This is a genomic window from Aphanothece stagnina RSMan2012, assembly GCF_046764815.1.
Taxonomy (GTDB): domain Bacteria; phylum Cyanobacteriota; class Cyanobacteriia; order PCC-6307; family Cyanobiaceae; genus NIES-981.
Genome location: NZ_JBKOUC010000013.1, coordinates 1 through 54,673, shown reverse-complemented (window position 1 = coordinate 54,673; position 54,673 = coordinate 1). Strand labels below are relative to the sequence as shown.

The window sequence follows — 54,673 nt, the reverse complement described above, 5'->3', positions numbered from 1 at the left end:
GAACGGCTTCAACCGCGGTGGCGTGACCTGTGATCTGGAGGGGTTGCGGGGCTTCATTCCCCGCTCCCAGCTTCAGGAGGGCGAGAACCATGAGGCCCTCGTCGGCAAGACCCTGGGCGTCACGTTCCTGGAGGTGAATCCCGAGACCCGTAAGCTCGTCCTCTCCGAGAAGAAGGCGGCCACGGCGGCCCGCTTCTCCGAACTGGAGGTGGGGCAGCTGGTGGAGGGCGTCGTCGCCTCGGTGAAGCCCTACGGATTCTTCGTCGATCTCGGGGGCATCAGCGGTCTGCTCCACCACAGCTGCGTGACCGGTGGTCAGCTGCGCGACCTGCGGGAAGCCTTCGGCCAGGGCGAGCGGGTCCGTGCTCTGATCACCGAACTCGATCCGGGCCGGGGCCGCATCGCCCTGAACACCGCCCTGCTGGAGGGCCAGCCTGGCGAACTGCTGGTCGCGAAGGAGAAGGTGATGGAGGAGGCCGAAGACCGGGCCAACCGCGCCCGCTCGGTGCTGCGTCAGCAGGAGCAGAACGCCGGATGACGGCTGCCCGCAGTGCCAAGGCCCAGGCCATCGGGCCCGACTGGGAACTCGATTACTACTCGCGCCCGATCCTCGAACCGGATGGCAAGAAGCGCTGGGAGCTGCTGATCTGCTCCACCCCCGCGGTGGGGGAGGATGGGAGCTCCCAGCAGGAGGGATTTCGCTGGGCCAAGGCCTGTCCTGCCGGCAGCGTCAATTCGCTCTGGTTGCGCGAGTCCCTGGAGGAGGCCCTGGCCGCCGCGGATGCCGAGGGATACGCGCCCCCGCGCCGGCTGCGCTGCTGGCGTGCCTCGATGCGCACCATGGTGCAGCGGGCGGCCGAGGGCCTGGGCCTGGAGCTGATCCCCAGCCGCCGCACCTACGCCCTGGTCGGTTGGTTGCAGCAGCGCGAGCGGGACGTCTACCCCCTGGAGGAGGGCTACATGGCCGGTCCCCTCGCTCCCCCGCCCCAGGCGGTCCGTCCGGTGCCCGTTCCCCTGCCGGAGGCGGCCCGGGGTGACAGCTGGGCCTGGGCCAGCCTGCCGGTCGCTGCCCTGGCCGGTGCCAGCGGCTGGGAGACCGGCTTCTCCGGGCTGGTCCCTGTCCCTGCGGTGGCCGATCCCGAGGCGTCCGTGCCGGGGCTGCGCCTGTTCAGTGCCAGCCGGGCCCTGGCCCTCGCCGGCTGGCTGGCCGGGCTCGAGCCTGTGCGCCTGGAGATCGTCGGCCCCCAACTCGTGCTGGAGGCTGGTCTGGAGGATCGCTGGCTGCTCGCCACCCTGCCGGAGGAGGAAGCCGAGGCTGCCCTGGAGGCCTTTCGGGCGGCTCGTGAGCGCGCCGGCGGTCTCCAGTTCATCGCCGTGCAGTCTCGTCAGAGCGATCAACGCTTCGAGGGGTTCTGGCTGCTGCGGGACCTGCCGGATGGCTGAGGCGGTTCCGGCCCCCTTCGACCGTCCCGACGTCGGCTTCAACGCCCTGCCGGGCTGGACCTGGGTTGGTTGTTACGGCGGCTACTACCTCCAGTGCGATCTGCTGGACGGGTTCGAGCATGGTTTCTTCACCCGCCAGTGGCAGGGCCGCGAGCCCGAGGTGCTCGCGGGCTACCTCAGTGCCGGGGTGAGCGTGCATCGCCTTCAGCAGGTCCATGGCGCGGATGTGCTGCCGGCTGGAGAGGCTGTGGTCGATCCCTGGCCTGCGGGTGATGGGCTGGTGAGCGACGATGGCGGCCAGAGCCTCTGGGTCTGCGGCGCCGACTGCACCCCGGTGCTGCTCGCCGACCCCCGCCGGGGTGCCGTGGCGGCATGCCATGCCGGCTGGCGGGGTGTGGCCGCCCGAATCCTGCCCGCCGCCATTGAGCGCCTGGAGGCTGCCGGCAGCCGCCGGACCGATCTGCTGGTGGCCCTTGGCCCTGCCGTCGCCGGGGAGCGCTACCAGGTCTGCCGTGAGGTCAGCCTCCAGGTGGGCGCCGCCCTGCACGCCACCCCGCCCCCGGAGTCTGGGCCGGAGTCCACCCTCGCCAGCCTGCGGGCCTGCGGTGCCCTTGCCGAGGATCCGCAACCGGGTCGGGACCGCCTCGACATCCGGGCGGCCAGCCGGCATCAACTCGAACGCTGTGGCATCCCGGCCGAACGGATCGCCGTCTGCCCCCTCTGCACCGTGGCTGAGCAGGAACTGTTCCACTCCTGGCGCCGTGACCAGGTCAGGGCCGTTCAGTGGAGCGGCATCGTCGCCCAGGCCTGAGCTGAGCTCAGCCGCGAGTTCCCCGCTCGCTGTGCAGAGTCCGCCGGTTGTCAAGCAGGAAAGCCACCCTGGCGACGGCGGTTTCGGGCTGTGTGAGCAGATCTGGATCAAGGATGAACAGGGGTAGAACGGCACGTTGCTGGCTTCCATACCCGAGCGCTGGATGATCGACGAGCCGAAGATCGCGACGAAACCAGACAACATGAAGCCTCATCAGTCGCGCTTCACCCTTGCGCAGAGTTCAGTCCGTCAGTCATAATGCAAGAAGTGCATAGTGAATCGCAATGCTCACGGGATCTGAACTTCTGAGCAAGGTCAAGGAGTTGGGTGATGTCAGCAAATCTGACCTTGTTCGCGCCTGCGGCTATGTCTCCCAGAAGAAGAGCGGTGATGAGCGCTTGAATTTCACGGCCTTCTACGAAGCTCTCCTGCAGGCCAAGGGCGTTGAATTCGGCGGTGCCCCGAAAGCTGGCAAGGGTGGGCGCAAGCTGAGCTTCTCGACCAAGGTGCAGTTCAACGGCAACCTCATGGTGGGCAAGGCCTACACCGCCATGCTGGACCTCAAGCCCGGGGATGAGTTCGAGATCAAGCTGGGTCGGAAGCAGATCCGCCTCGTGCCGCTGGGGGCTGAAGACGAAGAGGAATGAGCTCCCGCTTCTGATCGTCCCTGGGATCCAGGCCCTCCCCTGATGCTCAGCCCTTGCTGCAGGCACTGAGGGCCAGCGCCACCTGTTCGGCCACCTTGATGCCGTCGATCGCCGCCGACAGGATCCCGCCGGCGTAGCCGGCCCCCTCACCAGCCGGGTACAGCCCGGGGGTGTTGCGGCTGACCAGGGTCTCGCTGTGGCGGGGAAGGCGGACCGGGGATGAGGTGCGCGTCTCCACGCCCGTGAGCAGGGCCTCGTCCATCGCGAAACCGGGAATGCGCCGCTCGAAGGCGGGCAGCGCCTCCTGGAGCGCGGCGACCACATAGGAGGGAAGGCAGGTCCGCAGGTCCGCCGGCCGTACTCCGGGCTGGTAGGAGGGCGTGATGCTCGCCTGCCCCTCGGTTGCGCCCCCCGAGGCCGCCCCGGGGGGCGTCCGGCCGAGAAAGGCAGCCACCTGCTGGGCGGGTGCCTCGTAGGTGCCACCTCCCGCCACGAAGGCCCGCTGTTCCCAGTGGCGCTGGAAGGCGATTCCGGCCAGCGGATCGTCCCGATCCCGGCCGTAGGGGCGCAGGTCATCGAGGCTCACCGGCACCACCAGGCCGCTGTTGGCATTGCGCTCGTTGCGGGAGTGCTGGCTCATCCCGTTGGTGACCACACCCCCGGGCTCGGAGGCGGCTCCCACCACCAGGCCCCCCGGACACATGCAGAAGCTGTAGACGCTGCGCCCTTCCAGGCCGGGGCCCGCGCAGTGATGCACCAGCTTGTACTCGGCGGGGCCCAGGCGGGGATGGCCGGCGGCGGGGCCCCAGCGGGCCCGGTCGATCAGCGGTTGGGGATGCTCGATCCGCAGGCCGATGGCGAACGGCTTGGCCTCCAGGGCGACCCCTGCGGACTGCAGCATCGCGAAGGTGTCCCGTGCGCTGTGTCCGATCGCCAGCACCACGGCGCCGGCTTCCAGCGTCGTGCCGTCGGCCAGGTGCACGCCGCGCACCGCCCGGGAGGCCGGATCCAGTTCCAGCCCGTCCAGAAGACTCCCAAAGCGCACCTCACCGCCGAGCTCCTCGATCCGCCGGCGCAGGCCCCGCACCACGGTGGCCAGCTTGAAGGTGCCGATGTGGGGGCGGTGCAGGGTGAGAATCTCGGCATTGGCACCGGCCGCCACCAGCTCCTCGAGCACCTTGCGCACGTAGGCCTTGGGCTCGCTCACCTGGCTGTAGAGCTTCCCATCGGAGAACGTGCCGGCACCGCCCTCACCGAACTGGGCGTTGGACTCGGGGTTGAACGGCTGCTGACCTCGCCAGAAGCCGAAGGTGTCGGCGCTGCGGCGTCGCACGTCCTTGCCCCGTTCGAGCAGCAGGGGCCGAAACCCCATCTGGGCCAGCAGCAGGGCCGCGAAATAGCCGCAGGGTCCAGCTCCCACCACGATCGGCCGGGGAGGCTCTGCCCCCGTGGCGCTGTGCGGTGGTCCGTCCACGACATGGCGGTAGACCGTGTCGGGCGTCGGCCGCAGGTGGGGATCCCCGGCAAAACGGCGCAGCAACCGCTGTTCCCCGGCCGCATCGAGCTCGAGCACGAGATCGAGGCTGTACACCAGGGAAATCCGTGCGGCGCGCCGGGCGTCGACGCTGCGCTTGACCAGGCGGACTTCCCGGAGCTGCTCGGGAGGGATCCGCAGCCGCCGGCAGACAGCCGCGGCGAGGTCGGCCTCCTGATGATCGAGCGGCAGCTTCAGCTCGCTGAGGCGAAGCACGGTGCGGGGGTCTCGGATCCCCTGTTGTAGACCCCGGGGTTCCGGGGAGCCGCTGACGCACCCACCCAGCGGTGCCATGGTGGGAGTCCTGCCCGCCGTGCCAGGGCAAGACCAGCCAGGCCCGAGCGCCCTTCCATCCCCGAATCTCCTCCATGGGTCTTGCCCACTGCCCCCTCTGCATCGGTCTGGCACTCCTCTCCCTGGTGCGCGGCTGCGCGAACGCCGTGCAGCTCTGGCAGCTGCTGGTCCCCGCCCCGTCCGTCTCGCTGGGGCTGCAGGGCACCTAGCCTCGGGCGCGTTCCAAGCTCTGCCCTGCAGGCCTCCCCTCACCATGCCCCCGGGATTGCAGGCCACCTACTTCGGCGCCAACGGCTGGCTGCTCGAGTTCGACCGGGTGCGGGTGCTGGTGGATCCATGGCTGACCGGTGCCCTGGAGTTCCCGCCGGGCCCCTGGCTGTTCCGCGGCACGCTGCCTCAGGAGTGGCCCGTTCCTGCCGCCCTCGACCTGCTCCTGCTCACCCAGGGGCTGCCGGATCACTGCCATCCAGCCAGCCTGGCCCTGCTCGATCCTGATCTCCCCGTGGTCGGTTCGCTCGCCGCGGGCCAGCGGGCACGGCAGCTCGGCTTTCGCCACGTCACCGCCCTGCGTCCCGGGGAGCGCCATCGCCTGGGTGCCCTCGAGATCCTCGCCACGGCCGGTGCCCCCGTGCCCCAGGTGGAGAACGGCTACAGGCTGGCGCATCCGGCCGGCCGCCTCTACCTCGAACCCCATGGCTTCCTGGATCCGGACCTGCCTGCGGAGCCGGTGGATGCCGTGATCACCCCCGTGGTGGATCTTGGTCTTCCCCTGGCCGGCGCCTTCGTGCGGGGCCGTCAGGTGTTGCCGCACCTGCTGGAGCGCCTCAGTCCGGCCACGGTTCTGGCCAGCACCACCGGCGGGGATGTGCGGTTCGACGGCCTGCTGACCCGGGCGCTCTGGCAGCGGGGCAGCAGCAGCGAGGCCGCGGCCATGCTGGAGGCCCTCGCCGCCGGCGCCGCCAACCCCACCCGGTTGATCGATCCTGTGCCGGGGACCCCCTACCCGCTGTCCGGCCTGGCCTGAGCGGCCAGACCGGCACCAGGATGGGGCCATGAACGACCCGATCCGTGGCCTGCTGCAGTGGAGCAGCGATCCGCTGGTGCGCAAGCTGATCGCGGCCCTGGTGGCGCTGGCGGCCATCGCCCTGCTCAGCCGGCTCACCCAGGCCTCGCTCAACCGCTACCTGCGGGACTCAGACACGCGCTACTACGCGCGCAAGCTCGTGGCGCTGAGCGGGTATTTCCTCGCGGTGGTCTGCATCACCGTGATCTTCAAGGACCGGCTGGGCGGCCTCACGGTGGCGATCGGGGTGGCCGGTGCCGGCATCGCCTTCGCCCTGCAGGAGGTGATCGGCAGTGTGGCCGGCTGGATCGCCATTTCCTTCGGGGGCTTCTACCGCCCGGGCGATCGGGTGCAGCTGGGGGGGATCAAGGGCGATGTGATCGATATCGGCATCCTGCGCACCACCCTGATGGAACTGGGGGAATGGGTGGACTCCGACCTGTACACCGGCCGGATCGTGCGGATCGCCAACAGCTTCGTGTTCAAGGAGCCGGTGTTCAACTATTCCGGCGATTTCCCCTTCCTCTGGGATGAACTGCGCCTACCGGTGCAGTACGGCAGTGACCACCGCCGTTGCCGCCGCATTCTCGAGCGCGTCGGAGCCGAGGTGGCCACCGACACCCTCACCCAGGCGGTGCGCTCGGCCTGGCAGGAGATGGTGCGCAAGTACCTGCTGGAGAACGCCGGCATGGAGCCCCAGGTGACCCTGGCGCTCAATGACAACTGGATGGAGTACACGCTCCGCTACATGGTGGACGTCAAGAAGCGGCGCTCCACCAAGGACCTGATCTTCACCCGGATCCTGGAGGAGTTCGAGCAGGCCGGTGATGCCGTGCGCATCGGCTCCACCACGCTGGAGCTGGTGCAGGCCCCGCCCCTGGAGGTGCACCTCAGCCCCGACCGGAGCGCCGGGGTCGGCGAGCCTGGTTAGCGTCAGCTCAAGGCCGCTCAAGCGGGCGGCGGGCCCATCTCCTGTTCGATCGCCGCCACGGCGATGCGGGTGTTCAGGACCGCATCGGGGTTGAGGCTGATCGAATCGATGCCCTCGGCCACCAGGAATTCGGCGAATTCGGGGTGGTCACTGGGGGCCTGACCACAGATTCCCACCTTCCGCCCGCAGCGTCGGGCGGTGCGGATGGCCATTCGGATCATCGCCTTGACACTGTCATCCCGTTCATCAAAGAGTTCCGCGACGAGGGCGGAATCCCGGTCCAGCCCCAGGGTGAGCTGGGTGAGGTCGTTCGAGCCGATCGAGAAACCGTCGAACCGCGCGGCGAAGGCCTCGGCATTGATCACGTTGCTGGGCAGTTCGCACATCACATAGACCTGCAGGCCGTTCTCGCCCCGCACCAGTCCATGGCGGGCCATCTCGGCCAGCACCCGATCGCCCTCCTCCGGGGTGCGGCAGAAGGGCACCATCGGGATCAGGTTGGTGAGGCCCATGCGCTGCCGCGCCTGCAGCAGGGCTTCGCATTCCAGCCCGAACGCCTCGCGAAACGCCGGGGCGTAGTAGCGGGAGGCCCCCCGCCAGCCGAGCATCGGGTTTTCCTCGGCCGGTTCGAAACCCCTGCCACCCAGAAGCTTGGCGTATTCGTTGCTCTTGAAGTCGGAGAAGCGCAGGATGACGGGCCGCGGATGGAAGGCGGCCGCCAGCCGCCCCATGCCCTGGGCGAGCAGGTCCACGTAGTAGTCCCGGGGACGGGGGTAGCCGGCGGTGAGTTCGGCGATGGCCTGGCGTTCGCCTGGATCGCTGACGCGCTCGGGCTCCAGCAGCGCCAGGGGATGGACCCGGATGTGGTTGGCGATGATGAATTCCAGACGGGCCAGGCCCACCCCATCGCAGGGAATCGCGGCCAGCTTGAAGGCTTCCTCCGGATTGCCCACATTCATCAGGATGCGGGTCCGGGTGGGGGGCAGATCATCCAGTTCCCGCTCCTCCACCCGGAAGGGCAGGGCGCCGCGGTAGACCCGACCCACGTCCCCCTCGCAGCAGCTGGCGGTGATCGCCTCCCCATCGGCGATGCGGCTGGTGCCATCGCCGGTGCCGACGATGGCGGTGATCCCCATCTCGCGGGCGATGATCGCCGCGTGGCAGGTGCGGCCGCCCTGGTTGGTGATCACCCCGCTGGCGAGCTTGAGGATCGGCTCCCAGTCGGGATCGGTTCGCTCCGTCACCAGGAGGTCGCCGGGCGAGAAGCGCTGGATCTCGCCGGGATCCCGGATGATCCGGGCCCGGCCACTGCTCACCGAGGCCCCGATGGCGCGGCCCTGGCAGACGAGCTCCGCGTCATGGGGCTCCAGGTGCCAGCTGCGCAGCACGGAGGCCGAGCGGCGGGACTCCACGGTCTCCGGCCTGGCCTGGAGGATGAACAGCTCGCCGGTGGTGCCGTCCTTGGCCCACTCGATGTCCATCGGAGTGGGAACGCCCCGCCGGGCGCTGTAGTGTCGCTCGATCGTGCAGGCCCACCGGGCCAGCTGCAGGGCCTCGGCGTCGGTGATGGCGTAGCGGCGCCGTTCGGCCTCCGGCACCGGCACGTTGCAGGTGGCGGTGTTGCCCGGTTCACCCCCGCCGTCAGCGGTCGGCAGCGCATCGGCGTAGACCATGCGGATCGCCTTGCTGCCGAGGCGGCGATGCACGATCGGCTCGAAGCCCTGCTCCAGGGTGGGTTTGAAGATGAGGTACTCATCCGGGTTCACCGCGCCCTGCACCACGTTCTCGCCGAGGCCGTAGGCGGCCGTGAGCAGCACCGCGTCGCGGAAGCCGGTTTCGGTGTCGATGCTGAACATCACCCCGGAGGCCGCCAGGTCGGAGCGCACCATGCGCTGCACGCCGATCGAGAGCGCCACCTCGAAGTGGTCGAAGCCGTTGATCTGCCGGTAGGAGATGGCCCGGTCGGTGAACAGGGAGGCGAAGCAGCGGCGGCAGGCGGCCAGCAGGGCGGCCTCCCCATGCACATTCAGGTAGGTCTCCTGCTGGCCGGCGAAGGAGGCGTCGGGCAGGTCCTCGGCCGTGGCGCTGGAGCGCACGGCGACGGCGACGGCCCGCTCCCCCTGGGGCGGCGCCAGGCCGCGGTAGGACTCCAGCAGCACCTCCTGCAGGTCCAGGGGCAGCGGAGCACCCAGCAGGAGCGAACGGGCCGCGGCACCGGCGGCCTGCAGGGCGGCCAGATCCCGACCATCCAGCCCGTCCAGGATGGCGTGGAGGCGAGGCTGCAGCCCGTTGGCGTCGATGAAGTGGCGGTAGGCGGCTGCGGTGGTGGCAAAGCCGCCCGGCACGCACACCCCCTGGCCGCTGAGTTGGCGGATCATCTCCCCCAGGGAGGCGTTCTTCCCCCCCACCTGGGCCACGGCGTCGATGCCCACCTGCTCCAGCGGGACCACGAGCGTTTCTGCTGGGGGCATCGGTTCGACGCGTCTGCCCAGAATCTGGCGCCGATGGACAGTCTGCGCTCCGACTGTGAATGGCTCGAAAGACTGGGTGAGGCAGAACTTCGGTGGCACAGTGGTCCAACCCCTCAGCCTGCCCCTTGGTTTTGGTGTCCCGTTTCCTCCAGGTCCGGATCGCGGCTTCCGGCCATGCCCTCTTCGCGGCTGCGGCGTCGGCCACCTCGGCCGTTGCCCTCGGCGTGGCATCGCTGACCGTCCCTGCCGCCCCGGTGTTCGCCCAGGCCGCCCCCGCCGCCGCCAAGCCGGCGTCGATGGAGCTGATGAACGACCTCTCCCTGGCCGCCGCCGTGAACGTCTGCGAACTGGTCGTGGAGTCGAAGCTGCCGGTCGAGAAGGCCGTGCTCTCCACTGCCAAGTCGATCACCTACGTCATCACCAGCCGCTACGGCAGCCAGGTGGCGAGTGCCGGCAAGCTGCAGCCCGAGCAGATCGCCAATGGCACCATCATCCAGATCGTCGGTCGGGTGCGGCAGGGCTGCTATCCCAAGCTGGCAGGGGCTGACAAGAAATTCGTCGACGACGTCCTCTCCGAATACTCCAAGGCCGTCAACAAGAAGTGAACATGCCGTGAAACGGGGTCCCATCGGGCAGCGCTCTCCACGGGGAAGGGCCGCCCGGAGAGCCTGATCACTCCAGCCAGCTCAGCCCGACCCGATCAGCCCACCGCTTCGCCGCCTCCATTCACGGGCTGCGTTAAGGGGCTGGGTCGACGGGATGCGCACACCGGCTGGCGGGCTGAGCTCCCGACCCCCTCCCTGCTGGTGGCCAGGGACCTTCAGTCTGGCGGCCAGGGAGCTTCAGTCGTTACCGGTGGACGCCGAGTTCTCGCGGTCCGCCCCGGTTCGAGCTGAGCCGGCGGGTGTGCGGTCGGGCTCAGCCTCCGGCAGCAGCTGGGCGAGCAGGCCGGCCCCCATCAGCAGACTGCCCAGCCCGAGGGCGAGCGGGCGGTTCGTGGCGGCTGGCCCATCCAGCCAGGCGGCGGCCGCCAGAAAAGCTCCCCCCAGCAGCAGGCTCGGCACCAGCACGATGCCCCTGGCGGTGCGATTCAGGCTCATGCCGCCTCCTGGGGGCAGCGGGCCGGCCCAGGGGCCAGGGGATGGGCGAGCCCGGCAGCGATCAGCCCATCCCCGAGCTCCAGCTCCCCGCGGCCGGCGGCAGCCCTGCCCAGACGGCTGACCCTGGCCAGCAGCACCCCATCGGCCTGGCCCACGGGACGCAGGTTGATCCGGCTGCGTCGTGGCAGCGCCTCCCGCAGCCAGGCGTTGGCCGCGGCCTGGTCTGCCGGATCGATCCCGATGCAGGCCAGGGCCACGGTGTAGCTCCTGTTGCCATCGCCCACCTGGAGCAGCCCATCCCCGCGCACCTGCAGGAGTTCGGCTGCCGTGGCAGGGCCGGCCCAGCTGAGCCCGCCGACCAGCAGGGCCAGCAGCAGGCTCAGAGCTTGGCGCCGCAGCTGGGGCAGAAGAGATGGGCGCTGGCCGTGCTGGTGCCGCAGCTGTTGCATTGACGGGTGGTGTCGATGGCGAGTTCGGGGTGGGTGGGCAGGCCCACCATCTGGGCATTGCTGGCACCGGGAGGCACCATCGGGTAACAGTTCTCGTTGCGCCGCACCTTCACATCGATGAAGGCCGGTCCAGGATGATCGAGGGCCTCGCGCAACTGCTGGCGCAGGGTGGCCCGCTCGGTGATCAGCACCCCCCGCACACCGAAGGCTTCGGCGAGGGCCTCGAAGTTCGGCATGCCACCGGTCATCTCGGAGGCCGAATAGCGCTCTTCGTAGAAACTCTCCTGCCACTGGCGCACCATGCCCTGCCAGCCGTTGTTGAGCACCACCACCTTCACCGGCAGGTCGTACTGGGCGAGGGTGCCCAGCTCCTGGATGTTCATCAGGATCGAGGCATCGCCGGCCACGCAGATCACCTGGGCGTCCGGGAAGGCCGTCTGCACCCCCATGGCGGCCGGCATGCCGTAGCCCATCGTGCCCAGGCCAGCACTGCTGATCCAGTGGCGGGGAGCGTTGTGGAGGTACTGGGCCGCCCACATCTGATGCTGGCCGACATCGGTGGTGATGTAGGCCTGCGGAGCCAGCTCCTGCAGCGCGATCACCACCTCCTGGGGTGCGATCTCGCCCTCCGGGCTGGGCGTCATCAGCGGGTAATGGCGTTTCCAGCTGGAGATCCGATCCAGCCAGGCATCGGTGCGGCCCTGGGAATCCTCTCCCTCGGATCCGGCCAGCAGGGCATCGAGGGCCTGGCGCACATCGGCCACCACGGCCACATCGGGCACCCGGGTCTTGCCCACCTCGGCGGCGTCGATGTCGATGTGGATCACCTGGGCCCGGGGTGCGAAGCCGTCCAGGCGGCCGGTGACCCGGTCATCGAAGCGGGCGCCGGTGGCGATCAGCAGATCGCATTCGGTGACGGCGAAGTTGGCGTAGGCGGTGCCGTGCATGCCGAGCATGCCGACGGCGAGGGAGTGGGTTTCGTCGAAGGCCCCCTTGCCCATCAGGGTGGTGGTGACCGGCAGGCGGAAGCGCTCCGCCAGCCGGTGCACCTGGGCGTGGGCGTTGCTGCTGATCGCGCCGCCACCCACGTAGAGCAGGGGACGGCGGGCCTGACGGATCAGTTCCAGGGCCTGGCGGATCCGCTCCGGGTTGGCCTGGGGGGGAAGCCGGAAGCCGGCCGGAACGGTGCTGCCGGGCTCCACCGGCACGTAGTCGAACTGCTCGGTGCCCACGTCCTTGGGCACGTCGATCAGCACCGGGCCGGGCCGTCCGCTGGCGGCGATCAGGAAGGCCTCCGCCACGATCCGGCCGATGTCCCTTGGATCGCGCACCACCCAGGAGTGCTTCACGATCGGCAGGGTGATGCCGAAGATGTCGGTTTCCTGGAAGGCATCGGTGCCGATCGCCGCCCGGGGCACCTGGCCGGTGATCACCACCATCGGCACGGAATCCATGTGGGCCGTGGCGATGCCGGTCACCAGGTTGGTGGCGCCGGGGCCGGACGTGCCGAAACAGACGCCCACCTTGCCGGTGGCGCGGGCGTAGGCGTCGGCGGCGTGGGTGCCGCCCTGCTCGTGGCGCACGAGGATGTGCTTCATCCAGCCCCGGCTTTCCGCCTTGTGGAGCTCGTCGTAGATGGGGAGGATGGCTCCGCCGGGATAGCCGAAGATGTGCTCCACACCGTGGCGGTGGAGGGCATCCATCAGGGCGTAGCCGCCACTCACCCGCTGCGACTCGGCGCTGTGCCGCTGAGCCGGCTCGGGAGAGGCGGCCTGGGATGCCACGGCCGGCTCGGAGGCCGCACGATCAGTGGTGGCGCTCCCGGCACCCGAGGGGTGGGAGGCGGTGCTCGCGGACCCGGCCGCAGGAGTGAGGGGCGTAAGCGTCACGGCTGCAGCGGGCCAACCACTCTGGCCATCTAACGGACTACGGCAACCCTAGGCCTTGGTGCCGCTTTTGGGGATCGGCGAGCCCGCGCCATCGCCCGCAGCACCTTGGCGGGATCGATCCAGTGGCCACCGTGGCGCAGGCCCCAGTGGAGATGGGGACCTGTCGTGCTGCCGCTCATGCCCACATGGCCGATGACCTGGCCGGTGCGCACCCCGATACCCGTGGCCAGACGGACGGAGCCGCTCTGGTACACGTCCCCGACCGCCCGGCCGGAGAGATGGCAGTAGATGTGCTCATACCCGCCGGAGCGGATCACCAGCCCGACGCCGCAGCCACCATCGTTGATGACCTCCTGAACCACGCCGGCCCACCAGCTGCGGATCGGCGACCCCATCGGTGCGGCGATGTCCAGGCCGTAGTGGGGGCGCCGATCCCCGGCCAGGGGATGGACCCGCATGCCGAAGGCGCTGGTGTAGCCGGCGAACTGGGCAACCGGGAAGGCACCGAGCCTCCAGGGGTTGGCGCTCGCCGCTCGCGGGGGGGCCAGCAGGGTGCCCAGCAGCAGGGCCGAGGCCAGGGCGAGCCACCGGTGCACGCGTCTGGCTGCCCGCCGCTGGGGTTCAGAGCAGTCCCAGGGCATGGAGCGGTCCCCGTCCACTGAGCAGTTCCAGCAGGAAAGCGGAAAAGCCCACCATCGCCAAGCGGCCGTTCCACACTTCCGAGCTGTTGTTCCATCCCCAGGCCCACTTGTCCTGGGGGTAGAGCTTGACCTTGGTGGAGAGGGCGGCGGCCTGGTCGAGGTTGACCTCCGGGCCCTCGAGGGCGTGCTGGACGAGATCGGCCAGACCGCTGATGAAGGTGGGGGTGGTGTCGAGGGCCGGCACGCGGCGGAAGTTGGTGATGCCGGACTCGGTGGCGATCTCCCGGTACTCGATGTCGATTTCCTCGAGCGTCTCGATGTGTTCGCTCACGAAGCTGATCGGCACGACCACCAGATCCTTCACACCCTGGCCGCCGAGCTCGTGGAGGGCGTCGTCGGTGTAGGGCTTCAGCCATTCGACCGGGCCGACCCTGCTCTGGTAGGCCAGGGTGAACGGATTGCGATGGCCCAGGTCGCGTTCCAGCCTCTCCATGATCAGCTGCGCGCAGGCCTCGATCTCCTGCTGGTAGGGATCGCCGGCTTCCTCCACATAGCTCTTGGGCACCCCGTGGGCACTGAAGAACACATGGGCGGTGGCGGGCTCGGGACAGGCCTGGATTTCGCGGGCAATCAGCTCGGCCATGGCGCCGATGTAGCCGGGGTCGTCGTAGTAGCTGCGGATGCAGCGGATCGGCAGGTGCGCGAAGCCGGGATCGGTCTGGCGCAGACGCTGGAGTTCGCGGAAGCTCGAGCCGCTGGTGCTGATCGAGAAGTGGGGGTAGAGAGGAAGCACCACCACCTCCTCGATGCCATCGGCCTTGATGTCGGCGACTGCCGACTCGGTGAAGGGGTGCCAGTAGCGCATGGCCACGTAGCTGGTGGCCTCGATGCCCCGTTGGCGGAGGGTGCTCTGCAGTTCCCTGGCCTGCTGTTCGGTGATGCGGCGCAGCGGTGAGCCCCCGCCGATCGAGCGGTAGGCCTCCTGGGACTTCCCGGCCCGGAGGCTGCTGATCAACCACGCCAGCGGCTTCTGGAGGGCGGGGTTGGGCAGACGGATGATCTCCGGATCGGAAAACAGGTTGTACAGGAACGGCCCGACGTCCTGGATCCGCTCGGGGCCCCCGAGGTTCAGCAACAGCACGCCAACCTTGGCCATGCCCCGAGTCCCGTCCGGCGTACAGGCGGTGAGCGTAACGCTGCCGCCGGGCTCTGGCGGTGTGCGGCGGCGATCGATAGGGTCTGGCGCAGTCGGTCGCCCGGCCATTTCTCCCCCTGCCGCCACGCTGGATGGTGCCTCCGCCCCTGCGGAGGCTGTCACGGCTGCTGCGGACGCGGCCTCTGTCCCGTCCGGCGGACGCGTGGACCGGCTGATCGCCGACCACAATGCCCGGCTGGCCATCGCAGGCATCCGTCTGCGACTGGAGCGTCGCGGTGGCCGGCTCGGGCTGCGCGGCCCCCTGCCCTGCCGGCAGGGAACGGCGCGGCGCCCGGTGCAGCGCATCAGCCTGGCCCTGCCGGCCAACGAGGCCGGGGTGTGGGAGGCGCTCGGGCGGTTGCGGGAGGTTCAGCGCCAGCTCGAGCTCGATGGCTTCGACTGGCGCCACTGGAGCAGTCCATCGTCTGCGGCGCCGCTGCCGGATCGGCCCGCTCCCGGTCCCGGCAGCGGTGAGCGCAGGGCCGCCCCGCTGCAGAGCTTCGAGGACGCCTTCTTCGCCGATCCCCGTCGTCGCCGCAACCCCGCCGGGGCGCGCAGCACCTGGACCGCCGCCTACCGCCCCTATCTGCGGCGCCTGGAACAGCAGGGGGCGGCCCTGGGGGTGCCGGTCGGCCAGGAGCTGCTGCGGCGCACCCTGGAGAGCTACGAGCCCGGCAGCCGCAGCCGGCTGCAGTGCGGCACCGCCCTGGCGGCCCTGGCCCGCCACCTGCAGCTGGAGCTCCCCGCGGACTGGGGGGACCATGCCGGCGGCTACGGCCTGCACACCGCCCGCTTCCGCCAGCTCCCCAGCGACGAGCTGATCCTGCGGCTGGTGGAGCAGGTGCCCAATCCCGCCTGGCGGCTGGCCTATGGCCTGATGGCCACCTACGGCCTGCGCAACCATGAAATCTTCTTCACGGATCTCACGGCCCTGGCTCCCGGGGGGGATCGCGTGATCCGGGTGCTGCCCACCAGCAAGACCGGTGAGCACCAGGTGTGGCCCTTCCAGCCGGACTGGGTCGACCGTTTCGGGCTTGAACGGCTGGGGATGGGCGGTCATGGGGCCGTCCTGGCTGCCCTGCCGCCGGTGTGCACGGATCTGCGCCGCACCACCCTCCAGCAGGTCGGCCGCCGCGTGGCCGAGCAGTTCCGCCGCTACGGGCTGCCGATCACCCCCTACGACCTCCGCCATGCCTGGGCTGTGCGCACCATCCACATCGGACTGCCCGACACCGTGGCGGCGCGGATGATGGGCCACTCCGTGGCGATTCACACCCGCACCTACCACCACTGGATCACCCGCCGCGATCAGCAGCAGGCCGTCGATGCGGCCCTCTCCCGCCACGGCCGCAGCGCCCAGGCCGCCTGAGGGGGCGGACGGTTGGCCAGAGTGGGGGATCCGCCCTGTCAGGACCGACCTGCCGTGAGCTTCCTGTGATGACCACACCCACGACCGAGGCCATGACTGAGGCCATCACTGAGGCCTCGACTCAGGCCATGAGCGAGGCCGGCTCGGACTCGCCCCTGGATCAGATCGCCCAGGAGCTCGGCCCGGGAGGTGATCTGGCTCCGGAACGCGATCAGGAGGCCTACCGGCGGCGCATGGCCCGACGCCAGGAGGTGCAGCGCCAGCGGGTGGCCGAACGGAACCTCGAGAAGGGTCTGGTGCTCGTCTTCACCGGCGAGGGCAAGGGCAAGACCACGGCGGCCCTGGGCCTGGTGCTGCGCACCCTCGGCCACGGGGAACGGGTGGCCGTGGTGCAGTTCATCAAGGGGGGCTGGCAACCCGGTGAGGCCCGGGCCCTGGAGCTGTTCGGCGAGGCACTCCACTGGCATGCCCTCGGGGAGGGCTTCACCTGGGAGACCCAGGACCGGGATCGGGACCGCCAGCTGGTGCAGCAGGCCTGGGAACGCTCACGGCAGTACCTGGCGGATCCTGGTCGCCGCCTCGTGGTGCTGGATGAGGTGAACGTGGCGCTGAAGCTCGGCTACCTGGCGGTGGAGCAGGTGCTGGAGGGTCTGGCCCTGCGTCCGCCCCTGACCCATGTGGCCCTGACGGGCCGGGGCGCACCCGCGTCCCTTCTGGAACGGGCGGATCTGGTGACCGAGATGAAGCTGCTGCGCCATCCCTTCCGCGAGCAGGGCGTGAAGGCCCAGCCCGGAATCGAATACTGAGCAGGCGGGCTCAGCCCTTCCCGGGCCCCAGGTCCTCCTGAAGCAGGCCGAGGCCACTGATCAGCACGGACAGCCCACTGACGAGCAGGGCCCGATGCACGGCGGGCTCTCTCCAGATTCCCTGCTCGCCGCTGGCCCGCTCCAGGGCGGAGAGCGTGAGGCTGGCCATCACCCGGCACGACCGCACGCTGGGTGGCAGGGGTTCGGGGGCCATGGACGCTCCGCTTTGGGCTAATCAAGCGCCCGGGCCGCGGCACGGCAAGGCGCTGGTGCGCCCACGGCGACATGGGCCCCCCGCTGAATGGCCCACACCCACACCGAAGGGCCCCACGCTGAGATGGCAGCAAGCAGCCATTGCTGAGCCAATGCCGACCCATTCCTGAGCCATTGCTACGGTGCGGCAAATCCGTGGCGGCAATGGGTTATCAGCGCGTGCTCCTCAAGCTCAGCGGCGAGGCGCTGATGGGTGAGCAGGGCTACGGCATCGATCCGGCCATCGTCCAGGCGATCGCCTCGGATGTGGCGGCCTGCGTCGCCGACGGCACCCAGCTGGCGATCGTCGTCGGGGGCGGCAACATCTTCCGGGGCCTGAAGGGCAGCGCCGCCGGGATGGACCGGGCCACGGCCGACTACGTCGGCATGCTCGCAACGGTGATGAATGCGATCACGCTCCAGGATGGACTCGAGCGGGCGGGGGTGCCCACCCGGGTGCAGAGCGCCATCTCCATGCAGGAGGTGGCCGAGCCCTACATCCGCCGCAAGGCCATCCGCCACATGGAGAAGGGACGGGTGGTGATCTTCGCGGCCGGCACCGGCAACCCCTTCTTCACCACCGACACCACCGCGGCGCTGCGGGCCGCCGAGATCGGTGCCGATGTGGTCTTCAAGGCCACCAAGGTCGATGGCGTCTACGACAAGGATCCCGCCAAGCATCCCGATGCCCGGCGCTACGAGAGCCTCTCGTTCCTCGAGGTGCTCAGCAGCGAACTGGAGGTGATGGACGGCGCCGCGATCGCCCTCTGCAAGGACAATGCGATTCCGATCGTGGTGTTTGATCTGTTCGGTCCCGGCAACATCGGCCGGGCCGTCGCGGGTGAGCCGATCGGCACCCGCATCCACCCCGCCTGAGCCCCCGTTCCGGAGCACCCGCCATGGATCTCGATGCCATCATGCGCAAGTCGGTGGAAGCCGCCCTGCGCAACTTCAACACCATCCGCACCGGGCGGGCCAACCCCTCCCTGCTGGACAAGATCAGCGTCGAGTACTACGGCGCCGAGACGCCGCTGAAATCCCTCGCCAGCCTGTCCACCCCCGATTCCCAGACCATCCAGATCCAGCCCTTCGACACCGGGGCGGTGGCGCTGATCGAGAAGGCCATCGCCATGAGTGATCTCGGCCTCACCTGCAACAACGACGGCCGGCTGATCCGGATCAACATCCCCCCGCTCACCGAGGACCGGCGCAAGGAGCTCTGCAAGATCGCCGCCAAGTACGCCGAGGAGGGCAAGGTGGCGCTGCGCAACAACCGCCGCGACGGCATCGACCGGATCAAGAAGCAGGAGAAGGACGGCGAGCTCTCGGAAGACCAGAGCCGCGACGAGCAGGAGAAGGTCCAGAAACTCACCGACCGCTTCATCGCCGAACTGGAGAAGCATCTGGCTGAGAAGGAAGCCGAGATCCTCAAGGTGTGAGGGCAGGGGTGTGACCGGCCCGGGCGGCAGCCGCGCCGAGGTGATCGTGGTGGGAGCGGGCGCGGCCGGGGCCGCCGCGGCGTTCCATCTCGCCAGCCGGGGCCGCGACGTTCTTCTGCTCGATGGCGCGACGTTCCCGCGCGCCAAGCCCTGCGGCGGGGGGATGGCCGCCTCGGTGCAGCAGCTGTTCCCGTTCGATCTGCGACCGGCCGTCGACACGGTGATCCGGCGCGTGTGCTTCACCTGGGCGCTGGAGGATCCGGTGCAGGCGGAGCTTCCGGGCGATGCCCCTTTCTGGATCGTGCGGCGTTCCCTTCTCGACAGCTTTCTGAGCGAGCAGGCCGTGGCTGCTGGCGCCCGCTTCCATCCCCGCACCTGGGTTGAGCGGATCGCCCGCCGGGAGCGCAGCTGGGTCGTGGCGATCCGCGCCCCTGACGGGGCGACGGCCAACCTGGAATCCGTCGCCGTGGTGGTGGCCGACGGCTCGGAGTCGCGGCTGGCGGGCCCCCTGGGGCTGGGGCCGCGGCAGCCGCGCTACGCCTCCACCGTGTCGGTGGAAGTGGATGGCCCGGTGGAGGATCCCGCCGCCGCCCGGTTTGATTTCGGCCTGGTGCGCCATGGGTTCTGCTGGGCCTTCCCCCGCCATGGCGGCTACAGCATCGGTCTGGGCACCTTCATCGGCCGGGAGGACCTGGCGGCCGAGGCCGTGCTGGCGAGGCTGCTGCCCAGCCTGGGTTTCCCCGCCGAGGCGGGGTTGCGCACCACCGGTCGGCTGCGGATCTGGGATGGCCACCACCCCCTGCATGGCGACGGTCTGGTGCTCGCCGGCGATGCGGCCTCCCTGTGCGATCCCTTCCTGGCGGAGGGGCTCAGACCGGCCCTGCTGAGTGGCTGCCGCGCCGCCACCGCCGTGGACCACTGGCTCTCCGGCGAGGCCCTGGCCCTGGAGGGCTACACGGCCACGATGCGCCAGGAATGGGGTGAGTCCATGGCCTGGGGACGGCGGATGGCCCAGGTCTTCTACCGGCTGCCGAAGGTGGGGTACCAGCTGGGCGTCAAGCGGCCGACGGCCCCGCGCCGGATCGCCCAGATCCTCTCCGGCGAGATGGGCTATGGCGACATCGCCCAGCGGGTGATCCGCCGGCTGCTGTTCCAGCGGGGCTGACGCTCCCCGCCGCCTCAGGCGCTCAGATCCGGGTGCAGTCCTTGAGGTGGCGCAGCCGTTGGTCGATCGACCCCAGCAATTCGATGGCGAACATCGGCGATTCCTGGACGGCGAACAGGAACTTCTCCCGGTTCATCACCAGCAGGCGGCAGCGGCTGAGGGCACGGGCATCGCCGTAGCGCCGGTGCTCGCTGGTGACGAGAGCCCCGGCTCCGAACACGTCGCCGGCATTGATCTGCTCATGGCCCTGGTCACCGTTCCAGCTGAGTTCCACCTGGCCCTCGAGCAGGCCGAACATGCAGGCACCGGGTTCGCCCGAGCGGAAGATCAGCTCGCCCGCCTCGACCGTGATCACCTCGCCGGTGCTGGCCAGGGCACGCATGGTGTCAAGGGCGTTCACGGAGGCGCAGAGGGGAGTCGGAGCGACCAGTCTGCAGCAGGGGAGGAGAGGCCCCGAAGGGGGCCGTGGGGGCTTCAGCGGCTGGCGAGGGCCAGGGCTGCCCCGAGGCCACCCCGCACATCCTCGGGGGCCAGCCGTCCATCCTTGTCGGTGTCGAGCGCATCGAACACCGCATCACTGCCGAGCCACTCCTCGCGGGTGATGCAGCCATCGCCATCGAGGTCGTTGAGCAGAAAGATCTCGTGCACGGCATGGCCGAAGGCGGCCCCGCCCTCCAGTTCGGCCAGGCGATGGGCCAGCTGGGCCTCCAGGGTCTCGATGGCCTTGCAGAAGCCGCGGATGCCCTCATCCAGCTTCTCGGTGGCCATCGCATCCTCGGCCAGCATGGCGCGGAAGTGCGGCTCGTCCAGATGGAGCTGCTCCCGGGTGGGGGCGGGGTCGAAGGGATTGAGGCGGCGCTCCAGTGTCCCTTCGCTGCTGCGCAGCTGCTCGAGCAAGGCTGGGGAGATCGTCAGCAGATCACATCCCGCCAGTTCGATGATCTCCTCGGCGTTGCGGAAGCTGGCCCCCATCACCTCGGTTTTGTAGCCGTAGGTCTTGTAGTAGTTGAAGATCTCGGTGACGGAGACCACGCCCGGATCCTCCGGCCCGGGATAGCTGTCGCGCCCGGTGCTCTTCTTGTACCAGTCGAGGATGCGCCCCACGAACGGCGAGATCAGCGTCACGCCGGCCTCGGCGCAGGCCACGGCCTGGACGAAGGAGAAGAGCAGGGTGAGGTTGCAGTGGATGCCTTCCTTCTCCAGGGCCTCGGCGGCCCGGATGCCCTCCCAGGTGGAGGCCACCTTGATCAGCACCCGATCCCTGCCGATGCCGGCCTGGCTGTAGAGCTCGATCAGGCGCCGGGCCTTGGCGATCGTGGCCTCGGTGTCATAGCTGAGCCTGGCGTCCACCTCCGTGGAGACCCGGCCGGGCACGATCTTGAGGATCTCCTTGCCGAAGGTGACGCAGATTTCGTCGAGGGCCTCCCGCACCACCGCATCGGCGCCGGCCTCCTCCCCCATCACCTGCCGCGATTCCCGCAGGGAGCGATCGATCAGCTCCTGGTAGGTGGGGATCTGGGCCGCCGCCAGGATCAACGAGGGGTTGGTGGTGGCATCCTGCGGCGTGAACTGCCGGATGGCATCGATGTCGCCGGTGTCGGCCACGACCACGGTCATGGCGGCCAGTTGGTCGAGAAGATTGGCCATTGCTGGCGATGGTCCCGTGATGGACGCAGGCTAGCCAGCCTGCGGGATCTGCCCCGCGGCCCCTGACGCTCCTTGCGTGAATGGCAACAGAGCGGAGCCGCTGCAGGCGGGGCTGGAGAACCAGCTGCGGCTTCCGGCGAGGCTTCTGTCGCCCCTCTCAGTCGGTCGCCGGAGGAGCCGCCTTGGCCTGGCTGGTCATGGCCGCCTTCGGGTCGGAGGGAGGCAGTTCTTCCAGCACCACCAGGGCATCGATGATCTGGCGTGCCACAGGAGCCGCGACCGTGGAGCCATAGGTGTTGCCTCCCTTGGGTTCGTCGACCACCACCAGGACGACATAGCGCGGATCGTCGATCGGCAGATGTCCCACGAAGCTGGTGATCAGGGCCCCCGGGATGTAGACCCCCCGCTCCGCTTTCTGGGCCGTCCCGGTCTTGCCGCCGATCCGGTAGCCGGGGATGCGGATCCCCAGACTGGCGCTGTTGGCCACGACGCTCTCCATCCAGCCCATCACGATCCGGGTCACCTTCGGATCGAGCACCTGCAGGCCACCCGCCGCGGGCGTCGGTGCGAGGGCATCTCCCGAGCGCAGTCCCCGGGTGATGTGGGGGCTCACCAGCCGCCCGCCGTTGGCCAGCATCGCGTGAAGCTGGAGCAGCTTCAGGGGTGTCAGCGAAAAGCCCTGGCCGAAGGCCGCCACGGCGGGTTCGATCGGATGGCTGATGAACGTCTTGCGGTCCTTGAGTTCACCGGCGACCGCTCCCGGCAGGTCGGTGTCCGGCCGTTCATCGATGCCGATGGTGCTCAGCCACTGCCAGAACCGCTCCCGCTTCACCTGGGACATGGCCTTCACCATGGCGACGTTGCTGGAGGCCTGGAGCACCGTGGGGAAGTCGATCAGGCCGTTGCCCTGGCGGTCGTGGTTGAAGATCGGCCAGCCGCCGATGGTCAGCGAGCCGGGATCGTTCACCTTGCCGTCGGGCTGGATGGCCTTCTCCTGCAGGGCCAGGGCCAGGTTGATCGGCTTGAACGTCGAGCCGGGTTCGTAGAGATCCTGCACCGACCATTCGCGGAAGAGGCCTGGCTTGAAGTTCCAGAACCGGTTCGGGTCGTAGGTGGGCACCGAGGCCAGGGCGAGCATCTCCCCGTTGCGCACGTCCATCACCAGGGCTGCGCCCCGTTTGGCGTTCCACTTCTTCACCTGTTTGAACAGCGCCTGCTGGGCCACCTGCTGCAGGCGGGCATCCAGGGTGAGCTGCAGCCGCAGATCGTCGCCGTAGAGGGACCCCGCGGCGATTCCCTCGGGCAGCGGGGTGCCGTCTGCACCACGGCGCATGCTGAGGGTGGTTTCGTGGCGCTTCAGATCACTGTCGCGGCTCTGCTCGAGACCGGCCTGGGGCACGCGCTCCAGGTTCAGGAAGCCCACCACGTTGGCGAACAGGCTGCCCTGGGGATAGACCCGCTGGGGATAGGCCTCCAGGTCGAGTCCGCTGATGTTGAGACGGCGGATGCGGTCGGCGGTCTCGGGGTCGATGTCGGTGCGCAGCTTCACGCCACTGCGGCGGCCCGCCATCGTTTGCAGCAGGGTTTCCCGCGGCTGGGCCAGCACCGTGGCCAGCCGGTCGGCGACCTCGGCGTTCGTGCGCAGCTTCTGGGGGTCATCGCCGGGGAAGTTGAAGTAGCGGGGGTGGGCCCAGAGGGTGAACCGCTCCTCGTCCAGGGCCACCAGGCGGCCGTTGCGATCGACGATGGTGCGGCGTTTGCCGATCGGCGCGACGGCCTGGGTCTGGATCGCCCGTGCCCGACTCTGCAGATTGCGGCTGTCGACCACCTGCAGCCAGCCCAGCCGCAGGGCCAGCCCCAGCAGTCCGGCAGACAGCAACCCGTAGACGAGCAGCAGCCGGTGGGTCGGCAGGGGTTGGAAGGTGACCACCCGCTCCCTGCGGGTGGAGCGGACGGGACGGGAGGAGCCGGGCGGGTGGGGACGGTGGGGAGGGGCTTGGGCCATCGAAGGGCGACCGGGCAGGGAGGGGGGAGCGGGAGGTCGTGCCTGTGGCGGGGTGTGGAGCCTGGAGGGGCTCGGGAGGCCCGACTTCAGTAGCCCGCTGGAATCTGCCTGATCCTGAGGCTCTCGAGCAGGGCACCGGCCTGCTGGGCGGGCCTGGGCTGCGGTGCCCGCAGATGGATCAGCTTTTCGCTGCTGGTCGGCACCACCCAACCCGGCTTGCGGACCGCCTGGAGATGGTGCTGCTCCAGCAGCGCGGCTGACTCCTGCATCCGGTGTTCCAGCACCTGGGAGGCTTCGAGGGCATGGAAGCTCCTGCCCCAGTGGTTCTGCCAGTGGAGGGTGAGGGCACTGAGCGCCAGCATGCAGACCCCGAGACCGGCCAGGGTGCCGTCGGCGGCGCGGTGCAGCCCGGCGAGCCAGGGAGCGCGACGCTCCACCGCGCGAGCGGAGAGGGAGCCGTTGATCAGCTGCAGCGGCTTGCTCTCAAGGGCGCCGCGACCCTCCTGGGACAGCAGCACCCTGCCTTCACTGTGGAGGACCTGCTGGAGGACCTGCTGGGTGGAAGCCTGCCGAGGCGAGAACGAGGCGACCACGGTCGGAGCCGAACACTGCGCAAGTGAACCACCCCGCCCGCTGGACAGCAAGGCTTTGTGGGCCACTCAGCCAGCCAGCAGCAACAGGTTGGTGAAGGTGAGGCCATTCCAGAGGGCATGCATCAGCACGCAGCTGCCCAGCCGGCCTCCCTGCAGCCGCAGCCAGCCCAGTCCGAGACCGAGCACCACCAGGGGCGCCAGTTCCCCGATGCTCAGGTGGGCCACCCCGAAGATCACGGCGCTCACCACCACCGCCACTCCGCCGCCCCAGCTCCGCCCGAGCACCGGCAGCAGCACGCCCCGGAACAGGGTCTCCTCGAACAGCGGTGCCAGCACCACGGCGGTGATGGCGAAACAGGCCAGGGCCAGGGGCTGGTTGGTGGTGAGCACCAGCTCGAGCAGGGGATTGCTGCCACCCTGATCCCCCAGCAGGTGCTCCGTCAGCCAGCCGACCAGCGCCACCAGCGGCAGCACCATCAGCACCTGTGCCAGTCCCCGCAGCACGGTGCTGGGCAGCGGGCGCCAGCGCCACTGCAGCCATCCTCCTTCGGGACGGCAGGGCTCCAGGGGGCGCAACTGGGCCCAGAGGATGGCCAGGGGGGCGGCCATCAGCCCCAGGTAGAGCACCAGGATCAGCACCCCCTGCTGCAGGGCGGGATCGCCGTCGAGCGCCCGCAGCAGCGGCTGAACGGCGGGAGCGAGCACCAGGGGCACCCCCAGCTCGCCGATCACCACGAAGCCACCGGCGATCAGCAGCGTGACATCCACCGGATCGAGGCTCGGACCCACCAGGGGCTGGGCCGCCGGGGCCCTGCCGCGCAACCGCAGCACACCCTCCCGCAGCAGCAGCCCGGCGCCGGCGAGCAGCAGCAGTCCCGGGGCCCAGCTCACCCCCACGAGGCGCCAGAGCGCCTGTTCCGCCTGCTGCCGATCGGTGCAGCGCTCCGGAGTGGTGCTCAGCGCCTCGCAGACCAGCCGCTCGCTGAGGGGGCTGAGGCTCCAGGGGCTGCTGAGCAGCTCGCGCTCCGCCGCCGGCAGCGGCGCACCCTCCTCGAGGGCGACCACCAGCGGCCGCTGGTCCGGTGGAATCTGCCCGAGCAGCCGCTCCCGCAGCCTGCGGGCCTCGGCCGCCCCCTCGCTGCGGGCCTCCAGCAGTCCCAGCTGGAGCAGGGTCTCCGGCTCCCCGGGCCCCGCCGAGTCCTCCAGCCGGCTGCGCAGATCCTCGCGCAGATCGTCCAGGGGATCCCCGCCGATCAGCGGCTCCTGGAGCGCCGGCGGGAGGGCCGGTTCGGCCAGCGCGGCCAGTTCCAGCTGGCGCTGGTTCAGCACATTGCCGACGGTGGGCTCCTCGAAGCTCTGCAGCAGGCCGTTCACCCAGAGCAGGCCACTGAGCACCAGGCTGAGCATGGCCAGGAGGGTCTTCCAGCCGGGGCTTCCGGGGCCTCGTGGTGACAAGCGCGTCTCCCGCGGTGAGGTGATCCGCCCGATTCTCCCCCTGCAGGGCGGCGGCAGGGGCTCAGGCGCAGAGCCGTGCCAGCGGCCATGGCTGCCCCCAGGTCGCTTCGACGTGCTCCCATACGATGTGGCCGAGCAGCCAGAGGTCCGTGGCCCTTCGGATTGTGTTGGTCCGTCACGGGCTGAGCAGCTTCAATGTCGAGCACCGCATCCAGGGGCGTGATGACCTCTCGGAGCTCACGGCCGAGGGGGAGCGCCAGGCCCTGGCGGCGGGGGAGGCCCTGGCCGACGTGCCCTTCAGCGGGGTCTACAGCTCACCGCTGCGCCGGGCCGCCGACACGGCCCGGCTGATGCTCCAGACCCACGGCCAGGGGCTCGAGGCCAGCCTGGACGACGATCTGATGGAGATCGATCTGGCCCCCTGGAGCGGCCTGTTGCGGCGTGAACTGCGGGAGCGCTTCCCCGAGCAGGAGCAGCGGTGGCGGGAAGCCCCCCAGGAGCTGGTGCTCGAGCGCGCCGACGGCAGCAGCTACCGCCCCCTGCCCGAGCTGATGGTGCAGGCGGATCGCTTCTGCCGGCGGCTGATCGAACGGCATGGCGCAGCCCTCGGGGAGGACGGCCCCGGCGGTGATCCCGCCAGCGTTCTGGTGGTGGCCCACAACGCCATCCTGCGCTGCCTGGTGCTCAGCCTGCTCGGCCTGGAGGCCTCCGGGTTTCGCCGGCTGCGGATCGACAACGGCTCCATCTCGGTGCTCAATCTCAGGGCCGGCGAGCGGCAGCGGCCGGACGTTCAGCTCGAATCGCTGAACAGTTCAGCCCACCTCGGCGATCCGCTTCCGCCCAAGGGGGCCTGTCCCCGCCTGCTGCTGGTGCGGCATGGCGAAACCGACTGGAACCGCCAGGGACGGTTTCAGGGGCAGATCGACATTCCCCTCAATGCCAATGGCCATGCCCAGGCCGAAGCGGCGGGTGCGTTTCTGGCTTCGGTGGCGATCCAGCGGGCCTACACCAGCGCCATGGCCCGTCCCCGCCAGACGGCCGAGGCGATCCTCGCCTCCCATCCGGGGGTGCCCCTGACCAGCACCACCGGCCTGGTCGAGATCGGCCATGGCCTCTGGGAGGGGCGGCTGGAAGGGGAGATCGCCGAGGGCTGGTCCCAGCTGCTGGCCGACTGGAAGCGGGCTCCGGAAACGGTGCAGATGCCCCAGGGCGAGACGATTCACGACGTCTGGCAGCGTTCCCTCAGCACCTGGCAGCGGATCGCCGCGAGCCTCTCCGCCGACGAGACCGCGCTGGTGGTCGCCCACGATGCCGTCAACAAGACCATTCTGTGCGCGCTGCTCGGCCTCACCCCTGCCGACATCTGGATGATCAAGCAGGGCAACGGCGGGGTCACCGTGGTGGACTACCCCAATGGACCTGCCGGAACCCCGGTGGTGGCGGCGATGAACCTGACGGCCCATCTCGGCGGTGTGCTCGACCGCACCGCTGCGGGAGCCCTCTAGGTGGCGGCGGGGCCCCTCTGGCTGCACCGGGTCCAGATCCTGGTGGGTCCGGATCAGGAACCGGTCCGCGCTGGCGATGCCCTCATCGGTGCGGACGGGGTGTTGGAGGCGCTGGGGGCCGAGGCGGTGGCCCGGGCGCGCCAGCTTGACCTGGCACCCACCGAGGCGGGCCCCTGGCTGCTGGCGCCGGTGCTGGTCGATCCCCACAGTGTGCTGGAGGAGCCATGGGCTGGGCCAGCCGAGACCCTGTCGAGCCTGGCGGCGGCCGCCGCCGCCGGGGGCTACGGCACCGTTGCCCTGCTGCCCTGGGCCCGGCCATGGCGGGACCGGCCCGAGCGGCTGGGGCTGCGCTGGGACCCGCCCCTGGAGCTGCGGCTGTGGGGCAGCTTCAGTCGGGATGGCGCCGACGCCGATCTGGCTTGCCACGCCGAACAGATCGAGGCCGGCGCGGTGGGTCTCGCCGCGGCGGCGGAGTGCCCGCCCTGGCCGCTGCTGGAGCGGGGTCTGCTCCTGGCCGAGGCGGGCGACGCCCCGGTCCTGGTGGCGCCCCGTCTCGCCGCCCTCACCAGTGGAGGCTTCGTGCGCGAGGGCGTGGAGAGCCTCAGGGCCGGCTGGCCCCCCGATCCGGTCCACAGCGAGCTTCTGCCGCTCCAGGCTCTGCTCAGCCTTGCCCAGGGCCCTGCAACCCGTTCCCTGGTTTTGATGAATCTCTCCACGGCCGCCGCCGTCGAGGCCCTGGCCGGTTCGCCGCGCCCCCCGGCCGCCACGGTGTGCTGGTGGCACCTGGTGGCGGACAGCGCCTCCCTGGCGCCCACGGCCGAGGGATGGCGGCTGGAACCCTCCCTGGGCACCCCCCGGGATCGTCAGGCCCTGATCGATGCCCTTGCCGCCGGGCTGCTCCAGGGGGTGGCGGTCCACCACCAGCCCCTGGACGCGGAGGAACGGCTGCTGCCGCTGGATCAGCGCCGCCCCGGCGTCGCGGGCCACGGCGGCCGCCATGGCCTGGTCCTGCCCAGCCTCTGGCAGGAGCTGGTCGCCCTCCGAGGCTGGACCCCAGGCCAGCTCTGGCAGGTGCTCAGCTGGGGGCCTTCACGTCTGCTGCGGCAGGAGCCCGAGCAGCTCTCCGTGGGCAGCCGCCGCTGGCTGCTCTTCGATCCCTGGGCCGAGCAGGGCCCGGGAGCGGGCAACGCTGGGACCGGTGGCGGTCCCTCCCTGGCGGCCAATCAGCCGCTGCTGGATCGGCCTCCGCGGGGCATGGTGCGCGCCACGGGCCTCAGGGTTGCCGATCAGTGGCGCCTGGAGCCTCTGCCGCCGGCAGCAGACTCCCCGCCTGCTTGAGGGGATAGAAGCGGAAGAAGGCCCGGCCGATGATCTCCCGGGTGGGCAGGAACGCACCCCCCGGCCAGAAGCGTCCGTCCCAGCTGTTGGCCCGGTTGTCCCCCAGGGTCAGCACATGACCGGCCGGCACGACCGCGTTGATCGTGCGGCAGGGACCCATGCCCTGGCTGTCGACCGGGCAGTAGTTCCGCACGTAGGGCTCGGTGAGCTTCACGCCGTCGATGAAGACCTGGCCCATCGGGTTGACCGTGACCTGGTCACCCGGCAGGGCCACGACCCGCTTGATGTAGGCGTCGCAGGCGGGGTTGGCCAGGCCCGGCAGGGATCCCAGGAAGGGGATGTTGACCATCAGGCAGCGCAGGGGGTTGCGGTCCGTGCCGCTCGCCAGCACCGGGTCGAAGTGGTGGGGCGAGTGGAACACCACGATCTCGCCACGCTGGGGGGCGCGGGTGCGGTAGGTGAGCTTCTCCACCAGCAGCCGGTCCTGGATCTGGAGACCCGGCAGCATCGACCCTGAGGGGATGTAGCGGGCCTCCACGAGGAACTGGCGGATCCCCAGGGCCACCGCCAGGGTCATCAGCACACTGCGCCAGAACAGCCAGGGGCTGTCGCTGTGGCCGGTGGGGGGCCGGCTGCCGGAGGAGGGGGCTGGTCCGGCGGTGTCCACCTCCCTGTTCTGCTCGCTCAACTCCAGGACTCTCCGCTGCGGCATGACGGCTCGGCCACGGCAGATTAGGCACGCCCGAACCCCCGATCGGCTGATGGCCCGCCCGCGATGGCAGCGCGCTTCCACCGTTGACGGGGGGCGCTGGGGGCTGGCCTGGGACCGTTTCGTGGCGCTCTGGGCCACGCTCAACCTCCTCTGGGTGGCCTTCGACATCACGTATGTGCCGCTGCGGACCTTCTGGCTGCAGCGCAACCTCTACCCGATCCCCTCGGTGCCCCTGGTGGTGCCGCTCACCCTCCTGCCGGACATCACCCCCTGGGTGGATCCGATCAAGGGCATCGAGCCCCATCGCCAGACCCAGGCCTACCGCGACCACTTCGAGCGGGTGGACCGGGCCCTGCAGAGCCTGCCGGCCGGCGCCCGGCCCGATGCCACCCAGCGCTCCCTGCTGGACACGCAGGTGGAACTCACGGCGCGGATGATCGATGAGAATCCCTTTCTGGCGTCAGGGAAGTCCGGCACCCTCGAGAAGATCAAGAACCGGCTCGAGAAGCGTGCCGGTCTGGATTCGGGCAAGGACTCCACGGCCCGGCTGCTCAGTGACCCCTGGCTGGCCGACCATCCCTGGTCCGAGGAGCGCCGCTTCTGGACGGAGCAGGTGCTGCCGCTGGTGGAGACGAACTACTGGCGCTCCATCGATGAGAACGGTCGACCCACCGACCACTTCTGGCGGATCGATCTGCTGCTGTTCCAGAGCGTCTTCGCCCTCGACATCCTGCTCCGGGTGGTGCGGATGAAGCGGCGTCTGCCGCGGCTGAGCTGGCGGGATGCCCTGCTGCGCCGTTGGATCGACCTGCCCCTGCTGCTGCCCTTCTGGCGCTGGCTGCGCCTGCTGCCCGTGGTGGAGCGGCTGCAGACGTCCGGCCTGGTGAACCTCGAGCCCCTGCGGGCCGTGGTGAGCCGCGGCGTGGTGGCCCTGCTGGCGGTGGAGCTGTTCGAGGTGCTGGCCCTGCAGCTGCTCGACGGCATTCAGGGGTTGATCCGCTCGCGGCAGTGGCCCCAGCGGATCCGGGCGCTGCGCAGCCACCAGAGCGTGGCCAGCAGCCGCGATGAGCGGGAACTGGCCGAACTGGTGCGGATCTGGGGGCCGCTCCTGCTCAGCCAGGTGGCCCCTCGCCTGGCACCCGAACTGCAGGGGGTGCTGGGGTACACCCTGCGGCAGAGCCTTGACCGCACCGTCGTTCCCCCTCCCCTGCGCCAGCTCCAGCCCCTCCTGCAGGTGGAAACCGGGCTGAGCCGCCAGCTGGCCGCGGGCATGGTCGACAGCCTGCTGGATCTGGCCCGCACCACGGGGAATCGCCTGGCCCAGCGGGATGATCTGCAGGTGGAGCTGCTGCAGCGCTGCATCGACCGCTTCTGGGAGGAGCTTGCCCTGGCTCTGGAGCAGGGCCCGGGGCTCGAGCGCTCCCAGGAGCTGCTCTGCTTGCTGCTGGAGCAGCTGAAGGGCTCCTACCTCAGCCAGATCAGCCGGGCCGGCATCGATGCCCTGATCCGTGAGCTCGATGAGCTGATGGTCGCGGGAGCGGCTGGGGAGACCTCCGGCAGTCCCTCACGACCTTCGCCGGGCTCCCCTTCCCCGGGTTCCGGGGGCGGATTCACGGTGCCAGCAGGGCCTCCTGCCACTCCTCCGGTTTGAAGCCGGTCAGGATCCTGCCATCGTCGCTGATCAGGAACGGCCGCTTGATCAGCTTGCCGTCTGCGGCGAGGGCAGCCAGGGCCTGACCATCGTCCATGGCCTGCACGGCGGCGGAGCCGAGGGCGCGGTAGCTCTGGCCACTGGTGTTGAACAGTCGCTTGCGCCCCAGCTGTTCAAGGGCCTGGCCCAGTTCCTCCAGGGTCGGAGGCTGACGGGTGATGTCGATGGGATCGACGCTGATCGCCCTGTCCCGCAGCCAGGCGAGGGCCTTGCGGCAGGTTCCGCAGGCTGGGTAGCTGTAGAGCTTCATGGCGCCGCGCAGCGGCCGGGCAGCCCCGGCCCAAAGGCCTCCTGCTCAGCGGCCGACGAGGGCCTTCAGGGCTCCCACCAGGCTGTTGGAGCCCTTGCCGACGGCCTCGGCGGGGCGGGTGCGCACGGTGACATCGCCATTGACGCTGGTGCGGCAGCTCAGGCGGTAGTTCGCGGGACGATCGGCCAGGTACACCTCCTCGACATCGCTGCGGGGGGAGAGGTTCTGCATGCCTTCGACCACCTCCATCACGCAAGTGCCGCACTGGCCCAGGCCACCGCAGTTGTTGACGTTGTTGAGGCCCTTGTAGGGGTTGATCCCGGCGTCCAGAGCCGCCTTGCGGAGGTTTGCCCCCTCGATGCAACCGACCTGCTGGCCTTCCTGTTCAAAACGGATGGTGGGCACGGCCGATCAAGGGTGAAACGCGCCCGCAAACTTAAGGCCCCCGGGGTCCCCCTGCCTAGCATCGATGCAGTTGTTCCGAGTTCTTGGCCGTTCCCCAGGGTTACGACCTGACCGTGCAGCAGCTGATTCCGGGTTACGCCAGCCTGGCTCGGCTCTCGGTGGCCCTCCTGGCCGCCTCACCGCTTGCCTCCCGGCCGGGGGCGGCCGTTCTGGTCGCCGGTTGCGGCACCGGAGCGGACCTGGTCGAGGCCCGGGCCCAGCGCCCCGACTGGCAGGTGACCGCCATCGACCCCTCTGCCGAGATGCTCGCCGCTGCCCAGCAGCGGCTCGGACCCGCGGACATCGTCTGGCGCCAGGCCCGGGTGGAGGAACTCGAGGCCGAGGCCTGCTTCGCGGGGGCCCTCTCGGTGCTGGTGCTCCAGTCGTTGCCCGATGACGGCACCAAGCTCGCCTTCCTGAGCGCCCTGGCCCGCAGCCTGGAGCCCGGCGGCCAGCTGGTGCTGGTGGACCTGATGGCCCCCGAGCGCTCACCGCTGCAGCCCCAGGTGGCGGAGGCCTGGCTGGGATTCCAGCGGGCCAGCGGCCTGCTCGCCCGCGACGAGGACCTCCTCGCCCTGACCCAGGGCCTGCATCCGATCGGTGAGGCGCGCCTCACCGCCCTGGTCAACGCCGCTGGATTCTCCGACCCGGCCCGGGTGTTCCAGGCTCTGGGCTACGAGGGATTCCTGCTGCAGCGTGCCCGCTGACCACCCGTGCCCCCTGACCGCAAGTGCCCCCTGACCGCAGCCGAGTCAGGTGCCTGCCGTCGCTGAACCCTTCGTGGCGGCGCTAATGCAGTGCTCCAGCAGGGCGGGCACGGCGTCCGCATCCAGCCATCCGGAAATCCTGGTCACCCGTCCCTCCATGTTCTTGTAGGTGCGGAAGAACTCCGCCACCTCTTCGAGGGTGTTCGGAGCGATCTGCCGGATGGAGTGGATGTCCCGATGGCGAAATCCAGCTTCGGGCACGCACAGCAGCTTGCCGTCGTGGGCACCGGAGTCGACCATGTCGAGGATGCCGATCGGCCGCGCCCGGATCAGACAGCCGGCGAAGGTCGGCTCCTCCATGATCACCATGGCGTCGAGGGGGGCGCCGTCGTCGGCGAGGGTGTTGGGGACGAAGCCGTAGTCGAACGGGTAGCGCACGGAGGAATGCAGCACCCGATCGAGAACCATCAGCCCGGCGGCCTGGTTGTACTCGTACTTGTTACGGCTGCCTGCCGGGATTTCCACCACCAGGTTCACCAGCCCGGGCGCTGGGGATGCCGGCAGGTGGCGCAGATCCATGGAGGGTCGGAGGGCCTTCTGTGGGTGGGCGGCCCGCCACCACCGTGGCCAGGGGCACCACGGCTGTGATCAGGGCGATCAGGGTTCCGAACAGAAAGGCGAGGGGTTCGGGGCCCGGACTGTGGGGATCGTCGCCGGCCTCGTTGCCCGAGGACTGCAGTGCCGCCAAGCCTTCGGCTTCCCCAGAGCGGGCGGGGGCGAAAGGACCTGGCGATGGGCTCGAAAGTTGCGTGTGGGTCATGGGTGCGGCCCTTGGGGCATCGCGTGCTCCAGGCCTTGAGCCCAGGAGATGTCGACGCAGGCCGTAACCGGTTCAACAGGAGATGGCGCGATTATGCCACCGATGGGCGCAGAAGTGGCGGCCGATCCGCAGGCGGATGGATCGGAAGGGCGTGACCGCGAAGGGCGATGGGTTCAGGTCGCGGCCAGCGATCAGGCGGCAGGGCGTGCGCCCAGCGATCAGGCGGCAGGGCGGGCCTGTTGGTCAAACCGGTTGGCCAGCGCCGGGGGTGTGGAGAGTCCCCCGGCCGGGGCCTCATCGAGGCGATCGAGCCGATGCCGAATGGCCTGCAATTCCTCGAGGATCGCGCTCAGCAGCTGGTGGGTGGCGGTGGAGGGGGAGTTGAGCACCTCCACCGTGACTTCCTTGATGCGCAGAACGTCCCGGGCGAAACGGGCCACCTCGTGGGGGTGGAAAAGCAGGGGATCCTTCTGGTCGCTGCGGTACTCGGGATTGAGTTTGCGCGGGTTGAAGGGCGGGTTGAGATTGCGGGGGTCGGTGTTGGTGTAGCGGTACACCGAAGCCCGGGAACGGTTCAGGGCCTTCTGAACCTCGTCGATGCCGATCAGGGCGTCGGCGGCGCCGTCGCCGCCGCCGCGGGTCTCCGGGGCGCCCGCCAGGGAACCGGGATCGATGGTCAATCCTTCAGCTGTCCCCAAGGTGTTGACATCGCCTTGGTTGGGAAGCATGAGACGCGCTTTGGACTGACTGGATTTGTTCGCGGACACTAGCAGAGGTCTCGGGCGCCGGATGTGGTCCTCGTTACGTCTGCAGCGCCGGCTGTGGCGCTGGCGAAGGCCTTGTTTCGGCCCTGCCGGATCGGGCCCCTGAAGGAGGGGTGATAGTTTCCGCCAACCCTGAAGTTGCTTTCCATGCGCGTCTCCCGCCTGATGCTGGTGACGCTGCGGGATGATCCCGCCGAAGCCGAGATTCCTTCCCATCGGCTGTTGCTCCGCGCCGGTTACATCCGCCGCTTGGGCAGTGGCATCTATGCCTACCTGCCGCTGCTCTGGCGTGTCCTGCAGAAGATTTCCGCCATCGTGCGCGAGGAGCTCGACGCCACCGGGGCCCTCGAAACCCTGCTCCCCCAGCTGCAACCCGCCGAGCTCTGGCAGCGCAGTGGGCGGTGGGCCGGCTACACCCAGGGCGAGGGGATCATGTTTCACCTCGTGGATCGTCAGGGCAGGGAGCTTGGGCTGGGGCCGACCCATGAGGAGGTGATCACCGCCCTGGCCGCCGACCTGTTGGTCTCCTACCGGCAGCTTCCGGTGAATCTGTACCAGATCCAGACCAAGTTCCGCGATGAGATCCGACCCAGGTTCGGCCTGATGCGCGGCAGGGAGTTCATCATGAAGGATGGTTATTCCTTCCATGCCGATGAGGCCTCCCTTGGCGCGACCTACGCCGCCATGGATCTGGCCTACCGGCGCATCTTTGCCCGCTGCGGGGTGAACGCCGTGGCCGTGGAGGCCGACAGTGGCGCCATCGGTGGATCGGCCAGTCAGGAGTTCATGGTGACGGCCGATGCGGGTGAGGATCTCATCCTCAGCAGTGCGGATGGCCGCTACGCCGCCAACCAGGAGCGGGCGGTCTCCCTGCCGGTCGAGGCCCAACCCCTGCCGGGTGGCCCCAGGCTGGATGGTCGGGGTGAACCGCTCGCGACGCCCTCCCAGACGACCGTCGAGGAGCTCTGCCAGGCCCATGGCTTCCATCCCAGTCAGATCCTCAAGGTGCTGCTGCTGCTGGCCCGCTTCGAGGACGGGGCCCAGCAGCCCCTGCTGGTGAGCCTGCGGGGCGATCAGCAGCTCAACGAGGTCAAACTCGCCAACGCGGTGACGGAGCGCTGCTCCGCCGAGCACGGCACGCTGCTGGAGATTGCACCGCTCACGGCCGAGGCCGTCGGGGCTGAGGGCCTGCGCCCCATCCCCTTCGGCTACCTCGGCCCGGACCTTGCCGATGGGGTGCTGGACGGGGCCCGGCGCTGGATCCCGAACTTCCTGCGGCTGGCCGATGCCACCGCGGCCGATCTGGACGCGTTCATCTGCGGGGCCAACCAGGTCGACACCCACCGCAGCGGCGCCAGCTGGGGCGCGCTGGGACCCTGTCCGGGCAGCCTGGATCTGCGGGCGGCCCAGCCGGGCGATCGCTGTCTCCACGATGCCGGCCAGCGGCTGGCCGCGACCCGCGGCATCGAGGTGGGCCACATCTTCCAGCTGGGCCGCAAGTACTCCACGGCCATGGACGCCACCTTCACGACGGAAGACGGCGTGGAGCAGCCCCTCTGGATGGGCTGCTACGGCATCGGTGTCTCGCGGCTTGCCCAGGCGGCGGTCGAGCAGCACCACGACGCCCAGGGCATCTGCTGGCCCACGGCGATCGCCCCCTACGAGGTGATCATCGTGGCGGCGAACGTGGCGGAGGAGACCCAGCGGCTGCTGGCCGAGCGGCTCTACGGGGATCTCCAGGAGGCCGGCCTGGCCGTGCTGCTGGACGACCGCAGCGAGCGGGCCGGGGTGAAGTTCAAGGATGCCGACCTGATCGGCATCCCCTGGAGGGTCGTGGTCGGCCGGGGGGCCGCGGAGGGCCGACTGGAACTGGTCCAGCGGGCCGGAGGCGACCGCAGGGAGCTGTCCCAGGACGCGCTGCTGCAGACCCTGGTACCCACGGTGCTGCGGGAACGCGGGGGCCTGCAGCCGCTGCCGGGATCACCCTTGCCCTGAGGGGAGGTCCTTAGGATCGGCGCACTTGCACAGCGGCCATGGTTGGCGCCCTCTCGACCCAGGTCCGCCGATGGCTGCAGGCTTGCGGCCGGGCCCTCCGGGCCGGTCGGCGTTCCGTCCTGGCGCTCTGCCTGACGGGCTGCCTGCTGCTGACCGCCTGCGGCAGCGTCGATGGCAGTCTTTCCGGCAACTATGTCGACGACACGGTCGCCGTGGCGGATGCCCTGATCGCCACGGTCGGGATGGGCGCGGACGACGCCGGACGCTCCGAGGCCGAAACCGAGGCGCGCCAGCTGATCAACGCCTACATGGCCCGCTACAGGCCCCGCCAGTCCGTGAATGGGCTGGCCTCCTTCACCACCATGCAGACGGCCCTGAACTCCCTGGCCGGCCACTACGCGAACTACCCCAACCGTCCGGTGCCGGATGCCCTGCGGGATCGGGTCACCAAGGAACTGCAGAAGGCCGAGCGCGGCGTGGTCCGCGGGGCCTGATCCGCGGGGCGTGATTTTGACGAAGGGGACCTCCATCTGAGAGTCTCTGTGGTTGTGCTGTGAAGCGGCTCCGGGCCGCTGTGTCCTTGGCCAACGTTGTCGTCATCGGTGCGCAGTGGGGTGACGAGGGGAAGGGCAAGATCACCGATCTCCTCAGCCGCTCCGCCGATGTGGTGGTGCGTTATCAGGGCGGTGTCAACGCCGGGCACACCATCGTCGTGGACGACAAGGTGCTCAAGCTGCACCTCATCCCCTCCGGGATCCTCTACCCCGACACGGTCTGCCTGATCGGGTCGGGCACCGTGGTCGATCCCCGCGTGATGCTGGAGGAGCTCGACATGCTGGCCACCTTCGGCATTGACGTCTCGGGCCTGCGGCTGGCCTCCACGGCCCACGTGACCATGCCCTACCACCGCTTGCTGGACCAGGCGATGGAACAGCGGCGTGGTGACCGTCGCATCGGCACGACGGGACGGGGGATCGGGCCCACCTACGCCGACAAGTCGGAGCGCAACGGCATCCGCATCATCGACATCCTCGAGGAGGCCCGCCTGCGGGACCGGCTGGCGGGCCCACTGGCTGAAAAGAACGAGATCCTCGAGAAGCTCTACGGCATCGCCCCCCTCGACTTCGAGGCCGTGGTCCAGGAGTACCTCGGCTACGGCCAGCGTCTGGCTCCCCATGTGGTGGACTGCACCCGCACCATCCACCAGGCCGCACGCGCCCGCCAGAACATCCTGTTCGAGGGAGCCCAGGGAACCCTGCTGGACCTCGACCACGGCACCTACCCCTACGTCACCTCCTCCAATCCCGTCAGTGGCGGCGCCTGCATCGGTGCCGGCGTCGGCCCCACCCTGATCGACCGGGTGATCGGCGTCGCCAAGGCCTACACCACCCGGGTCGGTGAGGGGCCCTTCCCGACCGAGCTGCAGGGCAGCCTCAACGACCACCTCTGCGACCGGGGAGGCGAATACGGCACCACCACCGGTCGGCGCCGGCGCTGCGGCTGGTTCGACGGGGTGATCGGCCGCTACGCCGTCGAGGTGAACGGCCTCGACTGCCTGGCCATCACCAAGCTCGACGTGCTCGACGAGCTCGACGCCATCCAGGTGTGCGTGGCCTATGAGCTTGACGGCGAGCGCATCGAGCACTTCCCCAGCAGTGCCGAAGTGTTCGCCCGCTGCAAGCCGGTGTTCGAGACCCTGCCCGGCTGGCAGACATCCACGGCCGAATGCCGCACGCTGGAGGATCTGCCGGCCACGGCGATGAGTTACCTGCGCTTCCTGGCCGAACTGATGGAGGTGCCGATCGCCATCGTCTCGCTGGGGGCAGACCGGGACCAGACGATCGTGGTGGAGGACCCCATCCACGGACCGAAGCGGGCCCTGCTCAGTGTCTGACCTGCTCAGTGTCTGAGCGGTGCTGCCCTCCCGATCCGCCGCGTCGACCCTCCCCGATCCTTCATGACCCCCAAAACCCTTGATGTCGTCGGCATCGGCAACGCCATCGTCGATGTCCTCGTGCAGGCGGACGACCGCTTCCTCGGTGACCACGGTCTGACCAAGGGCACCATGGCGCTCGTCGACGAGGCCCAGGCCGACCGTCTCTACGGCAGTGTCGGTCCCGGGCTGGAGACCTCCGGCGGCTCCGCGGCCAACACCCTGGCGGGCATCGCCCAGCTGGGTGGCCGGGCCGGCTTCATCGGCCGGGTGCGGGACGATCAGCTCGGCCGGATCTTCAGCCATGACATCCGTTCGGTCGGGGCGCGGTACGAGACCCCTGCCGCCACCAGCGGGCCCTCGACGGCCCGTTGCCTGATCCTGGTGACGCCCGATGCCCAGCGCACCATGTGCACCTATCTGGGTGCCTCGGTCGCCCTGGACCCTGCCGACCTGGATCTGGCCATGGTGGCCCAGGCCAAGGTGCTCTACCTCGAGGGCTACCTGTGGGACAGCGAGGCGGCCAAGCGCGCCTTCATCGCCGCGGCGGAGGTGGCTCGCTCCCATGGCGGCCAGGTGGCCCTGAGTCTCTCCGATGCCTTCTGCGTCGAACGGCACCGGGACAGCTTCCAGGAGCTGGTCGACGGCCATGTGGACATCCTCTTCGCCAACGAGATGGAGATCACGGCGCTCTACAGGGCCAACAGCTTCGAGGCGGCGGTCGAGGAGGTGCGCGGCCGCTGTGCCGTGGCGGCCCTGACCCGCAGCGAGCAGGGCTCCCTGGTCCTCAGCGGCGAGCACAGCCACGCGATCGCGCCGTACCGGCTCGGGCCCCTGGTCGACACCACCGGCGCCGGTGATCTCTATGCGGCGGGCTTCCTGCACGGCTTCGCCCAGGGATGGGATCCGGCCCGCTGTGGACGCCTCGGCTCCCTCTGTGCCGGCCAGGTGGTCACCCAGCTGGGTCCGCGGCCCCAGGTCGACCTCGGCGAGCTGGTGGCCACGCACCTGCCCTCCTGAGTCCGGCTCACCGGCATCCCGGATCGCCCGAACACCGCAAGAGGGCAACACCGAATCACCGAATTACCGAATCACCGAAGGTCGCTGCTGCACTCCGCGTTCCCTGGGCCGCAGGCCGTCAGCCACGCCCCGTAACCGCGGCTGCAGCTGGCCTCCCAGTGGATCCACTCGGGGGTGTCGTAGCTGTGCAGTCGGTGCACGAGGGCTTCGAGTTCCTGCAGCTGCTCCGGCCGGCTCTTGATCAGCAGCTGCACTTCGTGCCCAGTGACCAGTTCCCCCTGCCAGTGGTAGAGCGACTGCAGCGGCGTGAGGGCGACACAGGCCGCCAGCCGGGCCTCCAGCACCGCCCTGGCCAGGGTTTCGGCCTGCTCCTGGCCTGCCTCGGTGGTGATCGCCAGCAGCAGGGTCATGCGGTTCCGGGCGCCCTCAGCCATCCTGCCCCGCGGCTCCCGTTCCCCCGGGACCGGGCCAGGCCGCCAGCCGGGCCAGCAGAGCCTGCTGATCCAGTCCCTGGACGCCTGTCGGGTCCGGCGGCCGGCGCAGCAGCAGCAGGCGGCACCCTTGCCGGAGGGCCAGGTGACGCCACAGGGCTTCGGGAGGCCCGCCCGACTGCCGCGCCAGGATCAGCGTGATGCCCCAGCGCTTCAGCAGGGCCTCCTCGACGGCCCCCCCGGCCGTCGGCCGCAGGCAGGCCACCCGCTCCGCCGCCAGCCCCGCCGCCATGGCCTGCTGGAGCGCTGCGGCGCTGGGCAGCAGGCGGGCATGGTGGAGGGCCCCCGGGCTGCAGGCCACCGCATCGGCCAGCCGGCGGGCGCCGATCGCCAGCAGGATCCGCTCACCCCGCAGCGGGACCCGGCGCAGGGCGTCGAGGTCGGGCAGCAGGGGCACCGGGCTCGCCGCGCCGTCGTCGGCCAGATGCGGACGCTCCAGCCGCAGCAGCGGCAGCCCCTGGGCGCCGCAGCCGGTTACCAGGGCCTGCCGGATGGAGAGGGCAAACGGATGGGTCCCATCCACCACCAGCGTGAACGGGGCACCGTGCCGCTCGGCCTGCAGCAGCTCCCGCTGCAGGCCTGGGGCCCCGTCGAGGGCTCCGGTGCACAGCTCGACCCCTGCCAGATGGTCATAGGCCCGGCCCGCCGCCGGGGTCACGACGCTCACCCGCACCCGCCAGCCGAGCGCCAGCAGGGCCTCGGCCAGGCGCGGGCCCTCGCCGGTACCGGCGAACAGCCACAGCCGCCGGCGGGGCTGGTGTGCGCTGCCCTGGTGCATCAGGATGGGCTCACCCAAGGGTTGCCGGAGCGTGAATCACTGTCTGCTGGAAGTCGATGTGCTGGAGGCCCCCCAGGTGCGCTACACCCAGGACAACCAGACTCCTGTGGCGGAGATGGCGGTCCAGCTCGATGGCCTGCGGCCGGATGACCCGCCGGGCCAGCTGAAGGTGGTGGGCTGGGGCAATCTGGCCCAGGATCTGCAGAACCGGGTCCAGGTGGGGCAGCGCCTGATGATCGAGGGCCGGCTGCGCATGAACACCGTCACCCGGCCCGATGGGGTGAAGGAGAAGCGCGCCGAGTTCACCCTCTCCAGGCTCCACCCCCTCGTCGCTGGATCAGCTCCCTCCATGGCGCCCTCCATGGCGCCCCCCCCGGCGACCCGCTCCGTGCCCCCCGTCGCCAGCCCGGCGCCGGCCTCCGGGCGCCCGGCCCCTCGGCCGGTGCCGCGGGCGGCGGCGGCGGCGGAGGCGGAGCCCCCCACCTGGAATGCCTCGCCCCTGGTGCCCGATCTCCCCGAAACCGACGACGAGATTCCCTTCTGAGGCCGGCCTGAACCGCCTGCGGGCCAGTCAGCCTGGCGGAGTTTCACCGGAGGGGTCAGCCGCCGCCGTCCTGCAGCGGGGTCACCCGGTCGAGCAGTTCCCCCAGCTCCCGCTCCAGGGCCGCCAGATCCAGGCGCCACTCGGGCCAGGCCCCGGCGTCGATCTGGCGCAGGAGCCAGAGCCGGTCGGCCTGGAGCTTCTCGATCAGCTCCGCTGTGGGGATTGGGGCCTGCGGGGGTTCAGCCTTCCCTGGGTCCTCCGGTTGTTCCGGGGGCTGGGCTGTTCCCCGGGACTCGGCTGTTCCCGGGGGGGCGGAAGGCGCGGCGTTCGCGGGCGGCGTGGACTCGCCGGGACGGGGGGGACTGGACATCGCGGCGGCCGGGCTGATCGTGGAGGATGGCGTCATGCAAGCACTTTTCTCCCCAGGGAGTCTCGTCACGGTGGCCGGCGCCGCGCTGTCCGTGATCGGCTGGATCGGTTACGCGACGGGCAACCCCAACCTCAGCCTTCCCACCATCTTCTACGGCATCCCGATTCTGCTGGGGGGGCTGGCCCTGAAGTCCTCGGAGCTCCCTCCCCCCGAGCGTCTCAACCCTGCGGGTCCGTTCAAGGCCCTGCGCGAACGACCGGAGAGTGAGCCGCTGCGCAAGCTCCTGGCCGATGTGATGCGCTGGCGCTACGGCCAGAAAGCCCATCTCGAGAGCTCCCTGGAGGTGCTCAAGCTCTGGGACGAGGACGAGCCCCCCCAGCTGCTGGCCGTCGAGGAGCTCGACCATGCCGGGCAGTACGGCCTGAGCCTGCGCTTCGACGCCGGCGCCGTGCCCTTCGAGCGCTGGCAGGCGCAACAGGAGCGTCTGGGCCGCTTCTTCGGTGCCGGCCTCTGCTGTGAACTGGAACAGCTCCAGGGGGGGCGCTTCACCCTGCGGCTGCTGCCCCAGCCCGCCTCCAGTTGAGAGCTCCTGCCGAACCACTCCCCATCAGCCCCATCGTGAGCCCCGATCCCACCATCAACCAGACCGATGCCCTGCGGGTGTCGGTGCTCAGCGAAGCCCTTCCCTACATCCAGCGCTTCAGCGGTCGCCGCGTCGTGGTCAAGTACGGCGGCGCGGCCATGGTCCAGGAGGAGCTGCGCGATGCCGTGTACCGCGACCTGGTGCTGCTCAGTTCCGTCGGGGTGCAGCCGGTGATCGTCCACGGCGGCGGCCCGGAGATCAACGAGTGGCTGGCCCGGCTCAACATCGCGCCGGAGTTCCGGGGAGGGCTGCGGGTGACCACCCCCGAAACCATGGATGTGGTGGAGATGGTTCTGGTCGGTCGGGTCAACAAGCACATCGTCAACGGCCTCCACAAGGTGGGGGGCCGGGCCGTGGGCCTCTGCGGCAGTGACGGATCGCTCGTGACGGCCCGCACCTATGGCGAGGGATGCAACGGGCTCGTGGGCGAGGTGGCGGCCGTGGACCCCTCGGTGCTCGGCCCCCTCCTCGATGCCGGCTACATCCCGGTGATCTCCAGCGTGGCCGCCGATCGCGAGGGCCAGGCCCACAACATCAATGCCGACACGGTCGCCGGCGAGCTGGCCGCGGCCCTCCAGGCCGAGAAGCTCATCCTGCTCACCGACACGGCCGGCATCCTGCGCAACCGCAGCGATCCCGGCTCGCTGATCCGTCAGCTGACCCTCGCGGGTGCCCGTGAGCTGATCGCCACGGGGGTGGTGGAGGGGGGCATGACCCCCAAGACCCAGTGCTGCATCCGGGCCCTCGCCCAGGGGGTGGCCGCGGCCCACATCGTCGATGGCCGGGTGCCCCATGCCCTGCTGCTGGAGGTGTTCACGGACGCGGGCATCGGCACCATGGTGGTGGGCAGTCCCCAGCTGCTCGAGAGCTGAGGCCAAGCGTCCTCCCCCATGGCTGACGATCCCTTCCTCCCGGCGCGCCTCAGCCTCGAACGGGGCGACTATGGCCAGGTGCTGCGCACCCTGGCGGATCTGGCTCCGGCCCATCCCCCGGCCACCGCCCAGGGAGCCCAGTTGCAGCTGCTGATGGCCACCGCCTGGATGGGACAGGGCAACACCGCGCAGGCGATGGCCTGCTGCCGTCAGGTGAAGCGCTGCAGTGACCCCGGTCTGCGGGCCCAGGCCAGGGATCTGCTCACGGTGCTGGAGGCTCCCGCCCTCGAGCGTCCGCGCCGGTGGTCCATCACCCTGCCGGCGCTGGGCGAGGCCGAGCCCCTGGCCGGGGGGATGCAGCAGCTGGCACGCCGCCGCCGCCGGGCCCAGCGTCCGGCGCCGCCCCCCCCACCACCGGTGGGCCCCACCCGGCCGCCGCTCGGTTTCGCCGCGCTGGTGCTCGCGCTGCTGCTGCTGGCGATGCTGCTCGGAGGATGCGGCACCCTCCGCAGCGAGCTCCACTTCCATGGTCCCGGACGCCTCCAGGTGGGGCAGCGGCTGGGGCATGACGCGGCTGGGGTGCCGACGCCGTGGGAGCGCCAGTTCGGATCGGCCCTGCGGCAGGCCGGCCTGAAGCCCGCCGCCGCCGATCCGGGCCCCACAGGGGAGCGGTTGCTGGCTCCGGTGATGCCCGCGGCCGAGGCCCTCGAGCTGCTGGCGGCCAACGTCGCCGAGGCGGCCCGCCTGGCGGGCATGGCGATGCCCCGCCCCAGGCTCGAATGGCACGAGCGCAACTGGCTGGTGGGGGTCCAGCAGCGGCTGGTGGTGGAGGTCGATCTCAGCCAGGCCGATCCCCTGCCGGGCGCTGGCCTGAGTCTGGATCTCGAGCCCCTGCGTCCGGCCGCGGTGCGCCGCGCCAGCCCCGAAGCGGCGGTGGTGCTCTCCGCCGTCCGGGGAGTCCGCTGGCCGCTTCGCTGTGGCGCCGTCAATGCCCTGGAGGTCCGCTGCTGGCGCTGGAGCCCCCTCGGCCTCGGCGCGGGGGCCATCCTGCTCGGCCTGTCGGTGGTGCTGCTGCTGGGGCGCCTGCGCCAGCAGCTGGGTTTCGGCCTGCCCGGCCTGCCGGCCTAGAGGTTGATCGGGTCCGGGTCGATGGCCAGGCCGACACCGCTCGGCAGGGTCTGCCGCAGGATCGTCTCCGGCGGCAGGGGCAGGCACGGCGATTGGGATGGGTCCGGCTCGGCCGGACCATGCAGGAGGAGCTGCCAGCGGCTGCGGCCAGCCACCCGCGCCACCGGGGCGGGGGCCGGACCGATCAGCCACCACCCGGCGGCCTCCACCGCGGGCCTCAGCAACTCCGCGACGGCCGCCGCCGCCGTCGCGGTCCGGCTGGCCTGGGGGCCGCTGAAGCGCAGCAGACAGGCCCGGCTGAACGGCACCAGCCCGCCATGGCGGCGCAGCTCCAGTTCACTGGCCAGGAACCGGTCGTAGCGCCCATCGACCAGATGCCGGATCACCGGATGGTCCGGGCTGTAGGTCTGCACCAGCACCTCCCCAGGCCGCTCACCCCGTCCCGCCCGTCCGGCGAGCTGGAGCAGCAGTTGCAGGCACTGCTCCGAGGCGCGCAGATCCGGGCGGTGCAGCAGGCCGTCGGCGGCCAGCACCGCCGCCAGGGTCACCCGGGGCAGGTCCATGCCCTTGGCCAGCATCTGGGTGCCCACCAGCACATCGGCATCCCCGGCGGCGAAGCGCTCCAGCAGCCGCCGATGGCCATCGCGCCCACGGGTGGTGTCCCGGTCGAAGCGCAGCACCCGCAGGCCCTCGAGTTCTTCCCCGAGTTGTTCCATCACCCGCTGGGTCCCGGCTCCGAACGGCTTGAATGCCGTCGAACCGCAGTGCCCGCAGCGGGTCTGCATCTCGGCGCGGTGGTCGCACCAGTGACAGCGGAGCCATTCCTGGCTGCCGGAACGATGGACGGTGAGAGCCACGTCGCAGTGGGGGCACAGCACCGCCTCGCCGCAGCTGCGGCAGCTCAGGAAGGTGCGATAACCGCGGCGCGGCACCAGAACGACCGCCTGCTCACCCCGCTCCTGAAGGCCCTGGAGCCGGGTCATCAGCGGTCGGCTGAGCAGGCGGCGGTGCCCCGCGGCCAGCTCCTGCCGCATGTCCACCAGCCGTACCGGCGGGAGCGGGCGGCCGCCGATGCGCTCGCGCAGCCGGAGCAGGGTGGTCTGCCTGGGGCCGGTGGTGTGGCAGGCGAGCCAGGTTTCCAGGGCCGGCGTGGCGCTGCCCAGCAGCAGCACGGCCCCGGTCTGCTCCGCCCGCAGCCGCGCCACCTCGCGGGCGTGATAGCAGGGCATCGGACTCTCCTGCTTGTACGAGGTGTCGTGCTCCTCGTCGAGCACGATCAGACCCGGCTGACCCAGGGGAAGGAAGACGGCCGAACGGGTTCCCACGGCCACCAGCGGCTCCCCCTCCAGGCAGCGCCGCCAGGCGGCGACCCGCTCGCCTTCGCTGAGGCCGCTGTGGTACTCGACGACGGCGGCGCCGAAGCGGCGCCTGCAGCGGTCGAGCAGCTGGGGGATCAGACCGATCTCCGGCGTGAGCAGCAGGCTGCTGCGGCCTGCCGCCAGGTGCCGGGCGGCCGCCTGAAGGTACACCTCCGTCTTGCCTGCACCGGTCACGCCCCACAGCAGGAACGACTGGCCCGGCCCAGCTGTCTCCAGGGCCTGGATGGCCTGGGCCTGCGCAGGGGTGAGGGGCTGGGGCGCTTCGAGCGGCTCGCCGCTGCAGCCGCCTTCTCCTCCGGGTCGGGCGGCCCTGCGCCGCAGCAGTCCCCGGCCTTCCAGCGCCTGCACCACGCTGCGGCTGAATCCGGCTCTGCCGCAGAGTTCCCGCAGGGGGACGGGGGCGGCTGCGCTCTCCAGATGGCTGAGCAGGGCCCGCTGGCGCTCTGTCAGGCGCTCCGTCAGGCGCTCATCCCCTCCGACCGGCCGGACGGGTTCCACCACCCAGATCGGTCGGGGCGCCCCGGTCCGGCTGGCCCGCCGCTGCCCCAGCCAGCCCGGCGGCAGGGCACTTTTCAGGGTCTTGAAGACACTGGTGTGGCAGTGTCCTGCCACAGCCGTGATCAGGCTCTGCCACGTCCCGTCGACGGCGGCGCTCTGCAGGATCGCCTCCACCGGCAGCAGCCGGCGGCCCCGGAGTTCCTCGGGGGGCTGCCGGAGGCCGTCGACGACCAGGCCGCTGTGCAGGCGGCCCTGCAGCCGGACCTGCACCAGATCCCCGATGCCCACAGGCAGATCCAGGGGATTGGCATAGGTGAACACCTGTCCCTCGCGGCCGGCCTCGAGCCAGATCTGCAGCCACGGGCTCAGCAAACTTGCAAAGGTCTCCGGGCATTCATAGGATGGTGCTGTTGGGCAGTCCAATGGCTGCCGTCGGAACCAGGCAGAGTTCCGTCCAGTGGGAAGACCTGAAGAGAGAGCCCTGGGATTACCCCCATCCAAGCCCTCCGGTCTGCGACCACCCCTGACAGCACTGCTCCGGCTCCGGCCACCTCCATGCGCTGCCGACAGCTTTTTCCACCGTTGGCCCAGCCGCTGACCGCCCCCGCTCTCCTGTCTGACGTCCACCCCTGACCTGACGGTCGCCGCTGGGTAGCTCCCGAGGGAGTTGTCCCCTGCTGCGCAGGCTTCGTCTTGGTTTCAGTCGTCCACCCCACGGTGGAAGACTGGTCCTGAGGCCTGGCTGGTCTGTTCGCACCGCGGTGCATCCCCATCGCTGTTCGTTCCGGTTCCTGGCCGTCCAGCTCCCAGCCGTCCCCCAGGCAGCCCGCCGCCTGTTTCTCAGGCCCGGCCAGAGCGTGCCTCTTCCCGTCCACCAGGATCCCCGTCTCCCCGTTCACCCTTTCGTCCCAGCCGCCCGTTCGTCCATGAGCCCTGCAGTTGCCAGCCCCAAGTCCGCTCCCGAGATCCTGATGGTGGCGACGGCAGCGGGGGGGGCGGTCCAGGTGACCGCCAAGGGTTCAGGCCAGGAACCAGACACCACGGCCAGCAAGGTCGCCCCGAAGCCCAAGGCTGCGGCCGGGGGCAAGGCCAAGGCCGCCGCCAAGTCCTCCGCCAAGCCCAAGGCCGCCTCCCGGACCGCCAAGGCAGCAGGCGCCAAGCCCGGCTCCACGGCTGATCTGGATGCGGCGGCGGACCAGCTGCTCGCCTCGGCCTCGGCCTCTCCGGCAGAAACGGCCGACAAGGACGACAAGGCGGCCAAGGCGCTGGCGAGCATCAAGGTCGGCCCCAAGGGGGTCTACACCGAGGACTCGATCCGGGTCTATCTGCAGGAAATCGGCCGCATTCGTCTGCTGAGGCCCGACGAGGAAATCGAACTGGCCCGCAAGATCGCCGACCTGCTCCAGCTGGAGGAGCTGGCGGCCCAGTTCGAGGCCGACCACGGCCACTATCCGGACACCAAGGAATGGGCGGCCCTGGTGGAGATGCCCCTGATCAAGTTCCGCCGCCGGCTGATGCTCGGCCGCCGGGCCAAGGAAAAGATGGTGCAGTCGAACCTGCGGCTGGTGGTGTCGATCGCCAAGAAGTACATGAACCGGGGCCTGAGCTTCCAGGACCTGATCCAGGAAGGCAGTCTCGGCCTGATCCGCGCCGCCGAGAAGTTCGACCACGAGAAGGGCTACAAGTTCTCCACCTATGCCACCTGGTGGATCCGTCAGGCGATCACCCGCGCCATTGCCGACCAGAGCCGCACGATCCGGCTGCCGGTCCACCTCTACGAGACCATTTCGCGCATCAAGAAAACCACCAAGACCCTCTCCCAGGAGTTCGGCCGCAAGCCCACGGAGGAGGAGATCGCCGAGTCGATGGAGATGACCATCGAGAAGCTGCGCTTCATCGCCAAGAGTGCCCAGCTGCCGATCTCCCTGGAGACGCCGATCGGCAAGGAAGAGGATTCCCGTCTCGGTGACTTCATCGAAGCCGACATCGAAAACCCCGAGCAGGACGTCGCCAAGAACCTGCTGCGCGAAGATCTGGAAGGTGTGCTGGCCACCCTCAGCCCCCGGGAACGGGATGTGCTGCGGCTGCGCTACGGCCTCGATGACGGCCGCATGAAGACCCTGGAGGAAATCGGCCAGATTTTCGATGTCACGCGGGAACGCATCCGCCAGATCGAAGCCAAGGCCCTGCGCAAGCTGCGCCATCCCAACCGGAACGGCGTGCTGAAGGAATACATCAAGTAACTCTCGGCCCCCTCCCCCCTCGGCGGACCCCGGGTCGCTCGACCATCCTGTAGGAGGGGACCGTTGTGTTCCACCTCTGATGGCTGAAGCCCTTGCCGACCTCCGGGGCCTCCGCACGGCTCCCCACCTCGACGCCTCCCAGCGTGAGCAGCTGCGCAGCGAGCTTCTGCTCCGCATGCAGGCCTGTGACTGGTTCACGGTCGGGGTGATGGCCCCCACGGCCAGGCAGGCGGTGCAGGTGCTGCGTTCCCTGGAGTCCGAGCTCGGCTGGCAACCCCTGGAGCCGGACCCGGCCGGTGAGAGCCTCGAGATGGTCGAGGGTCCGGTGTTCCTGAAGGCCAACCAGCACACCGGACGGTTTCTGCTGCGCCGTGAGCAGGGACTCGGGGAGGGATTGCTGATCACGGGCCACAACCCGGCCGAGCCGGCGGTGGAGGATACGTGGGGCCCCCTGCCACTCGACTGCTTCGGCTGAAGGGCCTGATGGCCCTGCGAGGGACTGCCGAACCTCCAACCCGATCACGGACCATCGCAAGCGGCTGCTGCGGGAACGTCAGTCCCTAGGCTGGGCGGCTGTTGATCGGCAGTTCGACTGCCAACCGAAGGTTCTCGATGGCCGGCTCCACCCTGCGCATTGCCTCCCGCCGCAGCCAGCTCGCCATGGTGCAGACCCACTGGGTGCGCGATGAGCTGGCCAGGGCCCACGCCGGCCTGGAGATCAGCATCGAGGCGATGGCCACCCAGGGGGACAAGATCCTGGATGTGGCCCTGGCCAAGATCGGCGACAAGGGGCTCTTCACCAAGGAACTGGAAGCCCAGATGCTGGTGGACCGGGCGGACATCGCCGTCCACAGCCTCAAGGACCTGCCGACCAACCTGCCCGAAGGGCTGATGCTCGGCTGCATCACCGAGCGGGAAGACCCGGCCGATGCCCTCGTCGTGCACGCCAAACACAGCGACAGGAGCCTGGCGACCCTGCCGGAGGGTGCGGTCGTCGGCACCAGCTCCCTGCGCCGGCTGGCCCAGCTGCGCCATCACTTCCCCCACCTCACCTTCAAGGACGTGCGGGGCAATGTGATCACCCGGCTGGAAAAGCTGGATGCCGGCGAGTTCGATTGCCTGATCCTGGCCGCCGCGGGGCTGGGTCGCCTGGGCCTGGGCGGGCGGATCCATGAGCTGATCGATCCCTCGATCTCCCTGCATGCCGTCGGCCAGGGTGCCCTGGGCATCGAGTGCCGCGAGGGGGATGAGGCCGTGCTGGCCCAGATCAAGGTGCTCGAGCACCTCCCCACAGCCCGTCGCTGCCTGGCGGAGCGGGCCTTCCTGCACGAGCTCGAGGGGGGCTGCCAGGTGCCGATCGGGGTCAACACCCGCTTCAGCGGCGACGACGACACCGGCGAGCTGATCCTCACCGGCATGGTGGCCAGCCTCGATGGTCTCCGGCTGATCCGCGATGAAGCGCGTGGGCCGCAGGAGGACCCGGAGGCCATCGGCAGGGGCCTGGCGCACCGCCTCAGGGAGCAGGGGGCTGGCGAGATCCTGGAGGAGATCTTTGCAAGCGTCCGGCCCGAGGCCTGAGGCCCCAACGCCTGGCTCCGCCGAGGCTGGCCGCCAGCCCTTTCAGTGGAACCTGCTCGCCTGGGCCGCCCTGGTCGGCGGCCTCACCGGGCTCGCGGTGGTGGCTTTCCACGAGCTGCTCGGTCTGATCAACAACGGACTGTTCGGTCCCCTCGTCGAAGTGCTCCTCAGCGTCGGTCGTGCACCTCTGAGCGAGCCCCCGCCCGAGCTGGTCCAGTTGCCGCCCCAGAGCGGCACACCCCTGCGCGCCCTGCTGCAGATCGGCCTGGGGGGGCTGGGATTTCTGCCGCCGCCGCCCGCCAGCCTCGAGCCGCCCCCCCTGCCCGTCTCCGGGCTGCCCGACTGGATCAACCTCTGGCCGGTGGTGGTCGTCCCCACCCTCGGGGGGCTGGCCGTGGGTCTGCTGCGCCGTCTGGGCGGCGATCTCGGGCCCGGCCTCCCCAGTCTGCTGGCCATGGCGGATGGGGCTGTCCCCCCCATGCCCCGGCTTCCAGCCCTGCGGCTGCTGGGTGCTTCCCTGAGCCTCGGCAGCGGCGCTTCCCTGGGCCCCGAGGGCCCGAGTGTGGAAAGCGGCGGCAACCTGGGCCTCTGGGTCGCCCTGCGGGCCGGGCTGCCTCCCCAGAGCCAGAAAGCCCTCGTGGCGGCGGGGGTGGCGGCGGGGCTGGCTGCCGGCTTCAAGGCCCCCATCGCCGGGGTGTTCTTTGCCTTCGAGGGGAGTTTCAGCGCCATTCAGGGCCGGCCGAGTCTGCGGGCGGTGCTGGTGGCGGCGGTCGCCTCGGCCCTGGTGACCCAGCTGGTGCTCGGGGATGCACCGATCCTGCGGCTGCCGGCCTACGAGGTGCGTTCACCCCTGGAGCTGCCGTTGTACCTGGGGCTTGGGCTCCTGGCGAGCCTGGTGTCCTGGCTGCTCCTGACGGTGCTTGCCCTGGGCCGCAGCGATCGGCTGCAAGGCGCGCTGGCCCGCCTGCCGGTCGGACTTCCCACGGCCCTGGGGGGGGCGGCGGTGGGCGTGATGGCCCTGGGGTTTCCCCAGGTGCTCGGCGTCGGCTACGACACGATCGAGGCCCTGCTCGGGCGCGACGGGGGCATCCCCCTGCTGGCCCTGCTGGTGCTGCTGGGGATGAAGCTGCTGGCCACGGCCATCAGCAATGCCACCGGGTTCGTGGGCGGTGGCTTTGCCCCCTCCCTGGTGCTGGGAGCGGTGCTGGGCAACTGCTACGGCCAGGTGCTGGGCGATGGCTGGCTGCACCTGCCGATTGCCGAGCCACCCGCCTATGCCATGGTCGGCATGGCGGCCGTGCTGGCGGGCAGCGCGCGGGCGCCGCTCACGGCCCTGTTGCTGCTGTTCGAGCTCACCCATGACATCCGGATCGTGCTGCCGCTGATGGCGGCTGCCGGCTTGAGTGCTCTCCTGGTGGAACGCTGGCAGGGGATCAGCGATCCCGGTCTGCTCGGCCCCGACGCCGAGGAGGAGCGCCGCCGGCGTGAACTCGCCGCCGTCGGCGTCAGCGAGGCCTTCGAACCCGAAGCTCCCCTGGTGCTGCCGGCGGAGTCTCCGGCCGTGACAGCCCTGGCCGAGCTGGTGGCGGCCCATGGTCACTGCCTGGTGGTGGCCGAGGGGCAGTGGGTGATCGGCCTGGTGACCCTGGCGGATCTTCAGCGGGTGATCAGCGCCCGCTCGGACTCCCCCGGCGCTCGGTCCGGCGCCACGCCTCTGCTGCGGGACTGCCTCCGGGGCGATCTGGTCTGGCTGCCTGAATCGGCCCATCTGGCGCAGCTGGAGGATCAGCTCGCCCCCACGGGCTGCCGCCAGGTGCCGGTGTTCGCGGTGGAGGCGATCCGGGCCGGGGTTCTGCCCCATGGCCTGCCGAATCCCGGCCTGGCGGTGGCCTCGCTGCGGGGACTGGCCAGCCGGGACGGCATGGCCAGAGCCCTTGCCCGCCGGATGATGCTGCCGGCGCAGCCCTGAGGGTCGCCGGTCAGGGCTGCTTCAGGCCCACAGGGAGATTCAGGCCTGCTCGCGCTGCACGGCGCCGAAGTGGCTCACATCCAGTCCGCTGGCGATGGGGTCGGCATCGGCCAGACGGGCGATGATCCGATGCAGGTCGAGCACGGAGAGTTCCCCGTCGCTGGACCATTTGAGGGCCGTGCTGTGCTCCTGCTCCATCACCTGACCCCAGCTGCCGCGCGCTCCGGCACCACCGCCAGAGCAGGAGGACAGCTCTCCGGCTCCACCCTGGTGTGAATGCGGGGGATGCACAGGAATCATCGGCCACAAATCTGAACCGGAAACTTACGCTCAAGCCCCTCAGATTCGTCCATGCCGGGGGGCGATCTCAAGAATCTCTTTCGGTTCAGTGATGGTGTGCATGGAGCGGGGGACGAGCGGGGTCCCGATGGCGCCCATGGAGCCCCGTTCAGGGCCTCAGCGTTGGACGATCACCGGGGTCCCCACCTCGACCCGATCGAACAGCTCGCGCACGTGGGGGGTCAGCATGCGCACGCACCCATTGGAGACGGCCGCGCGGGAGGTGACGGTCCAGGCCCAGGCGGTGGGGGTGCCATGGATGCCGTACTGGTTGGCACCGCTCTGCTTGAAGCCGATCCAGCGGTCCCCCAGAGGCCCCTGGGGCCCGACGGTGGCGTTGACCTTGCCGCTGCGGGTGCTCTGGTAGCGCGGATTGATCACCTTGTTCTCCACCGCGAAGCGCCCCACGGGGGTGGGGGTGCTGGGATCGCCGATGGCCACCGGCCAGCTGCCCACGACCTTGCCGTTCTCCCGCAGGCTGATCTGGCGCCTGCCCAGCTCCAGCACGATTTCGCGGTTCACCGTGGCCGGCACCACGGTGGTGGTGCTCGAGCTGGTGCTGCTGCCGGGGGCTGCGCTGGGCGCCGTGGCCTCGGCCGTCCAGCCTGCGGTCTGTCCCAGGGGCACCAGGAGAGCGGCGCTGAGGAGTCCGAGGGCTCCGGCGCCGAACCGCTGGAACTGGGTGGGGCGGTGGGGCTGCATCACGGCAATGGATCGGATCGGGGATGGTGGCTGGGACGAGGGCTGGGGCGGCGTTCCCGGCAGGAAACAGGAGCGGCCGCCCGGGTGGCGCGCGGCGCCTCAGTTCACCAGTTTGGCGTCGATCTCAGCCTGGTAGCGGGCCTCGCACGCCTTGACGATGGTCACGGCTTCGGCGCTCTCGAAGAAGCCATTCACCTTGCAGGTGCCGGGCTTCTTGAGGTCCTTGTAGTGCTCCCAGTAGTACTGGGTCTCCTTGAGCCAGTGATCCCCCAGCTGGGTGTAACTGGTGATGTGGTCCATCCGTTTGTCGTCCGCCAGCACGGCGATCACCTTGTCGTCGACCTCACCGCCATCGTCGAATTTCATGACGCCGATGATCCGAGCCTCCACCAGGGAGCCTGGAACCAGGGGTTCGGTGACGCCCACGATCTCGATATCCAGGGGGTCGCCGTCCTCGTCCCAGGTGCGGGGGATGCAGCCGTAGGCAAAGGGATAGGCCAGCGAGGAGTAGCCCACGCGATCGAGCTTCAGGTGGCCGGTTTCGGTGATCAGCTCGTACTTGTTGATCGTCATGGAGTTGAGCTCCACGATCGCGTTCAGCCGCAGCTCCGCTTCATCGGCAAAGGCCGGCAGCACATGCAGCAGGTTCAGCATCGTGCGGCTGGGGGCGTGGTCGATGTTCGCCATCAAGCAGGTTCGGTGGGCGGCCGGCATCCTAGGGATCGGCTCCGGAGCCGATTGCGCTAGCCCTGCAGCTGCCCCAGCTTCCGCTCCAGATAGGCCAGGAAGGGTGCAGCGGAGAGGGCGCTGCCGCAGACCTGCGCCACCAGTTCCTCCCCATCCACCTGGCGGCCGAGGGGCCAGACATGGCGGGCCAGCCACTGTTGCAGCCGTTCTTCCTCCCCTTGGGCCACGCAGTCTTCGATCGCCCCGGCTCCGCCGAGATCGCGCTCGAGGGCCTCGGCGAGCTGGGCACTGATCAGATGGCCGAGGGCGTAAGAGGGGAAATAACCGAACAGTCCCTCGGCCCAGTGGATGTCCTGCAGGCATCCTTCGGCGTCGCTGGCGGGCCGGACACCGAGGAGTTCGCCCATCCGCCGGTTCCAGTGGTGGGGGAGTTCCTCCACCGGCATGGCCTGCTCCAGCAGGGCCAGCTCCAGTTCGAAGCGCAGCACGATGTGCAGGCCGTAGCTGAGCTCATCGGCCTCCACGCGGATCAGGCCCGGTTTCAGCGGGTTGAGGGCGCGCCAGAAGCCGAAGGCCCCGTTCCAGGGATCGCTGCCCAGCCCCTGGCAGAAGCGGTGGTGCCAGCGCTCGGCGAAGGCCCGGCTGCGGGCCACCCTGCACTCCCAGAAGAGCGACTGGGATTCATGCACTCCCATCGAGGTGGCTTCCCCCAGGGGCCACGGGAAGTAGTGGTCGTCGGTGCGGGGCAGGCCCTGCTCGTAGAGCGAATGGCCCCACTCGTGGGCGGTGGCCAGAAAGGCCGACAGCGGCTGGCCTGGCACCACCCGGGTGGTGATGCGGAAGTCCTGGGGGCCGACGGTGCAGGAGAAGGGGTGGGCCGACCGCGAGCGCTGGCAGCGCTGGGGGTCGTAGCCCCAGCTGTCCAGCAGCTCGGCGCAGAGCCGCTCCTGCAGGGCCTCGGCCAGATCGCCGCCGGAGCCCTCCGGAGTGCTGCTGGGAGCCACCCGCTGGAGCAACGCCGGCAGCCCAGCCCTGAGGGGGGCAAACAGCTCCTCGAGCCGGGCCTTGCTCACATTCGGCTCAAAGGGCTGGGCCAGGATTTCCCAGGGGCTGCGGGCCACCGGCTCGGCAGCAGCCAGCTGGCTGGCCTGCTCCAGGCGCAGGCTGATCAGCTCGGCGAGCGCAGGAGCAAAGGTCCCGAAATCGTTGCGGGCGCGGGCGTCCTGCCAGACGGCATTGCCCCGGGACTGGGCCTTGGCCAGGGCACTCACCAGGGCTGGGTCCAGACAGCGCTGGCGCCCCAGCTCCAGCCGCAGCAGCTCCAGGTTGCGTCGCAGCTCCGGTGGCGCCTCGCTGTCGAGCTCCGCCTCAGCCGCCACCAGCAGTTCGGTGTAGGGCGCGCTGCTCTGGCGCTCATGCAGTTCACCCGCCAGCAGTGCCAGCTGCTGGCCCCGCCACTCGGCCCCGGCCGCCGGCATCACAGTGTTCTGGTCGTAGTAGAGCGCACTGCTGATCGATCCCAGCAGCCGGGTCTGATGCAGGTGGTCGCGGAGGCGCCGGAGCGCCGTGCCCGGTACGGCCATGGGGCGGGATCGTGCGGCTTCCCAGCATGGCGCCTGGCCATGGAACAGCCTGGCGGCGTTGGAGCCGCCTCCCTAGGGTTGAGCGCGCGTCTGCCGCGGAGCTGTGGGCATTCCGATCGACGGCATCGTCAACCCGAGGCTGGCCGATCGCCTGACCCGCTTCACGGGCGCCGCGAAGGTTGTCACCTACTACCTGGAACGGCAATCCGGTGTGCGAATGGTCGGGGGGCGCCGCAGGGCCACCACGGCGATGTCGTGGAGAGAATCGCGGCTGATTCGAAGGTTCCTGAACGGGATTGACAAGCTGACCGGCCTTTCCTTCGAGCGTGTGCCTTCCAGGGAGGAGGCCGTCATGGACATCTATGCACTGAAGCGTTATCTCGATCCAAATGTGATCGGATCCACCTTCTTCACGAAGGATGGTTACGATGTGACCTGGCAGAACATGAGGCGGGGCCTCGTGGGAATGGA

The 54,673-nt window shown here is 70.0% G+C and carries 57 protein-coding genes (1 of these 57 cut by a window edge); 30 read left to right on the top strand and 27 right to left on the bottom strand.

Going from position 1 to position 54,673, the window contains the following annotated elements; all coding sequences use genetic code 11:
- The 3 genes in view from ACLNEE_RS10130 to pgeF are tightly spaced (each overlapping or abutting the next) and all read left to right on the top strand, a layout consistent with a single transcriptional unit that may run on beyond the window.
- Nucleotides 1-538, top strand: partial view of a S1 RNA-binding domain-containing protein gene (locus ACLNEE_RS10130; protein WP_411423750.1) — the final stretch only. The gene continues 887 nt to the left of window position 1, outside the view; 538 of the gene's 1,425 nt are visible here — the last part of the coding sequence; its start codon lies off the left edge, out of view; the stop codon is at nt 536-538.
- Nucleotides 535-1,443 (top strand): Tab2 family RNA-binding protein, encoded by a 909-nt coding sequence (locus ACLNEE_RS10125; RefSeq protein ID WP_411423751.1) that lies wholly within the window; start codon nt 535-537, stop codon nt 1,441-1,443. Before ACLNEE_RS10130 ends, ACLNEE_RS10125 begins: the two co-directional genes overlap by 4 nt.
- Entirely contained in the window at nt 1,436-2,254 is an 819-nt protein-coding gene (gene pgeF, locus ACLNEE_RS10120; protein ID WP_411423752.1) for a peptidoglycan editing factor PgeF, read from the top strand. The genes ACLNEE_RS10125 and pgeF overlap by 8 nt, the downstream gene beginning before the upstream one ends.
- A 7-nt stretch (nt 2,255-2,261) precedes the next feature.
- Here pgeF and ACLNEE_RS10115 read toward each other — a convergent pair whose 3' ends face one another.
- A complete protein-coding gene (locus ACLNEE_RS10115; RefSeq protein WP_411423753.1) occupies nt 2,262-2,468 on the bottom strand; it encodes a deoxyribodipyrimidine photo-lyase in 207 nt (68 codons plus the stop codon).
- Nucleotides 2,469-2,577: 109 nt separating this feature from the next.
- Between ACLNEE_RS10115 and ACLNEE_RS10110 the strand changes: the two genes are divergently transcribed.
- Nucleotides 2,578-2,901, top strand: coding sequence for an AbrB family transcriptional regulator (locus ACLNEE_RS10110; RefSeq protein ID WP_412007050.1), 324 nt, complete (start codon nt 2,578-2,580; stop codon nt 2,899-2,901).
- Nucleotides 2,902-2,947: 46 nt separating this feature from the next.
- Here ACLNEE_RS10110 and ACLNEE_RS10105 read toward each other — a convergent pair whose 3' ends face one another.
- Nucleotides 2,948-4,729, bottom strand: coding sequence for an NAD(P)/FAD-dependent oxidoreductase (locus ACLNEE_RS10105; RefSeq protein WP_412007049.1), 1,782 nt, complete (start codon nt 4,727-4,729; stop codon nt 2,948-2,950).
- A gap of 74 nt (nt 4,730-4,803) precedes the next feature.
- On the opposite strand from ACLNEE_RS10105, the gene ACLNEE_RS10100 reads away from it, so the two are divergent.
- The 3 genes from ACLNEE_RS10100 to ACLNEE_RS10090 are packed head-to-tail and all read left to right on the top strand — an operon-like array spanning nt 4,804 to nt 6,723.
- Nucleotides 4,804-4,938: a hypothetical protein gene (locus tag ACLNEE_RS10100; RefSeq protein WP_412007048.1), complete on the top strand. Its 135-nt coding sequence runs from the start codon at nt 4,804-4,806 to the stop codon at nt 4,936-4,938.
- Nucleotides 4,939-4,982: 44 nt separating this feature from the next.
- Entirely contained in the window at nt 4,983-5,753 is a 771-nt protein-coding gene (locus ACLNEE_RS10095; RefSeq protein WP_411423756.1) for an MBL fold metallo-hydrolase, read from the top strand.
- A gap of 28 nt (nt 5,754-5,781) precedes the next feature.
- Nucleotides 5,782-6,723: a mechanosensitive ion channel family protein gene (locus ACLNEE_RS10090; protein WP_411423757.1), complete on the top strand. Its 942-nt coding sequence runs from the start codon at nt 5,782-5,784 to the stop codon at nt 6,721-6,723.
- 17 nt (nt 6,724-6,740) lie between these two features.
- Here ACLNEE_RS10090 and ppsA read toward each other — a convergent pair whose 3' ends face one another.
- Nucleotides 6,741-9,194, bottom strand: a complete 2,454-nt coding sequence (gene ppsA / locus ACLNEE_RS10085) for a phosphoenolpyruvate synthase (RefSeq protein ID WP_411423758.1) — start codon at nt 9,192-9,194, stop codon at nt 6,741-6,743.
- Between the two features lie 134 nt (nt 9,195-9,328).
- Between ppsA and ACLNEE_RS10080 the strand changes: the two genes are divergently transcribed.
- The gene (locus tag ACLNEE_RS10080; protein ID WP_411423759.1) at nt 9,329-9,799 is read left to right on the top strand and encodes a hypothetical protein; all 471 of its coding nucleotides are present in this window, start codon (nt 9,329-9,331) and stop codon (nt 9,797-9,799) included.
- A gap of 237 nt (nt 9,800-10,036) precedes the next feature.
- Here the strand turns inward: ACLNEE_RS10080 and ACLNEE_RS10075 are convergent, their stop codons facing one another.
- The 5 genes from ACLNEE_RS10075 to hemH all read right to left on the bottom strand — a co-directional run bounded on the left by ACLNEE_RS10075 (nt 10,037) and on the right by hemH (nt 14,429).
- Entirely contained in the window at nt 10,037-10,294 is a 258-nt protein-coding gene (locus tag ACLNEE_RS10075) for a GIVxVP protein (RefSeq protein WP_411423760.1), read from the bottom strand.
- Complete coding sequence (locus ACLNEE_RS10070) at nt 10,291-10,743, bottom strand: hypothetical protein (protein WP_411423761.1); 453 nt, start codon at nt 10,741-10,743, stop codon at nt 10,291-10,293. Before ACLNEE_RS10070 ends, ACLNEE_RS10075 begins: the two co-directional genes overlap by 4 nt.
- Nucleotides 10,674-12,527, bottom strand: a complete 1,854-nt coding sequence (ilvB, locus tag ACLNEE_RS10065; protein WP_411423763.1) for a biosynthetic-type acetolactate synthase large subunit — start codon at nt 12,525-12,527, stop codon at nt 10,674-10,676. The genes ACLNEE_RS10070 and ilvB overlap by 70 nt, the downstream gene beginning before the upstream one ends.
- A gap of 134 nt (nt 12,528-12,661) precedes the next feature.
- Nucleotides 12,662-13,228, bottom strand: a complete 567-nt coding sequence (locus ACLNEE_RS10060) for a M23 family metallopeptidase (RefSeq protein WP_412007047.1) — start codon at nt 13,226-13,228, stop codon at nt 12,662-12,664.
- Nucleotides 13,229-13,253: 25 nt separating this feature from the next.
- Nucleotides 13,254-14,429 carry a ferrochelatase gene (gene hemH, locus ACLNEE_RS10055; RefSeq protein WP_411424414.1) on the bottom strand — a complete coding sequence of 392 codons (1,176 nt, stop codon included), beginning with the start codon at nt 14,427-14,429 and terminating at the stop codon, nt 13,254-13,256.
- 202 nt (nt 14,430-14,631) lie between these two features.
- Here hemH and ACLNEE_RS10050 point away from each other — a divergent pair, with 202 nt between their 5' ends.
- Entirely contained in the window at nt 14,632-15,837 is a 1,206-nt protein-coding gene (locus tag ACLNEE_RS10050; protein WP_412007046.1) for a site-specific integrase, read from the top strand.
- Nucleotides 15,838-15,905: 68 nt separating this feature from the next.
- On the top strand, nt 15,906-16,643 hold the full coding sequence (cobO, locus tag ACLNEE_RS10045; RefSeq protein ID WP_411424412.1) for a cob(I)yrinic acid a,c-diamide adenosyltransferase: 738 nt from the start codon (nt 15,906-15,908) through the stop codon (nt 16,641-16,643).
- A 10-nt stretch (nt 16,644-16,653) separates the two neighbouring features.
- On the opposite strand, the gene ACLNEE_RS10040 is transcribed toward cobO, so the two are convergent.
- Nucleotides 16,654-16,857, bottom strand: coding sequence for a hypothetical protein (locus ACLNEE_RS10040; RefSeq protein ID WP_411424411.1), 204 nt, complete (start codon nt 16,855-16,857; stop codon nt 16,654-16,656).
- A gap of 203 nt (nt 16,858-17,060) precedes the next feature.
- Here ACLNEE_RS10040 and pyrH point away from each other — a divergent pair, with 203 nt between their 5' ends.
- From pyrH to ACLNEE_RS10025, 3 genes are read left to right on the top strand one after another with little or no spacing between them, the layout of a single operon-like run.
- Nucleotides 17,061-17,771 carry a UMP kinase gene (gene pyrH, locus ACLNEE_RS10035; protein WP_411424410.1) on the top strand — a complete coding sequence of 237 codons (711 nt, stop codon included), beginning with the start codon at nt 17,061-17,063 and terminating at the stop codon, nt 17,769-17,771.
- A gap of 23 nt (nt 17,772-17,794) precedes the next feature.
- On the top strand, nt 17,795-18,334 hold the full coding sequence (gene frr / locus ACLNEE_RS10030) for a ribosome recycling factor (protein ID WP_411424409.1): 540 nt from the start codon (nt 17,795-17,797) through the stop codon (nt 18,332-18,334).
- Nucleotides 18,335-18,344: 10 nt separating this feature from the next.
- Nucleotides 18,345-19,499, top strand: a complete 1,155-nt coding sequence (locus tag ACLNEE_RS10025) for an NAD(P)/FAD-dependent oxidoreductase (protein WP_411424408.1) — start codon at nt 18,345-18,347, stop codon at nt 19,497-19,499.
- 22 nt (nt 19,500-19,521) lie between these two features.
- Here ACLNEE_RS10025 and ACLNEE_RS10020 read toward each other — a convergent pair whose 3' ends face one another.
- The 5 genes from ACLNEE_RS10020 to ACLNEE_RS10000 all read right to left on the bottom strand — a co-directional run bounded on the left by ACLNEE_RS10020 (nt 19,522) and on the right by ACLNEE_RS10000 (nt 25,199).
- Nucleotides 19,522-19,899: a Crp/Fnr family transcriptional regulator gene (locus ACLNEE_RS10020; RefSeq protein WP_412007045.1), complete on the bottom strand. Its 378-nt coding sequence runs from the start codon at nt 19,897-19,899 to the stop codon at nt 19,522-19,524.
- 74 nt (nt 19,900-19,973) lie between these two features.
- Complete coding sequence (locus ACLNEE_RS10015; protein ID WP_411424406.1) at nt 19,974-21,146, bottom strand: transaldolase; 1,173 nt, start codon at nt 21,144-21,146, stop codon at nt 19,974-19,976.
- A 157-nt stretch (nt 21,147-21,303) separates the two neighbouring features.
- Nucleotides 21,304-23,151: a peptidoglycan D,D-transpeptidase FtsI family protein gene (locus ACLNEE_RS10010; RefSeq protein ID WP_411424405.1), complete on the bottom strand. Its 1,848-nt coding sequence runs from the start codon at nt 23,149-23,151 to the stop codon at nt 21,304-21,306.
- An 86-nt stretch (nt 23,152-23,237) separates the two neighbouring features.
- Nucleotides 23,238-23,669, bottom strand: a complete 432-nt coding sequence (locus ACLNEE_RS10005; protein WP_412007044.1) for a hypothetical protein — start codon at nt 23,667-23,669, stop codon at nt 23,238-23,240.
- Nucleotides 23,670-23,810: 141 nt separating this feature from the next.
- Nucleotides 23,811-25,199, bottom strand: a complete 1,389-nt coding sequence (locus tag ACLNEE_RS10000) for a CPBP family intramembrane glutamic endopeptidase (RefSeq protein WP_411422691.1) — start codon at nt 25,197-25,199, stop codon at nt 23,811-23,813.
- Between the two features lie 149 nt (nt 25,200-25,348).
- Between ACLNEE_RS10000 and ACLNEE_RS09995 the strand changes: the two genes are divergently transcribed.
- Nucleotides 25,349-26,704: a histidine phosphatase family protein gene (locus tag ACLNEE_RS09995; protein ID WP_411422690.1), complete on the top strand. Its 1,356-nt coding sequence runs from the start codon at nt 25,349-25,351 to the stop codon at nt 26,702-26,704.
- On the top strand, nt 26,705-28,042 hold the full coding sequence (locus ACLNEE_RS09990) for an amidohydrolase family protein (protein ID WP_411422689.1): 1,338 nt from the start codon (nt 26,705-26,707) through the stop codon (nt 28,040-28,042). It abuts the gene before it with no gap.
- Here the strand turns inward: ACLNEE_RS09990 and lepB are convergent.
- Nucleotides 27,978-28,730 carry a signal peptidase I gene (gene lepB, locus ACLNEE_RS09985; protein WP_411422688.1) on the bottom strand — a complete coding sequence of 251 codons (753 nt, stop codon included), beginning with the start codon at nt 28,728-28,730 and terminating at the stop codon, nt 27,978-27,980. The two genes, ACLNEE_RS09990 and lepB, sit on opposite strands and share 65 nt — an antisense overlap.
- A gap of 73 nt (nt 28,731-28,803) precedes the next feature.
- On the opposite strand from lepB, the gene ACLNEE_RS09980 reads away from it, so the two are divergent.
- Nucleotides 28,804-30,405, top strand: a complete 1,602-nt coding sequence (locus tag ACLNEE_RS09980; RefSeq protein ID WP_412007043.1) for a hypothetical protein — start codon at nt 28,804-28,806, stop codon at nt 30,403-30,405.
- On the opposite strand, the gene ACLNEE_RS09975 is transcribed toward ACLNEE_RS09980, so the two are convergent.
- Both ACLNEE_RS09975 and ACLNEE_RS09970 read right to left on the bottom strand, forming a co-directional pair.
- Nucleotides 30,365-30,715 carry an arsenate reductase family protein gene (locus tag ACLNEE_RS09975; RefSeq protein ID WP_411422686.1) on the bottom strand — a complete coding sequence of 117 codons (351 nt, stop codon included), beginning with the start codon at nt 30,713-30,715 and terminating at the stop codon, nt 30,365-30,367. The two genes, ACLNEE_RS09980 and ACLNEE_RS09975, sit on opposite strands and share 41 nt — an antisense overlap.
- A gap of 45 nt (nt 30,716-30,760) precedes the next feature.
- Nucleotides 30,761-31,120, bottom strand: coding sequence for a 2Fe-2S iron-sulfur cluster-binding protein (locus ACLNEE_RS09970; RefSeq protein WP_411422685.1), 360 nt, complete (start codon nt 31,118-31,120; stop codon nt 30,761-30,763).
- 83 nt (nt 31,121-31,203) lie between these two features.
- Between ACLNEE_RS09970 and ACLNEE_RS09965 the strand changes: the two genes are divergently transcribed.
- Nucleotides 31,204-31,866 carry a class I SAM-dependent methyltransferase gene (locus ACLNEE_RS09965; protein WP_411422684.1) on the top strand — a complete coding sequence of 221 codons (663 nt, stop codon included), beginning with the start codon at nt 31,204-31,206 and terminating at the stop codon, nt 31,864-31,866.
- A 45-nt stretch (nt 31,867-31,911) separates the two neighbouring features.
- On the opposite strand, the gene ACLNEE_RS09960 is transcribed toward ACLNEE_RS09965, so the two are convergent.
- The gene (locus ACLNEE_RS09960; protein WP_411422683.1) at nt 31,912-32,445 is read right to left on the bottom strand and encodes an inorganic diphosphatase; all 534 of its coding nucleotides are present in this window, start codon (nt 32,443-32,445) and stop codon (nt 31,912-31,914) included.
- Nucleotides 32,446-32,904: 459 nt separating this feature from the next.
- Entirely contained in the window at nt 32,905-33,366 is a 462-nt protein-coding gene (locus tag ACLNEE_RS09955; RefSeq protein WP_412007042.1) for a hypothetical protein, read from the bottom strand.
- A 231-nt stretch (nt 33,367-33,597) separates the two neighbouring features.
- Between ACLNEE_RS09955 and ACLNEE_RS09950 the strand changes: the two genes are divergently transcribed.
- The 4 genes from ACLNEE_RS09950 to ACLNEE_RS09935 all read left to right on the top strand — a co-directional run bounded on the left by ACLNEE_RS09950 (nt 33,598) and on the right by ACLNEE_RS09935 (nt 38,398).
- The gene (locus ACLNEE_RS09950; protein ID WP_411422680.1) at nt 33,598-35,445 is read left to right on the top strand and encodes a proline--tRNA ligase; all 1,848 of its coding nucleotides are present in this window, start codon (nt 33,598-33,600) and stop codon (nt 35,443-35,445) included.
- 38 nt (nt 35,446-35,483) lie between these two features.
- Nucleotides 35,484-35,939 (top strand): photosystem II protein Psb27, encoded by a 456-nt coding sequence (psb27, locus tag ACLNEE_RS09945; protein WP_411422679.1) that lies wholly within the window; start codon nt 35,484-35,486, stop codon nt 35,937-35,939.
- Nucleotides 35,940-36,025: 86 nt separating this feature from the next.
- Entirely contained in the window at nt 36,026-37,339 is a 1,314-nt protein-coding gene (locus ACLNEE_RS09940; protein ID WP_411422678.1) for an adenylosuccinate synthase, read from the top strand.
- Between the two features lie 63 nt (nt 37,340-37,402).
- Nucleotides 37,403-38,398, top strand: coding sequence for an adenosine kinase (locus ACLNEE_RS09935; protein ID WP_411422677.1), 996 nt, complete (start codon nt 37,403-37,405; stop codon nt 38,396-38,398).
- Between the two features lie 71 nt (nt 38,399-38,469).
- Here the strand turns inward: ACLNEE_RS09935 and cutA are convergent, their stop codons facing one another.
- Nucleotides 38,470-38,832: a divalent-cation tolerance protein CutA gene (cutA, locus tag ACLNEE_RS09930; protein WP_411422676.1), complete on the bottom strand. Its 363-nt coding sequence runs from the start codon at nt 38,830-38,832 to the stop codon at nt 38,470-38,472.
- On the bottom strand, nt 38,825-39,667 hold the full coding sequence (locus ACLNEE_RS09925; protein WP_412007041.1) for a precorrin-6A/cobalt-precorrin-6A reductase: 843 nt from the start codon (nt 39,665-39,667) through the stop codon (nt 38,825-38,827). Before ACLNEE_RS09925 ends, cutA begins: the two co-directional genes overlap by 8 nt.
- 31 nt (nt 39,668-39,698) lie before the next feature.
- Between ACLNEE_RS09925 and ACLNEE_RS09920 the strand changes: the two genes are divergently transcribed.
- Nucleotides 39,699-40,211, top strand: coding sequence for a single-stranded DNA-binding protein (locus ACLNEE_RS09920; protein ID WP_411422674.1), 513 nt, complete (start codon nt 39,699-39,701; stop codon nt 40,209-40,211).
- 55 nt (nt 40,212-40,266) lie between these two features.
- Here ACLNEE_RS09920 and ACLNEE_RS09915 read toward each other — a convergent pair whose 3' ends face one another.
- Nucleotides 40,267-40,617, bottom strand: a complete 351-nt coding sequence (locus ACLNEE_RS09915; RefSeq protein ID WP_411422673.1) for a hypothetical protein — start codon at nt 40,615-40,617, stop codon at nt 40,267-40,269.
- Here ACLNEE_RS09915 and ACLNEE_RS09910 point away from each other — a divergent pair.
- Genes ACLNEE_RS09910 through ACLNEE_RS09900 form a run of 3 tightly spaced genes read left to right on the top strand, consistent with a single transcriptional unit; the run spans nt 40,616 to nt 43,224 of the window.
- Complete coding sequence (locus ACLNEE_RS09910) at nt 40,616-41,164, top strand: DUF2854 domain-containing protein (RefSeq protein WP_411422672.1); 549 nt, start codon at nt 40,616-40,618, stop codon at nt 41,162-41,164. The two genes, ACLNEE_RS09915 and ACLNEE_RS09910, sit on opposite strands and share 2 nt — an antisense overlap.
- A 32-nt stretch (nt 41,165-41,196) precedes the next feature.
- On the top strand, nt 41,197-42,096 hold the full coding sequence (gene argB / locus ACLNEE_RS09905) for an acetylglutamate kinase (protein ID WP_411422694.1): 900 nt from the start codon (nt 41,197-41,199) through the stop codon (nt 42,094-42,096).
- An 18-nt stretch (nt 42,097-42,114) separates the two neighbouring features.
- Nucleotides 42,115-43,224: a DUF3153 domain-containing protein gene (locus ACLNEE_RS09900; protein ID WP_411422671.1), complete on the top strand. Its 1,110-nt coding sequence runs from the start codon at nt 42,115-42,117 to the stop codon at nt 43,222-43,224.
- Here ACLNEE_RS09900 and priA read toward each other — a convergent pair.
- Nucleotides 43,221-45,473, bottom strand: a complete 2,253-nt coding sequence (gene priA / locus ACLNEE_RS09895) for a replication restart helicase PriA (RefSeq protein ID WP_411422670.1) — start codon at nt 45,471-45,473, stop codon at nt 43,221-43,223. The two genes, ACLNEE_RS09900 and priA, sit on opposite strands and share 4 nt — an antisense overlap.
- A gap of 554 nt (nt 45,474-46,027) precedes the next feature.
- Between priA and rpoD the strand changes: the two genes are divergently transcribed.
- The 4 genes from rpoD (at nt 46,028) to ACLNEE_RS09875 (ending at nt 50,891) form a co-directional block, all read left to right on the top strand.
- Nucleotides 46,028-47,344 carry an RNA polymerase sigma factor RpoD gene (gene rpoD, locus ACLNEE_RS09890; RefSeq protein ID WP_411422669.1) on the top strand — a complete coding sequence of 439 codons (1,317 nt, stop codon included), beginning with the start codon at nt 46,028-46,030 and terminating at the stop codon, nt 47,342-47,344.
- Nucleotides 47,345-47,423: 79 nt separating this feature from the next.
- Nucleotides 47,424-47,819 carry a DUF1824 family protein gene (locus ACLNEE_RS09885; protein WP_411422668.1) on the top strand — a complete coding sequence of 132 codons (396 nt, stop codon included), beginning with the start codon at nt 47,424-47,426 and terminating at the stop codon, nt 47,817-47,819.
- A gap of 137 nt (nt 47,820-47,956) precedes the next feature.
- Nucleotides 47,957-48,922 carry a hydroxymethylbilane synthase gene (gene hemC, locus ACLNEE_RS09880; protein WP_411422693.1) on the top strand — a complete coding sequence of 322 codons (966 nt, stop codon included), beginning with the start codon at nt 47,957-47,959 and terminating at the stop codon, nt 48,920-48,922.
- Nucleotides 48,897-50,891, top strand: coding sequence for a chloride channel protein (locus ACLNEE_RS09875; RefSeq protein ID WP_411422667.1), 1,995 nt, complete (start codon nt 48,897-48,899; stop codon nt 50,889-50,891). The genes hemC and ACLNEE_RS09875 overlap by 26 nt, the downstream gene beginning before the upstream one ends.
- Before the next feature lie 39 nt (nt 50,892-50,930).
- On the opposite strand, the gene ACLNEE_RS09870 is transcribed toward ACLNEE_RS09875, so the two are convergent.
- The 4 genes from ACLNEE_RS09870 to ACLNEE_RS09855 form a co-directional block, all read right to left on the bottom strand.
- Nucleotides 50,931-51,089: a hypothetical protein gene (locus ACLNEE_RS09870; protein ID WP_412007040.1), complete on the bottom strand. Its 159-nt coding sequence runs from the start codon at nt 51,087-51,089 to the stop codon at nt 50,931-50,933.
- A gap of 258 nt (nt 51,090-51,347) precedes the next feature.
- Nucleotides 51,348-51,932 (bottom strand): L,D-transpeptidase, encoded by a 585-nt coding sequence (locus tag ACLNEE_RS09865; protein WP_411422665.1) that lies wholly within the window; start codon nt 51,930-51,932, stop codon nt 51,348-51,350.
- Between the two features lie 99 nt (nt 51,933-52,031).
- Complete coding sequence (locus ACLNEE_RS09860) at nt 52,032-52,619, bottom strand: inorganic diphosphatase (RefSeq protein WP_411422664.1); 588 nt, start codon at nt 52,617-52,619, stop codon at nt 52,032-52,034.
- Between the two features lie 56 nt (nt 52,620-52,675).
- Nucleotides 52,676-54,202 (bottom strand): hypothetical protein, encoded by a 1,527-nt coding sequence (locus ACLNEE_RS09855; RefSeq protein WP_411422663.1) that lies wholly within the window; start codon nt 54,200-54,202, stop codon nt 52,676-52,678.
- A 103-nt stretch (nt 54,203-54,305) separates the two neighbouring features.
- Here ACLNEE_RS09855 and ACLNEE_RS09850 point away from each other — a divergent pair.
- Nucleotides 54,306-54,673 (top strand): hypothetical protein (locus ACLNEE_RS09850; protein ID WP_412007039.1); only part of this gene is annotated, 368 nt, incomplete at its 3' end.

Coding starts and splice junctions, on each gene's coding strand:
- ACLNEE_RS10125 (WP_411423751.1), top strand. CDS start 535: ATGACGGCTGCCCGCAGTGCCAAGGCCCAGGCCATCGGGCCCGACTGG.
- pgeF (WP_411423752.1), top strand. CDS start 1,436: ATGGCTGAGGCGGTTCCGGCCCCCTTCGACCGTCCCGACGTCGGCTTC.
- ACLNEE_RS10115 (WP_411423753.1), bottom strand. CDS start 2,468: ATGAGGCTTCATGTTGTCTGGTTTCGTCGCGATCTTCGGCTCGTCGAT.
- ACLNEE_RS10105 (WP_412007049.1), bottom strand. CDS start 4,729: ATGGCACCGCTGGGTGGGTGCGTCAGCGGCTCCCCGGAACCCCGGGGT.
- ACLNEE_RS10100 (WP_412007048.1), top strand. CDS start 4,804: ATGGGTCTTGCCCACTGCCCCCTCTGCATCGGTCTGGCACTCCTCTCC.
- ACLNEE_RS10095 (WP_411423756.1), top strand. CDS start 4,983: ATGCCCCCGGGATTGCAGGCCACCTACTTCGGCGCCAACGGCTGGCTG.
- ACLNEE_RS10090 (WP_411423757.1), top strand. CDS start 5,782: ATGAACGACCCGATCCGTGGCCTGCTGCAGTGGAGCAGCGATCCGCTG.
- ppsA (WP_411423758.1), bottom strand. CDS start 9,194: ATGCCCCCAGCAGAAACGCTCGTGGTCCCGCTGGAGCAGGTGGGCATC.
- ACLNEE_RS10075 (WP_411423760.1), bottom strand. CDS start 10,294: ATGAGCCTGAATCGCACCGCCAGGGGCATCGTGCTGGTGCCGAGCCTG.
- ACLNEE_RS10070 (WP_411423761.1), bottom strand. CDS start 10,743: ATGCAACAGCTGCGGCACCAGCACGGCCAGCGCCCATCTCTTCTGCCC.
- hemH (WP_411424414.1), bottom strand. CDS start 14,429: ATGGCCAAGGTTGGCGTGCTGTTGCTGAACCTCGGGGGCCCCGAGCGG.
- cobO (WP_411424412.1), top strand. CDS start 15,906: ATGACCACACCCACGACCGAGGCCATGACTGAGGCCATCACTGAGGCC.
- ACLNEE_RS10040 (WP_411424411.1), bottom strand. CDS start 16,857: ATGGCCCCCGAACCCCTGCCACCCAGCGTGCGGTCGTGCCGGGTGATG.
- pyrH (WP_411424410.1), top strand. CDS start 17,061: ATGGGTTATCAGCGCGTGCTCCTCAAGCTCAGCGGCGAGGCGCTGATG.
- frr (WP_411424409.1), top strand. CDS start 17,795: ATGGATCTCGATGCCATCATGCGCAAGTCGGTGGAAGCCGCCCTGCGC.
- ACLNEE_RS10015 (WP_411424406.1), bottom strand. CDS start 21,146: ATGGCCAATCTTCTCGACCAACTGGCCGCCATGACCGTGGTCGTGGCC.
- ACLNEE_RS10010 (WP_411424405.1), bottom strand. CDS start 23,151: ATGGCCCAAGCCCCTCCCCACCGTCCCCACCCGCCCGGCTCCTCCCGT.
- ACLNEE_RS09980 (WP_412007043.1), top strand. CDS start 28,804: ATGGCCCGCCCGCGATGGCAGCGCGCTTCCACCGTTGACGGGGGGCGC.
- ACLNEE_RS09975 (WP_411422686.1), bottom strand. CDS start 30,715: ATGAAGCTCTACAGCTACCCAGCCTGCGGAACCTGCCGCAAGGCCCTC.
- ACLNEE_RS09960 (WP_411422683.1), bottom strand. CDS start 32,445: ATGGATCTGCGCCACCTGCCGGCATCCCCAGCGCCCGGGCTGGTGAAC.
- ACLNEE_RS09950 (WP_411422680.1), top strand. CDS start 33,598: ATGCGCGTCTCCCGCCTGATGCTGGTGACGCTGCGGGATGATCCCGCC.
- psb27 (WP_411422679.1), top strand. CDS start 35,484: ATGGTTGGCGCCCTCTCGACCCAGGTCCGCCGATGGCTGCAGGCTTGC.
- ACLNEE_RS09935 (WP_411422677.1), top strand. CDS start 37,403: ATGACCCCCAAAACCCTTGATGTCGTCGGCATCGGCAACGCCATCGTC.
- cutA (WP_411422676.1), bottom strand. CDS start 38,832: ATGGCTGAGGGCGCCCGGAACCGCATGACCCTGCTGCTGGCGATCACC.
- ACLNEE_RS09925 (WP_412007041.1), bottom strand. CDS start 39,667: ATGCACCAGGGCAGCGCACACCAGCCCCGCCGGCGGCTGTGGCTGTTC.
- ACLNEE_RS09910 (WP_411422672.1), top strand. CDS start 40,616: ATGCAAGCACTTTTCTCCCCAGGGAGTCTCGTCACGGTGGCCGGCGCC.
- ACLNEE_RS09915 (WP_411422673.1), bottom strand. CDS start 40,617: ATGACGCCATCCTCCACGATCAGCCCGGCCGCCGCGATGTCCAGTCCC.
- ACLNEE_RS09900 (WP_411422671.1), top strand. CDS start 42,115: ATGGCTGACGATCCCTTCCTCCCGGCGCGCCTCAGCCTCGAACGGGGC.
- rpoD (WP_411422669.1), top strand. CDS start 46,028: ATGAGCCCTGCAGTTGCCAGCCCCAAGTCCGCTCCCGAGATCCTGATG.
- ACLNEE_RS09885 (WP_411422668.1), top strand. CDS start 47,424: ATGGCTGAAGCCCTTGCCGACCTCCGGGGCCTCCGCACGGCTCCCCAC.
- hemC (WP_411422693.1), top strand. CDS start 47,957: ATGGCCGGCTCCACCCTGCGCATTGCCTCCCGCCGCAGCCAGCTCGCC.
- ACLNEE_RS09870 (WP_412007040.1), bottom strand. CDS start 51,089: ATGGAGCAGGAGCACAGCACGGCCCTCAAATGGTCCAGCGACGGGGAA.
- ACLNEE_RS09865 (WP_411422665.1), bottom strand. CDS start 51,932: ATGCAGCCCCACCGCCCCACCCAGTTCCAGCGGTTCGGCGCCGGAGCC.
- ACLNEE_RS09860 (WP_411422664.1), bottom strand. CDS start 52,619: ATGGCGAACATCGACCACGCCCCCAGCCGCACGATGCTGAACCTGCTG.
- ACLNEE_RS09855 (WP_411422663.1), bottom strand. CDS start 54,202: ATGGCCGTACCGGGCACGGCGCTCCGGCGCCTCCGCGACCACCTGCAT.